Source organism: Vibrio halioticoli NBRC 102217 (assembly GCF_000496695.1).
Taxonomy (GTDB): domain Bacteria; phylum Pseudomonadota; class Gammaproteobacteria; order Enterobacterales; family Vibrionaceae; genus Vibrio; species Vibrio halioticoli.
Map to the genome: position 1 here is coordinate 1 of NZ_BAUJ01000048.1, position 40,773 is coordinate 40,773.

Here is a 40,773-nt window from a genome sequence, read left to right on the forward strand (position 1 = left end):
GATAAGTAGTTATTCTACAATCAAAAATTCTAACGCCGTTATCGAGTATTTTAACAAGCTAGAATGACCAGTTATTTAGTACGATTGGTATTACATGTTTACATCACTAAGTGACCTCAGGATGACACGCACCCTGAAGTCACTTAGTGATATAAGCCACTTAGCTATATATTAACCTAAACATCCTAGATTTGGCACAAAACAAAAAGGTGACCCTAGGGCCACCTTTTTTCGATACGCTATGGCTAATAAATTAGCGACGCTTTCTAGTAAGTTCTGCAACTCTAACTTGAGCAATCGCTTTAGCCAATTCACTGGCTGCCTGAGCAAAGTCCATGTCGCCGTGCTGATTAAGAATGCTCTCTTCAGCTTTGCGTTTGGCTTCTTCTGCTTTAGAAGCATCGATATCTTCACCACGAATTGCTGTATCAGCCAGTACAGTTGCTGTACCAGGCTGAACTTCAACAATACCACCAGAGACATAAATGAACTCTTCGTGGCCGTGCTGCTTCACGATGCGAACCATACCAGGAGTAATAGCGGTCAACAGCGGAGTGTGGCCGTGGAAAATACCAAGCTCACCTTCGCTACCGGTCACCTGGAACGTTTCTACGCGCCCAGAAAACAGTTTTTTCTCTGCGCTAACTACGTCAAGGTGAAAGGTTATTGCTGCCATATTGCCTCCTAATCAGACTTATAGCTTCTTAGCGTTCTCTAGAGCTTGATCAATGCTACCGCAGTACATGAATGCTTGCTCTGGAATGTCGTCGTAATCACCAGCTAGTAGGCCTTTAAATCCACGTAGAGTCTCTTTAAGAGGTACGTAAACGCCTGGGTCACCTGTAAATACTTCCGCTACGTGGTAAGGCTGAGTAAGGAACTTCTCAATCTTACGCGCACGAGATACCACTTGCTTATCTTCTTCAGAAAGCTCATCCATACCTAGGATTGCGATGATATCTTTTAGCTCTTTATAGCGCTGTAGCGTAGTTTGAACGCCTGAAGCCACATCGTAGTGCTCTTGACCAACAACCAATGGATCAAGCATACGAGATGTAGAATCCAGTGGGTCAATCGCAGGGTATAGACCCATAGCAGCGATGTTACGGCTAAGTACAACCGTTGCATCCAAGTGAGCAAACGTGGTTGCTGGAGATGGATCCGTCAAGTCATCCGCAGGTACGTATACCGCCTGTACAGATGTGATAGAACCCGTCTTCGTAGACGTGATACGCTCCTGTAGTACACCCATCTCTTCTGCAAGAGTTGGCTGGTAACCTACCGCAGATGGCATACGACCTAGAAGTGCCGATACCTCTGTACCCGCAAGGGTATAACGATAGATGTTATCTACGAAGAACAGTACGTCACGGCCTTCATCACGGAAACGTTCCGCCATAGTAAGACCTGTCAGTGCAACGCGCAGACGGTTACCCGGTGGCTCGTTCATCTGACCGTAAACCATTGCTACTTTAGATTCTTCAGGGTTTTCGATGTTTACAACACCGGCTTCCTGCATTTCAAAGTAGAAATCGTTACCTTCACGAGTACGCTCACCTACACCCGCAAATACGGATAGGCCAGAGTGCTGTAGTGCGATGTTGTTGATAAGTTCCATCATGTTAACGGTCTTACCTACACCTGCACCACCAAATAGACCGATTTTACCACCCTTAGCGAATGGGCAAACCAAGTCGATAACTTTAACACCAGTTTCTAGAAGTTCAGTCGCGTTTGACTGGTCTTCATAACTAGGCGCTGGTCGGTGAATTTCGTAATGCTCTTCAGCACCGATATCTCCACACTCATCAATCGCGTCACCAAGAACGTTCATGATACGACCAAGAGTTTTAGTACCTACTGGAACTGTAATTGGAGCACCAGTATTTATAACATCTAGTCCACGACGTAAACCGTCTGAGCTACCCATTACGATAGTACGAACTACGCCACCGCCTAACTGTTGTTGAACTTCAAGAACTAAACGTTCTGGAGCGTCAACTACGTTAAGTGCGTCGTATACACGTGGTACTTCGCCTTGTGGGAACTCTACGTCGACTACCGCACCGATGATCTCTACGATCTTACCTGTAGCCATTGTTAATCCTCTAAACTAATTCGTTGTCCTAAAACTAAACCGCAGCTGCACCAGAACAAATTTCTGATAGCTCTTGGGTAATCGCAGCCTGACGAGCTTTGTTATACACAAGCTGTAAATCTTCGATCAGGTTGTTTGCGTTATCCGTTGCAGCTTTCATTGCCACCATTCGAGCGGCCTGCTCACAAGCTAGGTTCTCAACCACGCCTTGATACACACTAGATTCGATATAACGAATCAACAATGCATCTAGCAAAGGTTTCGGCTCTGGCTCGTAAATGTAGTCCCACTGATGGTCACGCTGCATTTCTTCGCTGTCTGATTTAGGTAAAGGCAGTAATTGATCGATCGTTGGTTCTTGAACCATAGTGTTCACAAACTTATTGAACACTATGAAGAGGCGATCCAACTCACCTTCATCATATTTCTTCAACATAACGCGTACTGAACCGATCAAATCTTCCAGACTTGGGTTATCACCCAGACCAGAAGTTTGAGCTGCTACTTTCGCGCCGCTGTTGTTAAAGAATGCTGTTGCCTTTGAGCCGATAACGGCTAAGTCAATTTCAGCACCACTTTCCTGCCAAGTTTGCATATCTAGAATGGCTTTTTTGAACAAGTTAATGTTCAAGCCACCACACAAACCACGGTCAGTAGAAACTATGATGTAACCAACACGCTTGGCTTCGCGTTCCTCTAGGTACGGATGTTTGTACTCTAGGCTACCGCTAGCCAAATGACCGATCACCTTACGCATTGTTTCTGCATATGGACGGGACGCTTCCATCGCATCTTGCGAGCGACGCATTTTTGAAGCGGCTACCATTTCCATTGCTTTCGTAATCTTCTGTGTGCTTTTAACACTACCGATTTTATTACGTATTTCTTTTGCGCCGGCCATCGTTACTCTCCGTTAGTAGGTGACTCTTTCAAGTCACCAACCAATTACCAGGTTTGGGTTGCTTTAAAATCAGTGACGATTTTTTGAAGCTGAGCTTCAATTTCGTCGTTGTAAGCACCCGTTTGGTTGATCTCTTCCGCTAGATCAGCGAACTGACCATGAGCATACGACAGTAGAGCGGCTTCAAAATCTAGAATCTTATTAAGTTCAATATCTTCTAGGAAACCACGCTCAGCAGCAAAGATAACAAGGGCTTGTGAGAACACTGACATAGGAGCGTATTGCTTCTGTTTCATCAGTTCTGTCACTTTAGCACCATGATCAAGTTGCTTCTTAGTCGTGTCATCAAGGTCTGAAGAGAACTGAGCAAATGCTGCTAGTTCACGGTATTGAGCTAGTGCTGTACGAATACCACCAGACAATTTCTTGATGATCTTAGTCTGCGCTGAACCACCTACACGAGATACCGAGATACCTGGGTCAACCGCTGGACGTACGCCGGCGTTGAATAGTTCAGTTTGAAGGAAGATCTGGCCATCAGTAATCGAGATTACGTTTGTAGGTACGAATGCTGATACGTCACCTGCTTGGGTTTCGATAATAGGAAGAGCGGTCAAAGAACCTGTCTTACCTTTTACTTCACCCTTGGTGAAACGCTCTACATACTCTTCGTTTACACGAGCAGCACGCTCTAGTAGACGAGAGTGAAGATAGAATACGTCACCAGGGAATGCTTCACGACCCGGTGGACGTTTCAGTAGTAGAGAGATTTGACGGTACGCTACCGCTTGCTTAGACAGATCATCATAGATGATCAATGCGTCTTCGCCACGGTCGCGGAAGTATTCACCCATTGCACAACCCGCATAAGGCGCTAGGTATTGCAGTGCAGCAGATTCAGATGCAGAAGCAACAACAACTACTGTGTTGGCTAGTGCACCGTGCTCTTCAAGCTTACGAACCACGTTAGCGATGGTTGAAGCTTTCTGGCCGATTGCTACATAAATTGAGAAAATACCAGAATCTTTCTGGTTAATGATGGCATCAATTGCCAGCGCTGTTTTACCAGTCTGACGGTCACCGATGATAAGTTCACGCTGACCACGACCGATAGGGATCATGGAATCAACTGACTTATAACCAGTTTGTACAGGTTGGTCTACCGACTTACGGTCGATAACGCCAGGTGCGATAACTTCTACAGGAGAAGTTAGTGCAGCGTTGATCGGTCCTTTACCATCAATAGGCTCACCAAGTGTGTTTACAACACGACCTAGTAATTCAGGGCCTACTGGAACCTCAAGGATACGACCAGTACCTGTAACTTTCATGCCTTCCTGTAGGTCAGCATATGGGCCCATTACTACTGCACCAACCGAGTCACGCTCAAGGTTAAGTGCGAGTGCGTATTTGCCACCCGGTAATTCAATCATTTCACCTTGCATAACGTCTGCAAGGCCGTGGATACGAATGATGCCATCGCTTACCGAAACGATAGTACCTTCGTTGCGAGCTTCATTTACAACGTTGAAAGATTCAATACGTTGTTTAATTAGATCGCTAATTTCCGTGGAATTAAGTTGCATGCTCCAATCCCCATTAAGACTGCAATGCATCGCTCAGGCGGTTCAAACGACCTCGCGCTGAGTTATCAATGACTAGGTCTCCGGCTCGAATAATAACCCCACCAAGTAGGGTCTCATCTATACTGCAATTCAGCTTCACTTTGCGGTCAAAGCGTTGCTCTAACTTGCTAATCATGTTGTCTTGCTGTTGTTTCGACAGCTCAGAAGCAGAAATCACATCCACATCAATAAGCTTATCGTGCTCTCGTCTAAGAGCTAAAAACTCAGCTAGAACAGAAGGTAACGCCTTTAATCGACCGTTACTTGCCATCACCTTAAGTAGGTTTTGGCCATGTTCATCAAGTTGTTCGCCACAAACCACAATGAGCAGTTCTGATAATTTGTTGGCTGTTAATGAGCCATCTAATACATCAGAAATTTCTTTGTGCTTCGTTACTTCGGCAGCAAAAGCCAACATTTGACCCCATTGGTCTAACGTGTCTTTTTCTACCGCAAAATCGAATGCTGCTTTAGCATAGGGGCGTGCGATTGTTACCAAATCCGACATAAGCGCCCCTTGTATTAAAGTTTTGCAGTAATGTTTTCAAGAATATCTTGTTGCGCATCTTTATCGATTGAGCGCTCCAAGATTTTCTCGGCACCAGCAATAGCCAGAGTAGCAACTTGTTTGCGCAGTTCATCGCGAGCGCGGCTACGGTCAGCTTCAACTTCTGCTTCAGCTTGCGCTAAGATTTTTTGGCGTTCCGCCTGTGCATCTTCGCGTGCTTCATCAATAATTTGAGCTTTACGTTTGTTCGCTGAATCGATGATCTCAGTTGCTGTGCGCTTCGCTTCTTTTAATTGTTCAGAAGCGTTGGCTTGTGCCAGGTTCAAGTTCTTTTCTGCGCGTTCAGCGGCAGATAGACCGTCAGCAATTTTCTTCTGACGTTCTTCGATCGCTTCAATGATTGGTGGCCATACATACTTCATGCAGAACCAGACAAACATTGCAAACGAGATTGCTTGACCTAGCAGAGTTGCGTTCATTTCCACAACAGCTACCCCTTTTAATTAATCAACAAAGTTTCAGATGAATGATCTACGATCTACTGATTAACCTGCTAGTTGACCAACAAATGGGTTTGCAAATGTGAATAGCAGTGCGATTACGATACCGATCATTGGGATCGCATCTAGAAGACCCGCGATGATAAACATCTTAACTTGCAGCATTGGGGCCATTTCTGGTTGGCGTGCAGCGCCTTCTAGGAATTTACCACCTAGGATAGCGAAGCCAATAGCAGTACCTACTGAACACAGACCAACGATGATCGCTACAGCAACAGCAGAAAAACTTAGAACAGTTTCCATTTGAAAATTCTCCAATAAAAATTTTAGAGTTTACGTTTATAAAATTAGTGATCACTATCTTCATGAGCCATCGATAGATATACGATCGTTAGCATCATAAATACAAAGGCTTGAATCAAAATAACCAAAATATGGAAGATAGCCCAAGGTAGAGAACCTACCCATTGTAAGTACCAAGGGAGCATTGCAGCACAAAGAATAAACACAACCTCACCTGCAAACATGTTACCGAACAAGCGCATACCTAAAGAGATAGGTTTGGCCAGTAGGGATACCGTTTCCAACAATAAGTTGAACGGAATCATGAGTGGATGGTTAAAAGGATGCAGTGCTAATTCTTTAGCAAAGCCACCGATGCCTTTAACTTTGATGCTGTAGTAAATCATCAGAGCAAAAACACCAAGTGCCATAGACATCGTAATACTCACGTCAGCTGTCGGAACCACTTTAAGATAAGGGATACCGGCTAGCTGTGCTGGATAAGGTAAGAAGTCGATAGGCACAAGGTCCATCAAGTTCATTAAAATAATCCACACGAATATTGTTAATGCCAACGGTGCAATCAACGGGTTGCGTCCATGGAAAGTGTCTTTTACGTTCTCACCAACGAATTCCACTACCATTTCTACAGCACATTGCAATCGGCTTGGTACACCAGTTGTTGCTTTCTTAGCTACTGAGCGAAATACCCAAAGGAATAACACACCAGTTAACACAGAAAAGAACAGGCTATCGATATGCACATTCCAGAAACTACCCTCAGCTACAACGCCTAACTTAGCTAAAGATAGATGTTGTAAGTGGTGGTCGATATAACTGGAAGATGTCAACGCTTCACCAGGCGTAGCCATAACTTTTCCTATTTTCTTTTGTTAATAAAAAACACTGGCGCAAACATATTTATAAGTAAGACCAGCAAATAGGTTAGCTTGAGAGGAACAAGTTCCAACTCCATATACACGTAAGCAATGGTAAACAAAACTATAGTTAGGAGTATCTTTAGCGCTTCACCTGTATAAAACGAAAAAGCGACAAATTTGACCGCTCTAGCGCCTGCATACATAAACGCGAATAAAGAAAACACTGCATTGGCTATGACAAAAATGCCACCACCGATAAGTGCCGATAGTCCCCAACTAGGATTAACAGTAATGCTTGCCCAAGTTGCCACTAACATAACCGCGCTAAACTCGATCATAAGCAAACGCTTTGCAAGCTCTCGCCCTGGTCTCGTTAACGCAGTTACCATGTATTCATTTCCTCGAAAAACAACTTTTGCTCAACTTTCATCAAGCAAAAATTCCGAATTATGTCTCCAACGTCATGTATTGCATGTGAAAATTCACGAAAAATAATGACTATATGGATCTACTTGAACTGAACCGATTATCACACGATGCGTTCAAGCTTCGCGATTAACAGTTCTAATTTGTGAGGCTCGTCAACACTAATCGTCAATTTTGCTGTACCACTTTTGTTTCTAATCAAAGAAACTTCATTTCCAAGCGTTTTTGACAATTTTTCTGACAAAGAAACCGCCTCTTGATCGATAATTTTTTTATCTTCTTTGGCTGGCGGCTGAAGGATATTTTTTACCAGTTGTTCCGTTTGTCTAACTGTAAGTTGTTTTTTAACAGCGATTAGTGCTGATTCAACTTGTTGCTTCCCATCAATTGCTAAAAGAGCTCTGGCATGCCCCATATCCAATAATCCATCAGAAACCAACTTTTTAACTTCTACTTCTAACTGATTTAAACGCAATAAGTTACTGACTGCTGTTCGCGACTTTCCTATTACTTCAGCTATTTGTTGATGCGATAATTCGAATTTAGTTCTTAAACTCTCTAACGCATGCGCTTCTTCAACGGCATTTAAATTTTCACGTTGAATATTTTCAATCAAGGCCATTGCGATTGCGGCTTTGTCTTGTACACGCTTAACAACACAAGGAACCTGAGTTAACCCCGCTTGTTTGGCTGCGCGCCAACGCCTTTCACCTGCAATGATTTCATACTTATTGTTGTCAACTTGACGGACAACAATCGGTTGAATAATACCTTGAGAGCGAATGGACGCGCTCAATTCTGCTAGGGCGTCCTCATCCATCTCTGTTCGAGGCTGATAAACACCCGGCTGTAAACGCTCTACAGCTATATCCTGCATGTCTCCACTCGTAGATGTACTGACTGAATCAGACTCATGAGTTGGCGTATTTTTCTCTCTTGCTATCGCACTTGTCGATAACAGTGCATCCAATCCTTTACCTAGACCGCGCTTTGACATTTATCTTGTTCCTTAGAAATTTTTTATACTGTAACTTCTTCACGGCGCAATATCTCCCCCGCAAGGGCAAGATAAGCTTTAGCTCCAGCTGAATGTTTATCATAATACATTGCTGGTTTGCCATGACTTGGAGCTTCAGCTAAGCGTACATTTCTAGGAATCACCGTACGATAAACTTTAGTGCCAAAGTGTTGCTTCAATTGATCCGAAACCTCATTAGAAAGACGGTTTCTTGGGTCAAACATTGTTCGCAACAAGCCTTCTATTTTTAAATTTTCATTGACTACAGCCGCTAGCTTACTGATGGTATCCATCAAAGCGGTCAAGCCTTCTAGTGCAAAATACTCACACTGCATTGGCACTAATACGGAATCAGAAGCTGCCATAGCGTTGATCGTCAGCAAGTTAAGTGATGGTGGGCAATCAATAAAAATAAAGTCATATTGATCACGTACATTTGCGAGGGCATTTTTTAGCCTAACTTCTCGAGCAAACACTTCCATCAATTTAATTTCTGCTGCCGTTACATCACCGTTGGCTGCAATCAGGTCGTATCCACCTGTTTTTGAGTGAGTCACCACCTCTGCAAACGGAGTTTCTTCCACAAGTAGATCATAAGCTGTTGTTTCTACTTGGTACTTATCCACACCACTTGCCATAGTGGCGTTGCCTTGAGGATCGAGATCGATCACTAAAATACTGCGCTTAGTCGCTGCCATCGAAGCGGCTAAGTTAACGCAGGTTGTGGTTTTGCCTACACCACCTTTCTGATTGGCAATTGATATAATTTTTCCCACGCTCAAACTCTTCCCTAATCTTGGTCTTGTAAGATTACAAGATGTCGCTCACCATCGAGCTCAGGTACTATCAAAGGTTTGACGCTGATCACGTTGCACCAATCAGGAAGTTGCGCTACCTCTTCTTGTGAGACTTGGCCTTTCAGAGCCACAAACACGCCAGAATCCTCTTTAGTCAAATGACGACACCAATTCACCATGTCGGTCATTGAAGCAAATGCTCGACTTAAAACGGCATCAAACTTCTGTTCTGGTTGAAATTCTTCAACTCGACTAAGAACAGGAGTGACGTTCTCAATTTTAAGTTCATGCAACACTTGCTTGATAAAGCGAATGCGCTTTCCAAGACTGTCTAGAAGGAAAAACTCACAATCGGGGTTCATTATCGCCAAAGGAACACCAGGTAAACCTGGGCCAGTACCTACATCAATAAATCGTTGTCCCTCTAAATGAGGTGACACCACAATACTGTCCATAATATGTTTAATTAACATATCGCTAGGATTACGTACCGACGTTAAGTTGTAGGCTTTGTTCCATTTGTTCAATAGTTCCACATAGCCGACCAACTGATCAATCTGTTTTGGTGAAACTGACAATTCTGTTTTTGCAATAAGTAATTCTAATTGTTGATGTAAACTCATTTTGCAATTTCCTCGCCTTTCTTCAAAAGGCCTTGTTTTTTAAGACAAACTAGCAAAATAGAGATGGCTGCAGGTGTGATTCCTGAGATGCGAGAAGCGATACCAATCGTCTCTGGTTTCATATCCGTTAGCTTGGCAACCACTTCATTTGAAAGGCCAGAAACCTGAGAGTAGTCAAATTCGTAAGGGATTTGAGTATTTTCATGACGCATCGATTTAGCTATTTCATCTTGCTGACGCTGAATATAACCTTCGTATTTCACCTGAATTTCCACTTGCTCTGAGGCTTGTTGATCCTCAAGAGCAGGAGCAAACATATCCAACTCAGTCAGCTGTTGATAATTGAGCTCTGGTCTACGCAAAAGATCTTCACCGCTTGCCTCTCTGGTTAACGGCGTTTTCAGTAGCTTATTAAGCTCAGCCACGCCTTCAGATTTCGGGTTGACCCATATGCCTGCTAGTCGTTGACGTTCCGTGGCCATGCCTTCCATTTTTTGGTTAAAGCGCGCCCAACGTTGTTCAGAGATTAAGCCAAGTTCATGCGCTTTTTCGGTTAAACGAACATCGGCGTTGTCTTCGCGTAACAGCAATCGATATTCTGCACGTGAGGTAAACATACGATACGGTTCTTTGGTGCCCATAGTGGATAGATCATCAATCAATACCCCCATGTAAGCTTGATCGCGACGTGGTGACCAACCTTCTTTTTCTTGAGAGAACAAACTGGCGTTCAAACCCGCCATCAGGCCTTGCGCAGCGGCTTCTTCGTAACCGGTAGTACCGTTGATCTGACCGGCTAGGAAAAGTCCCTTAATAAATTTGGTTTCGTAAGTGTGTTTCAAATCTCGAGGATCAAAGAAATCATACTCAATCGCATAACCTGGGCGCACAATATGCGCATTTTCAAAACCTTTCATTGAGCGAACAATCTGTACTTGAACATCAAAAGGAAGGCTGGTTGAAATACCATTTGGGTACAGTTCGTGAGTGCTTAGTCCCTCTGGCTCAATAAAAATTTGGTGGCTGTTTTTATCGGCAAAACGCATCACCTTGTCTTCAATTGATGGACAATATCTAGGACCAATACCTTCGATAACCCCAGCATACATTGGGCTTCGGTCGAGGTTATTGCGAATCACTTCATGAGTCGATTCATTGGTATGGGTTATGTAACAAGGCACTTGAGGTGGCTGCTGATTACGATTACCAATGAAGGAGAAAACTGGAGTTGGATTGTCACCGTGCTGCACATCAAGCTGACTAAAATCAACACTACGAGCATCAATTCTTGGTGGAGTACCGGTTTTTAGTCGATCCACTCTAAATGGAAGATCACGCAATCGCTGCGCTAAAGCGATCGATGAAGGATCACCTGTACGACCACCAGACGCGCTTTCCATTCCGATATGGATCTTTCCGCCTAGGAAGGTACCAACGGTCAATACAACGGCTTTGGCTTCGAATTTAAGCCCCATTTGTGTGATAACACCCCTGACCTGATCATTCTCAACGATCAGATCATCGACCGACTGTTGAAACAAAGTTAAGTTAGGAGTGTTTTCTAATTCTGTACGAACAAACGCTTTGTACAATGCACGATCCGCTTGTGCTCTAGTCGCACGAACAGCTGGACCTTTGGAAGCGTTTAGAGTTCTAAATTGAATACCTGCATGATCAATGGCGCGTGCCATTAATCCACCCATAGCATCAACCTCTTTCACAAGGTGACCTTTACCAATACCGCCAATGGCCGGATTGCAAGACATCTGACCTAAAGTGTCAATATTGTGAGTCAACAACAGTGTCTTTTGGCCTGTTCTTGCTGCAGATAAGGCTGCTTCAGTACCAGCATGACCACCACCAACGATGATGACATCAAATTTTTCGTGATAAAACATGAGTTGACCTCGAATATTGCTATCGTGAAATGAGTGAACAAAAAGGAGGCGTATTCTACCTTCTTTCTGATCATTAGAAAATTGCTTTTAATGTTTTACACAATTTACCCGTTCTTAAATATATATAAGATCTTTATATAGATCTTTTATTAGATCTATTATTAAGCAAGCGATCTAGTGTGGATAAGTTAGATTTGATTAATAAGATCAATAGCTTTGAGAGGATCACTTTCTGTGATCTTGAGTGGATCTAACTCTGTATTAACTGGGATCAAAAATGCCACTTATGCACAGGGGGATAGATCACTATAAGTTGTTAATGGGATAACTATAGGTTAAACACTGGATACCTAGGTACTTATCCACAGAAAATAATTTTCTAACTGCTGTTTTTATGAACAAATATTAGGCAAAAAGAAAAGCCGTTGTGCTTTTCACTGCATCAACGGCTTAGATATAGAGAGGAAAGTGGAGAGTTAGAACAGGTGTTTGTGGTCTTCAAACCAATCTTCAATGGCTTCTTCAGGTACTGGATGACGCAATACATCTATCGTTAAGCACTCTGTTAACGCGGTAGCACCTATATCTTCTAGCAGTTCATGGCAATGCAGGCCAGCACCACAAAAGGTGTCGTAACTTGAGTCCCCAATAGCTATCACACTATAGTTTAGCGCTTGAGTATTCGGTGGTGTGTCTTGAAGCTGCGCGATAAAAGGCTGAATGTTCTCTGGGTAGTCGCCTGCTCCATGGGTAGAGGTAACAACGAGCCAAGTACCTTGAGGATCGATGTCATTGAGGTTTGGATGGTTGTGGATTTCAGTATCTTTGCCCAATTCCTGCAGTAAATCGCTAAGATGATCGGCAACATATTCTGCGCCACCTAATGTGCTACCAGTGATTAAATGAATTGTCGACATTGTTATTTACCTATACAGAATGATGAGAAAATTCTACCTAGAAGATCATCAGAGCTGAATTCGCCAGTGATCTCATTCAGGTGCTGTTGCGTAATTCTTAGCTCTTCTGCCAGGATCTCACCCGCCATAAAGCCCTCTAGCTGCTGTTGACCAATAGATAGGTGCTCTGCTGCCTTATCTAGTGAATCTAAGTGTCTGCGGCGTGCCATAAAGCCTCCCTCTGTGTTACCAGAGAAGCCCATACACTCTTTTAGATGAGTGCGCAGTGCATCAACACCGTCGCCTGTTTTCGCACTAAGACGAATGAGGGTCGGATCGTTGACATGACAGATACCTAAGCTTTCTTGGGTTTGATCAACTTTATTGCGGATTACTGTCATACCCATATTATCCGGTAATCGATCCACAAAATCAGGCCAGATATCTAACGGATTTGTCGCATCTGTAGTTGTGCCATCCACCATAAACAACACGCGGTCGGCTTGCTGGATTTCTTCCCAAGCACGCTCAATACCTATTTTTTCAACTTCGTCAGAGGCTTCACGTAAACCTGCGGTGTCTATGATATGCAGCGGCATACCATCAATGTGGATATGCTCACGAAGCACATCTCGCGTGGTACCGGCAATATCGGTCACAATGGCCGACTCTTTGCCTGATAACGCGTTCAGTAGGCTGGATTTACCTGCATTAGGACGGCCGGCAATCACGACCTTCATGCCTTCACGCATAATGGCGCCTTGGTTGGCTTCGGCACGTACGGCTTCGAGGTTGTTGATGATGGTTTGTAAGTCATTGCTGACTTTGCCATCGGCCAGAAAATCAATTTCTTCTTCTGGAAAATCGATAGCAGCTTCGACATAAATACGTAGGTGAATCAATGACTCTACTAAGGTCGTAATTCGTTTTGAAAACTCGCCTTGTAGCGACTGGAGCGCTGATTTAGCCGCCTCTTCGGAACTGGCATCAATAAGGTCGGCAATGGCTTCAGCTTGCGTTAAATCCATCTTGTCATTGAGGAAAGCGCGCTCTGAGAACTCACCAGGTCGAGCAGGGCGGATATTCGCAATGCTTAGGATGCGTTTGATCAGCATATCCATAACGACTGGGCCACCGTGGCCTTGCAGTTCTAAAACATCTTCGCCAGTAAAAGAGTGTGGATTAGGAAAATACAGTGCGATGCCCTGATCCAGTTGGCGACCTTCATCGTCAACGAAGGGGAGGTATTCCGCTCTTCTTGGCTGAAGCTCACGTCCTACCACTAGTTTAGCAACTTGCTTGGCTTGTGGGCCTGAAACTCGAATAATGCCGACTCCGCCACGTCCGGGCGCTGTGGCTTGAGCCACAATTGTATCATTAGTCATGTTGGTCTCAATTGGGATAATTAGGTAAATTGTATACTTAAACGACAACAAGTAAAAAAATAAAAAGGCGACCCTAAGGTCGCCTTCTCTTATTCATATTGGCTAGCTTAAGCTCTATTTAGAGTGTAAGCCTTTTTTCTCTAGACCTTTGTAGATCAACGTTTGCTGAATTAGCGTAACAACGTTTGATACCAACCAGTATAGAACTAGACCGGATGGGAACCATAGGAAGAAGAAAGTAAACATAACCGGCATAAAGGTCATGATCTTCTGCTGCAGTGGATCCGTTACAGTAGTTGGGCTCATTCTCTGAATCATAAACATACTTGCACCCATTAATAGAGGCAGGATGTAGTACGGGTCTTGAGCTGAAAGGTCAGTAATCCAACCAAAGAATGGAGAGTGACGTAGTTCAACAGACTCCATTAGTGCCCAGTATAGAGAGATGAAAATCGGCATTTGCAGAACAAGAGGTAGACAGCCACCCAGTGGGTTTACTTTCTCTTTCTTGTACAGCGCCATCATTTCTTGGCTCATACGTTGACGGTCATCACCAATACGCTCACGCATAGCGGCTAACTTAGGCTGTAGCATGCGCATTTTAGCCATAGAGGTGTACTGAGCTTTTGTTAGTGGGTACATAGCACCACGAACGATGAAAGTCAGAACCATGATTGCTAGACCCCAGTTAACTACTACGCCTTGAATCATAGATAGTAACCAGTGTAGTGGTTTCGCGATGAACCATAACCAACCGTAGTCAACTACTAGCTCAAGATGTGGTGCTACAGCTGCCATTTGGTTTTGCAGTTTAGGACCAACCCAAAGAGTTGACTTTATTTCACCAGTTTGACCTGTTGCGATAGTTTTGTTTGGAAGACGAACACCGATATCGCCTAGGTTACCCACTACACGAGTGTATAGGGTTGCACCTTGTGCATCACGAGGTACCCAAGCTGAAGCGAAGTAGTGCTCAAGCATTGCAACCCAACCTTGGCCTTCACTTAGGTTTTGTTGAAGGTTACGCTCTTCCATATTCTTGAAGCTGTACTTTTTGTAGCGAGTAGACTCTGTTGAGTATGCACCGCCACGGTAAGTTGGCATTGTTAAGCTGCCACCAGCATCTTGTAGGTTTTGACGTAGGTGTGCGTACATACCTACGGTAGCATTAGCACCAGAATTGTTCTCTACATCGTAAACAACATCGATAGCATAGCTACCACGTTTTAGAATGAAGGTTTTGGTGTAGTTAATGCCATTAGCAGAGAAAGTCATTGGGATGCGCAATTCATCTTGGCCATCAGCTAGCGTAAAGCTGTCTGAATTCACTTTGTAGTGAGGGCGAGATTTGCTGCTTAAATCGATACCTTGAGGACCAATTAGACCACTTTGCGCAATATACTGCTTGTTGCCTTCTTTGTGCAAAAGAACAAAACGTTCTTTTGAACCGAAATCTTTAGCATACTCATTTAGCTCAGCGGACACTACATCACCACCGACAGAATCGATAGATAGATTAAGTACGTCAGTTTTAACGGATACAATGCTTGCCGTATGGTGTGCTTCTGGAGCAGGATCTGCCATTTCATCCGTAAATGAAGGTGCTGGCAATGTACTATCAGTACTAGATTGTGCCTGGTTAGTCACAGGAGCTACTGGGGTTGTATGTGTTTGCCATTGTTTAAATAGCAAAAATGAAACCATAGCTAATGCGATAAACAGAATATTACGTTGAGAACCCATCGTTATTTATCTCTGTTTGTTGTGTTTTTAGGTGGTACAGGATCGTATCCGCCATCATTTAAAGGGTGGCATTTTAATAGACGTTTGCCCGATAACCAACACCCTTTTACAAATCCGTGACTTTTTAATGCCAAGATTGTGTATTCGGAGCAGGTTGGGGTAAAACGACAGCGTGGCCCGATGAACGGACTAATACCATATCGATATAGGTTAACGAGACCTATCGCTATCCACGTGAGGGGCGAGAAAGTCTTTGCCATAACTTATCGAAGAGTTTAAACATATCATCATTGCTTAATTCTTGGGCACTTTTCTTTGCGATAACAACGAAATCTTTGTTAGCAAGTTTGTGTTGATTAAGACGGAAACTTTCTCTTGCTATCCTCTTGAATCGATTACGACCTACAGCAGTTTTAATTTGCTTTTTAGGTACAGCCAATCCGAGTCGTGGATGAGAAAGAGAATTGTTACGAGCGATAATAGTAAAATGAGGGGAACCAGCTCTATGAGCTTTTTCGAAGACTTTTTGATAATGCTCGGGAGTTAACAGACGTAACTCCCGATTGAACGCGTACGTAGTCAAAATAATCGCGAATTATTTTGAAAGGCGCGCACGGCCTTTTGCACGACGTGCATTAATTACTTTACGACCGTTCTTAGTAGCCATACGAGCACGGAAACCGTGAGTACGTTTACGCTTTAGAACTGAAGGTTGAAAAGTGCGTTTAGACATGGTTATTACCTTTACTGATCAGTAGTTTTTAGGTTCTTGTTAAACCCGACGTGGGCTATATATCTCTCTTATATAAGAGGGATACCGACGTCTCTCAACAAAGAGGCGGAATTGTAATCACTGTATTCAAAATAGTCAATGATTGGTTTAACCCCAAGACAAGTTATCTTTATCTTAACGGTCTATAAATAGACAGTGACAAAGCTACCTGACTAGAAATTCCGGTCGACGGATTATACTTGTAAAAAATCAAAGCACAAGGATCTTATTTGATCCCAACTTTATTTAGGAACTTCTTCAAGCGAGGATCTTGTGGGTTACCAAAGATATCCCCAGGTTTTCCCTGCTCAATAATATGCCCATCAGCCATGAAGATCACTTTATCAGCCACTTCACGAGCAAATTGCATTTCATGGGTCACCACCAGCATTGTTTGGTGTTGAGCCGCTAATTTCTTCATTAAACTAAGTACTTCACCGACCCATTCAGGATCGAGTGCAGAGGTAGGCTCATCAAATAGTAACAGTTCTGGTTCAAACGCCATTGCGCGGCCAATACCTACGCGTTGCTGTTGACCACCGGAAAGGGCAGCTGGGTAACTATCGCCTTTATCTCCCAAACCAATGTCGTCCAAAATCTCTTGCGCTCTCTGTAGTGCTTGGTCTTTTTTCCAGCCACGGACAGTTATCAGCCCTTCAGCAATGTTCTGACGCGCTGTCATATGAGCAAATAGAGCGTAGTTTTGGAATACAAAGCCGGTTTTGCGTCGCAAGGCGAGTTCTTCAGCTTTAGTGTGCTTGGCGCAGTTTACATAGGTATCGTCTATGCTAATTTCGCCTTGCTCTGCAGATTCAAGGAAGTTAACACAACGTAGCAGGGTAGATTTACCTGTACCACTAGAGCCAATAATGACGATAATTTCGCCTTTTTCAATCTCTATATCAATGCCTTTCAGTATCTCACTGTCACCGAAACGTTTGTGTATATTCTTTAGCTTAATCATCTTTGATACGCCCTATTTAATCTATGTTCTGCCCAGATTTGCACTCGAGTTAGCACGATGACTACCAGCCAATAGATAAGTGCAACCGCTAGGAATGCTTCAAAGAATCGGAAACTTGAAGAGGCTTCCATTTGTGCTTTCGCCATAATTTCAGCCACACCGAGAGTGAAGGCTAATGACGTTGATTTAATCATATCGATGAAATAGTTCATCAAAGAAGGCAATGCTACTCGACTAGCTTGAGGCAAAATGACTCGCAGCATGGCTTGACGCGTAGTCATGCCGATTGAGCGACAAGCCTCCATTTGGCTGCGGTCAATGCCTATGATGGCGGCTCGAATACTTTCGGTCATATACACAGCAAAGTGCAAGGTTAAGCCGATGATGGTTGCAGTAAACGCGTCTATTCCTACTAATATCGGGAATATTTGTGGTAGCCCGTAATAAAGCAAGAATAGTTGAACCAACAATGGCGTAGCACGAAAGAAGCTAATATAGAGTTGGCTAAGCTGATCTAGCACAGGGATCTTAAACACTCGAATATTCGCCAGAATAAGAGCGAGGATTAGGGCAAAAATACCACCTAGTACCGCCATCTCTAGGGTAATGTGCAAATACTTAAATAGTATCGGCAATAACTCCAGCATGTAGTTTAAATCAAAGCCCATGTTTAAAACCTATGTTGTTCCGTTTTGTTGTGTAAAAAGCAAAGCCCACTATTTCATTAGAAATAGTGGGCTACAAGCCTAAAGCGATTCTGCTGAATCTATATAGCTACACTATTATTTAGTGACATCAGCATCGAACCATTTGTTTGAAATTTTAGCTAGTGTACCGTCTTTACGCATTGCAGTAAGGGTTTCATTAACCACTTTTTGCAATTTACGGCCTTTATCGTTTTTAACGAATGGCATAGCACTATCGATAGTTTCAAAAGGTTGGCCTGCTAATTGTAGCGGCAAACCGGTTTTCTTGATAAGTGATAGGGCAGACAAGCGGTCCATAACAAATGCATCAGCACGACCAAGAGCAACATCATGTTCAATACCAGTATCATACGTTTTGATGTTGATTGAGTTGTCTTTATTGTGATCACGCAAAATCTGTTCGAAGTTAGAACCTAAGTTCACCGCGACAGTTTTACCTGATAGATCATCGATGGTTTTAATGCTGTCATTACCTTTACGCACAGTAATTTGCACGCCATTCACTACATAAGCGTCAGAGAAAAGGTATTTAGCTTTACGTGCATCTGTTGGAGTAATTTGATTAGAAATAGTATCAATATGTCCTGTTTCTAGCATACCAAATAGGCCAGAGAAACTAGAGGTTACGTATTTTACATCGTAATCATTGCGACGAGCAATTTCGTCCCACATATCAACTTCAAACCCTTGTAGTTTATCTTTCTCTACAAAAGTAAACGGGTAATAGCGTCCAGACATGCCCACTTTTATTTCTGTTGCAGCGTGAGCTGCTTGTCCTAAGGTTGCAACTAGTGCAACCGCGTAAATTAGACCTTTTATCCAGTTTTTCATACTACTACTCCACGTGTTTATGCTGCGAATATTACAGTTTAGTGAGACTTAATCTAATACTTAAAAGTTATTAACAATAACACTTGGTTTTAGTTCTTTTTCCTGAAAAGGAATGTGAAAAAGCTTGGGGATAACCTAGGCTCTAGTAAACCAGTAAGGCTTTATAAGGATAATTCTGTGGGTAATCTTGTCGATCTTTGGTAAATCTCACGATTAATTGTGAATAACTTTGATCTTATACACTGGATCTTCGATCATTTGCTAGCGATCTTGATAATCTGGGGGTAAAATTACTCTCCTTAATTTTTAATCTACTCGTATTGTGGGGTCGATGTGTCATCTTCGCTTTGGACTCAATGTTTGCAGCAACTTCAAGAAGAGCTTCCTGCAACCGAATTCAGCATGTGGGTACGACCACTGCAAGCTGAGTTAAGCGGTAATACGCTTACTTTATTCGCCCCAAACCGATTTGTGTTGGATTGGGTACGCGATAAGTACATCAATAGCATCAATCGTCACCTGCAAGAATTTTGCGATAACGATATTCCTAGCCTTAGATTTGAGGTGGGAAGCAAGCCTGTTTCTGCTCCACCACCCGTGAAAAAGACCGCAGCCGACGTTGCCGCTGAATTTTCGGCACCGGCGCAACTTGCTAGACGCAGACCTGTACATAAAACCTGGGATAACGACAGTGACGTTTCTGATATCACTTACCGTTCTAACGTCAATGTTAAGCATCGCTTTAATAACTTTGTTGAAGGTAAATCAAACCAACTCGGTTTAGCAGCAGCTCGACAAGTGTCGGATAATCCTGGAGCCGCATACAATCCGCTGTTCTTATATGGTGGAACAGGTTTAGGTAAAACGCACTTATTGCACGCAGTAGGTAACGCCATTGTTGATAACAAACCAAACGCGAAAGTGGTGTATATGCACTCTGAGCGTTTTGTTCAGGATATGGTTAAGGCATTACAAAACAATGCCATTGAAGAATTTAAACGTTACTACCGCAGTGTAGATGCGCTATTAATCGATGATATTCAGTTCTTTGCCAATAAAGAGCGTTCTCAAGAAGAGTTTTTCCATACCTTTAATGCATTATTAGAAGGTAATCAGCAAATTATTCTTACTTCAGATCGTTATCCAAAAGAGATTAACGGCGTTGAAGATCGCTTAAAATCTCGTTTTGGCTGGGGACTGACGGTTGCTATCGAACCACCTGAACTAGAAACGCGCGTCGCAATCTTGATGAAGAAAGCTGAAGACCATCAAATTCATCTTGCTGATGAAGTGGCGTTCTTTATTGCTAAACGTCTGCGTTCTAACGTTCGTGAGTTAGAGGGTGCGTTGAACCGTGTCATTGCTAATGCTAATTTCACTGGCCGCCCGATTACTATCGATTTTGTTCGAGAAGCGCTACGTGACTTGTTAGCTCTGCAAGAGAAGCTAGTTACTATTGATAATATTCAAAAGACAGTCGCTGAATATTACAAAATTAAAGTCGCTGACCTATTGTCTAAGCGTCGTTCACGTTCTGTTGCTCGTCCACGTCAATTGGCGATGGCGCTAGCCAAAGAACTGACCAACCACAGCTTGCCAGAAATCGGTGATGCGTTTGGTGGGCGTGACCATACTACGGTGCTACATGCATGCCGTAAAATAGAGCAGCTTCGAGAAGAGAGTCACGATATTAAAGAAGACTACTCGAATCTAATCCGTACACTTTCATCGTAATAGGTTATTAATAGAATGAAATTCACTATTAATCGTCAGCATCTTATTAAGCCACTACAGCAAGTTTCTGGTGCGTTAGCGGGTCGTCCTGCTCTGCCTATTTTAGGTAACGTGCTACTTAAAGTGGATAATGGCATCTTATCGATGACCGCAACTGACCTTGAAGTTGAGCTGATCAGCCAAGTACAGCTAGAAAACGATTTTGAACCGGGGAGCGTGACTGTTCCTTCGCGTAAGTTCTTTGATATTTGTCGTGGTCTTCCTGACAATGCCGACATTTCGTTGTCATTAGATGCAGAGCGAGTCATTGTTCGCTCTGGTCGTAGTCGCTTTTCTTTAGCGACTTTGCCTGCTATCGATTTCCCTAATATCGAAGATTGGCAATCAGACATCGAATTAACCCTGACGCAAGGCCACCTGCGCTCTTTAATAGAGAAGACTCAGTTCTCTATGGCCAATCAGGATGTGCGTTATTACCTAAATGGTATGTTGTTTGATATTGATGGCAATACATTGCGCTCTGTCGCCACTGATGGTCACCGTATGGCGGTATCAGAAACCACATTAGTGGACAGCTATTCTCAGCAACAAGTGATTATCCCGCGTAAGGGTGTACTTGAGCTGATGAAAATTTTAGACCAACCTGATGAAGCGGTAAGCTTGTTGATTGGTTCTTCAAATATTCGAGTGAGCGTGGCGAATTTTGTCTTCACTTCGAAGCTCGTTGATGGTCGTTTCCCAGATTATCGCCGCGTAATGCCACAAAATACCACTAAAACAGTGATTGCTGAATGTGATGATTTGCGTCAAGCATTCTCGCGAGCGGCTATTTTATCGAATGAAAAATTCCGTGGGGTAAGGGTCAACCTTTCTAGCGGGACGATGCAAATTACCGCCAACAACCCTGAGCAAGAAGAAGCACAAGAGGTGGTTGATGTTGACTATCAAGGTGATGATTTAGAAATCGGCTTTAACGTAAGCTACGTGCTAGATGTACTAAATGCGGTACGTTGTGAAAAAGTGTCTATTTCTATGTCAGACGCAAATGCCAGTGCCTTGATTGAGAATGCTGAAGATTCAAGCGCTCAATACGTGGTAATGCCGATCCGTCTATAACGGTATGCCTCTTAGTCGTCTCATAATAAAACAGTTTAGAAATATAGAAGCCTGCGACATTAGTCCGTCGTCAGGCTTCAATTTTCTGATTGGTGCTAATGGAAGCGGAAAAACCAGTCTTCTTGAAGCTGTGTATCTTCTGGGTCATGGACGCTCTTTTAAAAGCTCCATCACTGGGCGAATTATTCAGCATCAATGTGATGAGCTATTCGTACACGGGAGATTGCAAAACTCTCAACAGTTTGAGCTTCCACTTGGTATTAATAAGCGTCGTGATGGTACAACAGAGGTTAAAATATCCGGTGAGTCTGGTCAGAAATTAGCGGAACTGGCTAAAGTATTGCCTTTGCAGCTTATTCATCCAGAGGGCTTTAATCTGCTGACAGACGGCCCTAAACATCGCCGTGCCTTTATTGATTGGGGTGTTTTTCACTGTGAACCTCAATTTTATGAGGCGTGGGGGCGGGTAAAGCGCCTGAATAAACAGCGAAACGCTCTGTTAAAGACAGCGACCAGCTATCGAGAGTTAAGTTACTGGGATCAAGAACTGGCTAAGCTTGCCGAAATGATTTCCAATTGGCGCGCTGAATACGTCGCACAACTTAAGGAAGTAGCCGAACCTTTGTGCCGTGATTTTTTGTCTGAATTTGATGTTTCGATCTCCTTCTATCAAGGTTGGGAGAGAGGAGCCGATTATGCACAATTATTAGAGAAAAATTTCGAGAGAGATCAGCACCTTGGCTATACTTTTAGTGGCCCAAATAAAGCTGACCTAAAAATCAGAGTAAACGGTACTCCAGTAGAAGATATCTTATCTCGTGGACAACTTAAATTATTAGTATGTGCGCTTAGAGTTGCACAAGGTCAACACCTAACAAAACTCACAGAAAAGCAGTGTATATATCTAATAGATGACTTTGCATCAGAGCTTGATAGTCAACGCAGAGCACGCTTAGCGGACTGTTTGAAGGAAACTGGAGCACAAGTATTTGTAAGCTCTATTACAGAAAGCCAAATTGCTGAAATGAACAGCGAAAATAGCAAGATGTTTCATGTGGAACGTGGCAAAATAGAGTTAGTAAAATAAGGGACTGACCGTATGCGTCGTCCCCTAATGTAGCAGTGCAAATTATACTAATTTGACCAAAAATAGAGATTTGAACAAATGAGGGCTACAAACCCCTCAAATTATAAATTTAAGTCCTAAAGCGCTACCTCAAGTGCTAGGGTGTTTTTAACCCCTTAGCGTAGTAGAACATATTCAATATAGATGGCTATTATCACGACTTGCTAGCTCACCATTTGGTTGAGAGCAATATGGATGATTAATAGGCCCAAATAGAGAGTAACTCATGGCAGAAAATTACGATTCATCGAGTATTAAAGTACTAAAAGGTCTAGATGCGGTTCGTAAGCGTCCAGGTATGTACATAGGTGATACAGACGACGGAACAGGTCTTCACCACATGGTATTCGAGGTAGTGGATAACTCTATAGATGAAGCGTTAGCAGGTCACTGTAACGATATCGTAGTAACTATTCATGACGACGATTCAGTTTCTGTTCGAGATGACGGTCGCGGTATTCCGACTGAATTGCACGAAGAAGAGCAAGTATCCGCAGCAGAGGTTATCATGACCGTTCTGCACGCCGGTGGTAAATTTGACGACAACTCTTATAAAGTGTCGGGCGGTCTTCACGGTGTAGGTGTTTCAGTTGTAAACGCACTGTCTAGAAAAGTTACCTTGACCATTCATCGTGGCGGTAAAATTCACACTCAAACCTATAAGCATGGTGAGCCTCAAGCGCCACTAAAAGCGATTGGTGATACAGATAAAACGGGTACTGAAATTCGTTTCTGGCCAAGTGAAGAAACTTTCACCAATATTGAGTTCTACTATGACATCTTAGCGAAACGACTGCGTGAACTGTCGTTCTTGAACTCAGGTGTGTCAATCAACTTAGTTGATGAGCGCGTAGAAGATAAATCTGATCACTTCATGTTTGAAGGTGGTATCAAAGCGTTCGTTGAACATCTAAACACCAATAAAACGCCAATTATCCAGAAAATTTTCTATTTTGATATCGAGCGTGAAGATGGCATTACTGTTGAAGTAGCAATGCAGTGGAACGATGGTTTCCAAGAGAACATCTACTGCTTTACTAACAACATTCCACAACGCGATGGCGGTACTCACTTAGCGGGTTTCCGTTCTGCACTAACGCGTACTTTGAATACCTTTATGGATAAAGAAGGTTTTTCTAAGAAAGCAAAAGCGGCAACCTCTGGTGATGATGCTCGTGAAGGTTTGACTGCGGTTGTTTCCGTTAAAGTTCCAGATCCTAAATTCTCAAGCCAAACTAAAGACAAGCTAGTTTCATCTGAAGTGAAATCAGCGGTTGAGTCTGCAATGGGTGAGAAGCTGTCTGAGTTCCTTGTTGAAAACCCAGGCGAAGCAAAAATTGTGTGTGGTAAAATCATTGATGCAGCGCGCGCTCGTGAAGCGGCTCGTAAAGCACGTGAAATGACTCGTCGTAAAGGCGCATTAGATTTAGCCGGTCTGCCAGGTAAACTTGCAGATTGCCAAGAAAAAGATCCAGCCCACTCTGAACTATACATAGTGGAAGGGGACTCAGCGGGCGGTAGTGCGAAGCAAGGCCGTAACCGTAAGAACCAAGCGATTCTTCCTCTTAAAGGTAAAATCCTAAACGTTGAGAAAGCACGTTTTGATAAAATGCTGTCTTCTCAAGAAGTGGCAACCTTAATTACGGCACTTGGCTGTGGTATTGGTCGTGACGAATACAACCCAGAAAAACTGCGTTACCACAACATCATCATCATGACCGATGCCGATGTGGATGGTTCTCACATCCGTACGCTACTACTGACCTTCTTCTACCGTCAAATGCCAGAGCTTATTGAGCGTGGCTACATCTACATTGCTCAGCCACCGCTTTACAAAGTGAAGAAAGGCAAACAAGAGCAATACATTAAAGATGAAGATGCAATGACTCAGTATCAAACCTCTTTAGCGTTAGATAATGCTGCATTGTTTGTGAACCCTGAAGCGCCAGCGCTTTCTGGTGAACCTCTAGAAGCATTGGTTACTCAGTTTAACCAAGCAACTAAATTGGTAGAGCGTATGGCTCGTCAATTACCAAAAGCCTTGGTTGAAGAGTTCATTTACGTTCCTCGCCTAACGGCTGAGCAGTGTCAAGACGAAGCGACTGTTACTGCTTGGGGTGAGCGTTTGATTGCTCAACTAAATACTAAAGAAGTGGGCGCAAGCCAGTACAGCTTAGAAGTTGAAAAACACCAAGAGCTGAACGTTTGTCTTCCGAAAGTCGTTGTGCGTACTCACGGTGTTCATTACGAATATCTAATTAGCTTAGAGCTACTAGCAACCAAAGAGTACGACAAGTTAGCGACGCTTTCTGATGCTCTTGATGGGCTATTAGAAGAAGGTGCTTTTGTGAAACGTGGCGAGCGCACTGCGCAAGTTTCGACTTTCCTAGAAGTGCTTGAATGGTTATCTAAAGAGTCACGTCGTGGTCTATCACTACAGCGTTACAAAGGTCTAGGTGAAATGAACCCTGATCAACTTTGGGAAACCACTATGGACCCTGATACTCGCCGTATGATGCAAGTTACTATTGATGATGCAGTAAGCGCAGATCTATTGTTTACCACACTAATGGGTGATCACGTAGAACCTCGTCGTCGCTTCATCGAAGATAATGCACTGAAAGTAGCTAACTTAGACGTGTAATTTATATGCGTCATTCTATTCGGCAACAAGCCTGATAGAGTGTGAGTTAAGCTATTGAATCATAAGCACTGCCTATTTTTAGGTGGTGCTTTTTTTTGCTTTGTTATTGGAAAAGAAATATAGGGTTTTAAATTTTTTTTAGAAAAAACCTTGAAACAGAGATTGTCTATCCTTATATCTAGTTATGAAGAAGATGCCTGATGGGTCTTCTGAACCGCTTTACTCGCTTCGCTCTTTTAGAGGAAGGACAGTAGAAAGCACACAACTTAACTTTGTTGAAACCATGTCCTTGATGGAATGGAAACAACACCCTTAATCCGCCACTCTGGGTTAAGGCTATTGCTAATGAATAGGATAGTATTATGAGAACTGTAGATTTCACTCCTTTGTACCGCAACGCTATTGGCTTCGATCGTCTATTAAACATGATGGAGTCTTCTTCTGCCAAAAATGCTTCTGCGGGATACCCTCCATACAACATCGAACAGCAAGATGAACACAACTACCGTATCACTATGGCGGTTGCTGGATTTGCTGATGATCAGCTAGATATTACGCAAAAAGAAAACGTACTGATTGTGCGTGGTGAACGCCAAGCAGAAGAAGGTAAAACCTACATTTACCAAGGTATTGCTGAGCGTGACTTTGAACGTAAATTCCAGTTGGCTGACTACGTAAAAGTGGTGGGTGCGACTATGGAAAATGGTTTATTGCACATTGATTTACAACGCGAAATCCCTGAAGCAATGCAACCTCGTAAAATTGCGATTAATGGTAGCAAACTCATTGATGGTAACACGGGTTCTGCACAGTAATGAGCAATAAAACAAAGTAGTGAAAGAGCGCCAAGGGCGCTCTTTTTTTTGTTTTATAGATAGGCTTTCTTTACTTCCTCAGCAATAATTTTTATGCCGTTTTGCATATCTTGATCATTTTGCACGTAGTTCATTCTTAAACATTGCTTGGAATGTTGCCATTCTTCTTCTTGTCCAAAAAAGAAATATTCTCCCGGAACAATCAGTACCCCACGAGCTTTCAGGCGTTTATACAATTCCATCGTCGTAATTGGCAATTCATCAAACCATAACCATAGGAATATTGCGCCTTCGGGTTTATGGATGCGGAATCTAGGATCGGTGATTTCTGATTGCAGTAGAGAAATGGCTTGCGCCGATTTTTGCTGATAGAAAGGTTTGATTACCTCATCGCTCAACCTTAATAGATCATTCGATTCAATCATATGCTGGGCAACCGTTGGTCCAATACTTCCCGGTGCTAAACCGATAATGCCGTTGATATTGGTGAGGGCTTGAGTGATCTCTTCATTGGCAATGACGATGCCACATCTTACGCCAGGTAATCCTAGTTTTGATAAGCTCATGCAAAGAATAGTGTTGTCGTTCCAGAAAGGGGTAGCATGCTCAAATACGATATTAGGAAAAGGTGTGCCGTAGGCGTTGTCTAAAATTAATGGAATATTGTGCTTTTTCGCCAGCTTATCTAGCTTATACACTTCTTCATCTGTGAGTAAATTGCCTGTTGGGTTGGTGGGTCTAGAGGCACAAATAGCGGCCACTGAGTCATCAATTTTGATTTGTGAAAAATCCACATGGTATTTAAATTGCTGATTTTCCAGCAACTCGATTTCAGGTCTATAAGATACGAAGATATCGTCCTGAATACCCGAATCGCAATACCCAATATATTCAGGTGCCAGTGGTAATAGGATTTTCTTGTGCGAACCGTCAGGCTGTTTTCCTGCTAGCAGGTTAAATAGATAGAAAAAGGCGCTTTGACTACCATTAGTTAAAGAGATATTTTTCTCACTAATATCCCAGCCGTAGGTTTCTTTTAGTAAGCCGGCCAGCCCGCTGACAAAAGAATCTTTACCTTGTGGTCCATCATAGTTAGCCATAGCGGCAACTAACTCACCGCTAGCGAGCATTTGGCGGGTAATATCAGAGAAATAATCCAACATTTCAGGTATTGCAGCAGGGTTTCCGCCACCTAGCATTAAAGCTCCAGGCGTGCGTAAGCCATCATTTAAATCACCCATTAGCTGAGTAATCCCTGAGTTTCGGTTAAATTTTTCTCCGAACGCTGAATAAGTATTTTCTGAAGACATATAAGGCCCTAATTCTTTCTAAATCAGTATAGGAAAGAGATCAACATTAGCCTAGTAGACGGGGAATACTCAATAGTTTAATGAGTATTTATAATAAAAAGCCCAGCCGGAGCTGGGCTTAATAAGATTATTTCTGCAGAAGAGAAATATCGGCAATTTGTAGGAATAAATTGCGCAGCTTGTTCAGTAGCGTTAAGCGGTTCTTTTTCAGAGCTTCGTCATCGGCCATAACCATAACGTTGTCAAAGAATGCATCAACAGGCTCACGTAAATCAGCCAGTTTACTTAATGCTTGCTGGTAGTCGCCAGTGGCGAAAGCAGGTTCAAGTGCTTCAGCCATGACTTCAACGTTTTCAGCCAGTGCTTTCTCTGCATCTTCTTGAAGAAGAGCAAGGTCGATTTCTTCAGCTAATTCGCCATCAAACTTAGCAAGGATATTACCTACACGTTTGTTCGCAGCAGCCAATGCAGTTGCCGCTTCTAGACCACGGAAGTGGGATACCGCTTTAACTCGTTGGTCAAAATCAGTAGGTTTAGTTGGGCGACGAGCCAACACCGCTTGGATAATATCAATGCTGAAGCCAGCATCTTGATACCAAGAACGGAAACGACCTAGCATGAAATCAAGTACGTCAGCTTCTACGTTTTGGTTAGTCAGTTTATCGCCTAACTGTGCTTTTGCTTCGTGGATCAGGTCAACAAGGTCTAGCTTGTAGCCATTTTCTACGATAATACGTAGCACACCTAGCGATGCACGACGTAGCGCAAATGGGTCAGAACCTTTTGGTGCTTGACCAATACCGAAGATACCAACAATAGTATCTAGCTTATCCGCCATGGCTACAGCAGAAGAAATACCCGTGCTTGGCAAATCATCCCCAGCAAAACGAGGCATGTATTGCTCGTAAAGTGCTAGAGCCACTTCTTTGTCTTCGCCGTCATGAGTCGCGTAGTGCATGCCCATAACACCTTGGGTATCGGTAAATTCGAATACCATAGAAGTCATTAGGTCACATTTAGCCAGTAGGCCAGCACGCGTGGTTTTTTCTACGTCAGCGTCGATTTGCTTAGCAATGTAACCAGCTAGAGCTGTGATGCGATCGGTTTTGTCTTTGATCGTACCCAGTTGTTTTTGGAAAACCGCTTGTTCTAGTTCAGGAAGACGATCGATCAAAGGACGTTTACGGTCGGTATTAAAGAAGAACTCCGCATCTGCTAGACGAGGACGAACCACTTTTTCGTTACCTTCGATAACTTGACGAGGGTCTTTAGATTCGATGTTAGAAACAAAGATAAAGTTAGGCAGTAGCTTTTTGTTTTCGTCATAAACAGGGAAGTATTTTTGGTCACCTTTCATGGTGTAAACCAAAGCTTCAGAAGGCACGTTTAAGAACTCTTCTTCAAACTTCGCTGTGAGTACCACTGGCCATTCAACCAAAGAGGTGACTTCTTCAACGAGATCGTCTTCTAGGTCAGCGATGCCGCCAACCGCCGCTGCGGCTTTTTTAGAATCGGCTAGGATAATTGCTTTACGAGCTTCGTAATCTGCCATTACTTTACCGCGCTCTTCTAACAGAGCAGGGTATTGATCGGCTGAATCGATAGTAAACTCTTGCTCACCCATGAAGCGGTGACCACGGATAGTACGACCTGATGCAACGCCAAGGATCTTACCTTCGATAAGCTCATCACCAAGCAGTACCGTCAGTGTTTTTACTGGGCGGATAAAGTGAATGTCTGAGTCGCCCCAACGCATTACTTTAGGGATAGGCAGTCCAGTTAGCGCTTTAGCCGCGATATCTAGAACCAATTCTTGAACTGGCTTGCCTTTTACTTCTTGTTTGAAAAGAAGCCATTCGCCTTTGTCTGTTTTAAGACGCTCAGCTTGCTCAACAGAAATACCGTTGCCGCGAGCCCAGCCTTGAGCCGCTTTAGTTGGGTTGCCGTCAGCGTCAAATGCCACCGAAATTGCAGGGCCACGTTTCTCAACCACTTTGTCTGCTTGACCTTCAGCCAGGCTAGTTACTTTAAGTGCTAAACGACGAGGTGCTGCGTACCATTTTACGCCTTCGTGAGAAAGCTCAGCCGCTTTAAGACCCGCTTCAAAGTTAGAAGCAAACGCTTCTGCTAGAGAACGAAGTGCTGTTGGTGGTAGCTCTTCGGTACCTAGTTCAATTAGAAAATTCTTCGCCATGATTATTTGTCCTCGTTCTTAGCTACAGGTCGACACATAGGGAAGCCAAGAGCTTCACGTGACGCGTAGTACGCCTCTGCAACTGCTTTAGTCAGATCGCGAATACGAAGGATATAACGTTGACGCTCTGTTACTGAGATAGCTTTACGTGCATCAAGTAGGTTGAATGCGTGACCGGCTTTAAGAATGCGTTCATAAGCAGGAAGCGGCAATGGCTTGTCTAGTGCCAGTAGCTCTTTACACTCTTTTTCACACTGCTCGAAGAAACCAAATAGGAAGTCCACATCAGCGTGTTCAAAGTTGTAAGTGGATTGCTCAACTTCGTTTTGGTGGAAAATATCACCGTAAGTAACTTTAGAGCCATCGGGTGCAACGTTCCAAGTTAGGTCGTAAACAGAGTCGACTTCTTGAATGTACATTGCTAGACGTTCGATACCGTAAGTGATTTCGCCAGTAACAGGCTTACACTCTAGGCCGCCAACTTGCTGGAAGTAAGTAAACTGAGTTACTTCCATGCCGTTTAGCCAAACTTCCCAACCAAGACCCCAAGCACCCAAAGTTGGGTTTTCCCAGTTGTCTTCTACGAAACGAATATCGTGAACCAATGGATCGATACCAAGCACTTCAAGAGAGCCAAGGTACAACTCTTGGATGTTATCCGGAGAAGGTTTAAGAGCGACTTGGAATTGATAGTAATGCTGCAGGCGGTTTGGGTTCTCACCGTAACGTCCGTCAGTTGGACGACGTGAAGGTTGAACGTATGCCGTTGACATTGGCTCTGGGCCAAGTGCACGCAGACACGTCATTGGGTGAGAGGTGCCAGCACCTACTTCCATATCTAGCGGTTGAACAATAGTACATCCGTTTTGAGCCCAATAATCCTGCAGCGCGAGGATCATTCCCTGGAAGGTTTTGATATCGTATTTATGCATAGTCGTTTCGCGCGATTCTTTTGTCTGAATATGAAATAACTTTGAATTATACCCAGATATTAAGATGGGGAGTAGTGAAAAAACCGTCAATTCACGTATCGAGAACAAGACAAATGCAAAATAGACCCTCTAGCTTTCATGGTTTGCAGAATATAGTGAAATCTATACCGCTCATTTTGTGGCAACGATTAATGGCAAAACAGAGAGTGAATAACTAAACTAAACTAAGCTAGCATCTTAGTTGCATAGCAATTGATTGATGTATAAAATCCACACCATCTTTGGGGAGTAGCTTACCGAGACTGCAAGTCCGGTTCGTCCGTCAACATAATTGATGCAAAATCATCATGGCGTTCGAGACTCTTTGTTTAGCAAGACCTTAGATAAGAATCGCTATCCTTGGTGGGAGAGTGACGCTTATCTATCGTTTGTTATCTCCCACCTAAAGAGAGTCTTTTGAGCGTTCTAGCCATTTCTATCACTACCGTTTCTTTAGCTGAAATTGGGGATAAAACCCAACTTTTAGCTCTTCTATTAGCCAGTCGATACCGTAAGCCTTTGCCTATCATAGCCGCTATATTTTTAGCGACCGTCGCTAATCATGCTGTGGCAGCTTGGTTGGGGGTATTGGTTTCCGACTTATTAAATCCTGATGTTCTGAAATGGGTTTTGGTCGTTAGCTTTGCTTTGATGGCATTGTGGATTTTGATTCCAGATAGGTTAGATGACAATGAGTCTATTTCTAATAAAGGCCCCTTTGTGGCGAGCTTTATTGCTTTCTTTGTCGCTGAAATAGGCGATAAAACCCAAATTGCCACCTCAATACTGGGCGCAAAGTTTCCTGATGCATTATGGATGGTGATATTAGGAACAACCGTTGGAATGTTATTAGCGAATGTGCCAGTGGTCATGATTGGCAAATTGTCTGCTGATCGATTGCCTTTGCTGCTTATCCGTAGAGTCACGGCTGCGCTTTTTATGCTGATGGCGGTAAGCGCAGCGATCTATTGATTGGATAAGCTTAAGATTGGATAGGCTTAAGCAAGCCCTTTTTTAATCAAATACTGAAATGGGGCGGTATCAGTTTTTTCTGCGATGAGCTGATGATCCATAAAACGGCAAAAGCTTGGAATATCACGCACAGTTGAAGGGTCATCGGCTTTTACGAGTAAGACTTCACCTTCTTGCATGGTGCGGATGGTTTTTCTTACCATCATTACAGGCTCTGGGCAGCGCAATCCTTCAGCCTCTAAAACTTGGCTGGCAACTTCTGGATTAAAAGACATGGTTTTCTCTCCCAAAAAATGAGACAGCGATCATACTTAAGTATAAAAAATATTCAATATTTACTTGGTGAACAACAGAGAGAGTAAACCACACTTTTAACTTGTACTTTACAGTGCGATAGCATTTCGCCTTATTTATCGGCTCTTTCTATTTTTATTATGGGTAAACACGATTTCAGGAAACTGATACTATGCGTAGTGAAGCTTTATCTGTACTGAGGTTAAATGGAACTAGAAGAAATTTATCGTCGCGATCTTAACTTATTAATTGCCTTGCGAGTGTTAGTCGAAGAAGGCAGCGTGAGTCGGGCGGCAATTAGACTTAATTTAAGCCAGTCGGCAATGAGTCGTGTATTAGGTCGTTTACGAGATTTACTCAACGACCCGCTATTTACTCGCAATGGACAAAACCTCATTGCGACAGAAAAAGCCTTACAGATTAATGAGCAGATTCAGTTCCCACTGGAAGCTATTCGAGAACTGCTGACACCAACGGATTTTGATCCGTCACAGTGCTCACAAAGATTTGTTGTCGCTACCACCGATTACGCTATGCAGACCATTTTGCCGTTTGCCTTATCTAAAATTTACGATTTAGCGCCTAATATCTCATTAGATTTTCAGCCATTGCAGCATGACAATATTTATCATCAGTTGACGGCTGAAAGAGTGGATATGGCTATCTGTCGGCCAGTGTCTGAAATAGAGCCTTTACGTAAAGAGGTGTTAGGAAAAGTAGGGGTCACTTGCCTAGTCTCTAAAAAGCACCCTCTAGCGGATAAGGTTTTAACGTTACAAGATTTTGTAACTCTGCCCCACGCAATGATCGCTATTAGTGATGGCGTGAAATCGTTAATCGATGAGAGTTTGTTAACACATGGCAAAATAAATTTAGTGTTACGTGCTTATCATTTAGAAGCGGCTCTTGCCATTGTTGACCGTTTGCCATTGGTGATTACTGTGCCAGCGGATATCGCTTATTTGGTGGCAGAGAGACATAATTTAGTGGTTAAAGCGCTACCATTTGAGTTTATAGCGTTTGATTATTCACTGATTTGGCATTCGAGGTGTGATAGCTCACCTGCGCAAAAATGGCTACGAGCGGTATTAAAAAATGAGTGCGGAAGATTAATAGAAAAGCGGGTAATGGATATGGGGTTAGAGTAAGCCAGCAGATTACTCCGCTGGCTCATAGATTGCTGCCCCCAGCAAACTAACTTACTTTAATTACGACACGACCGGTAATTTGACCATTAGTAATGTCGTTAGCTGCCTGAATCGCATCTTCTAGGTTAATCAGCTTAGTCGCTTGTTCGTAGAATGATGCAGGTAGCAATTCAACGAGACGTTCCCATGCTTGGATGCGTTTTTCTCTTGGACACATAACAGAGTCAACACCTTGCAGGCGAACATTACGCAAGATAAATGGCATTACTGTAGTAGGAAGATCGAAACCGCCAGCTAGACCACATGCAGCTACAACACCGTTGTAGTTAGTTTGAGTCAGAACCTTAGCCAGTACTTTGCTACCTACAGTATCTACTGCTGCAGCCCAAAGTTGGCGTTCTAGTGGTTTTGCTGGTTCTTCTAGTTCAGCACGCTCAACGATGCGTGATGCGCCTAAGCTTTTTAGAAGCTCGCCATTTTGTGATGAACGACCTGTCACTGCCGCTACTGAGTAACCTAGTTGGCTTAGTAGAGTGACAGCTACGCTACCTACACCACCACTTGCGCCTGTTACTAGTACTTCGCCGTCTTCAGGTTTTACGCCACCATCAACGATAGCTTGAACACAAAGCATTGCTGTAAAGCCCGCTGTACCTACACTCATTGCTTGTTGGCCAGAAAGACCGTCAACTAAAGGAACTAACCAGTCACCTTTAAGACGTGCTTTCTCAGACATACCACCCCAATGGTTTTCACCGACACCCCAGCCAGTAAGAACCACTTTGTCACCTGCTTGATAACGATCATCTTCAGATGTGGTTACGGTACCCACTAAGTCGATACCAGGAACCATAGGGAAGTTACGAATGATTTTGCCTTTACCTGTAATAGCAAGGCCATCTTTATAGTTTAGAGAAGTGTAGTCTACAGCGACCTCTACATTACCCTCTGGTAATAGTGATTCATCAATTTGCTCAATTGCTGCAAAAGTTTTTTTATCTTCTTGGTTTAGAACAAGTGCTTTGAACATCAGTTACTCCAAAGGGTTAATGTATTTGATTGCTAGTAAGTCTAGAGAACAATTTCGAATAAAAAAAATGATTTGTCATCATTTTAACTATGCATTAGATGCATTAATTGCTGAAAAGATATGATTTTGTAGCTAAAAAGCCACCTCAAGGGTAAGAGGTGGCTCATAAAAGGTAGGGTTATGGCCTTTCAAAAATAGTTGCTATACCTTGCCCTAAGCCAATGCACATGGTGGCTAGGCCATATTTGGCATCTTTGCTTTCCATCAAATTAATTAAAGTGGTGGAGATTCGTGTGCCAGAACAACCAAGAGGATGACCTAGAGCAATCGCGCCGCCATTTAAATTTACTTTTTTATCAATAACATCCAGTAAACCGAGATCTTTAGCGACTGGAAGTGCTTGAGCGGCAAAGGCTTCATTGAGTTCAATCACATCCATATCTTCGATAGTGAGTCCGGCGCGTTGCAATGCTTTTTTAGTGGCAGGCACTGGACCATACCCCATAGTCGCAGGATCGCATCCAGCAATTGCCATGGATTTTACTTTGGCACGTACACTTAACCCAAGTTGTTGCGCTTTTTCTTCGCTCATGATCAGCATAGCGGATGCACCATCTGAGAGGGCAGAAGAAGAGCCTGCGGTAACAGTGCCATTGGCTGGGTCAAACACCGGTCTTAATTGTGATAAACCTGCAACCGTGGTTTCAGGGCGAATCACCTCATCGTAGTCCAATGAAATAAGAGAGCCATCGGCAGCGTGAGCTTGGGTGGCATAGATTTCTGATTTGAATGCCCCGTCTAAAGTGGCTTTGTGAGCTCTGGCGTGGGAGCGGGCGGCAAACTCATCTTGTTGCTCTCTTGCGATGCCATGCAGTTTGCCAAGCATTTCTGCGGTTAGCCCCATCATGCCGGAAGCTTTTGCGACACTTTTTCCAAGCCCATCATGGAAGTCTACTCCGTGATTCATGGGGACGTGTCCCATATGTTCCACGCCGCCTACGATACATATATCAGCGTCACCGACCATAATTGAGCGGCTAGCATCGTGCAGAGCTTGCATTGACGAGCCACACAATCTATTCACTGTTACAGCGCCTACTTCAACGGGAAGGCCAGCTAATAAAGAGGCATTTCGAGCCACATTAAACCCTTGCTCTAAGGTTTGTTGTACGCAACCCCAGTAAATATCTTCAATTTGGCTCGCATTTACCGCTGGGTTTCTTTTTAACAAGCCTTTCATCAGGTGTGCCGAGAGATCTTCGGCGCGAGTATGACGAAAAGCACCGCCTTTAGATCGTCCCATGGGTGTGCGGATGCAATCAACAATTACGACATTTTTCATTTCTTATTCCTCTTATTGATTACAAGCTGGTGGATTGTTGGTTGGCATAAAAGTTATCGCCAGAGCTCGCCATGCTATACAGCAATTGCGGTGCTTTATAGAGAGCGCCGAGTGACTGATATTTTTCACATAGAGCAAGGTAATTATTGATGCCTAAGCTATCTAGATAACGGAACACTCCGCCTCTAAATGGAGGAAAGCCTAAGCCATAAACTAGCGCCATATCCGCTTCTTGTGGTGAGGCGATAATGTTTTCTTCAAGGCAGAGCACCACTTCATTGATCATTGGAATCATCATGCGTTGAATTAACTCTTCATCACTGAATGTTTGCTGCGGTGCTTTTAGTGCTTGTAAGCACTTTAGAACATCAGGGTTAAAGGTTTTCTTTGGTTTGCCTTTTCTATCCGGCTGATATTCGTAGAAGCCAGCGCCATTTTTTTGTCCGTAGCGTTTTTCTGCAAATAATAGGTCTATAGCATCGGTGCCTTGTTTAGCCATACGTTTAGGGAAACCTTCAGCCATTACTTTTTGCGCATGATGCGCAGTATCTAGCCCTACTACATCCAATAGATAAGCCGGTCCCATTGGCCAGCCAAATTGACGTTCCATGACTTTATCTATGTGCTGGAAATCAGCGCCATCATTGACTAATTGGCTAAATCCATTGAAGTAGGGGAATAAAACACGGTTTACAAAAAAGCCGGGACAATCATTGACCACTATCGGCGATTTACCCATCTTCGCGGCGTAAGCCACAACTCTATTGATGGTGTCTTCTGAGGTTTTTTCTCCGCGAATAATTTCGACTAAAGGCATGCGGTGCACAGGATTAAAGAAATGCATGCCACAGAAGTTTTCTGGTCTTTGTAAAGATTGCGCCAGTAGGTTGATAGGGATAGTACTGGTGTTGGAAGTAATAACGGCGTCAGGGCTAGTGTATTGCTCCACCTCAGCTAGTACGCTGGTTTTAACCTTCGGGTTTTCAACTACTGCTTCGATGATTACATCGGCTTGTTCAATACCAGCGTAGTGCAAACTTGGAGTAATAGAGGTGAGCACCTTAGCCACTTTATTAGGTTTGATACGCCCACGCTCTAACCGAGTATTCAGCAGTTTTGAAGCCTCTGTCAGTCCCAAATCAAGAGAAGGTTGAGCAATATCTTTCATCAATACAGGTACATCTTTTAATGCGGATTGATAAGCGATACCTCCGCCCATAATTCCCGCGCCAAGCACTCCGGCACGTAACGTGGGCTTGGTGGAGGCTTTAGCGGCTTTTTTCGCTAGTCCTTTTATGTATTGGTCATTAAGGAATAAGCCTACTAAAGATGTCGCTACTTCGGTTTGGGTTAGGGTGATAAAGTTTTCTCGCTCAATATCAAGAGCTTCATCTCGGGAAAAACCTGCGGCCTGTTCGATAGTTTTAACGGCCATCATAGGAGCAGGGTAGTGTGGACCTGCTTTTTGAGCGACCAATCCTTTGGCGGTAGTAAAGCTCATTATGGCTTCTAGCTTGGCAAGCTTTAATGGTGCCGTTTTATTATGGCGACGCTCTTGCCAATCAATAACGCCTTGATTGGCATCTTTTATCAGTGCAACCGCAGAGCTAAACAGTACATCAGTCTCTACTATGGCATCAATCAAGCCAATCTTAAGTAGTTTGTCTGCACGCTTTGAGCTTCCGGCCGTGATAATTTCCATTGCATTATCAGCACCGACTAAGCGGGGCAATCGCACTGTTCCACCAAAGCCGGGCATGATGCCAAGTTTTGTTTCTGGTAGACCGATATTGGCGGTTTTATCAGCCAAGCGAAAATCTGTGGCTAGAATTGCTTCACAACCGCCACCAAGCGCATGACCTTTGATAACAGAGATAGTGGGAACAGGCAGGTCTTCAAGATTATTGAAGATGGAGTTGGCAAATTGTAGCCATTGATCAAGTTCTTGTTTCGGTTTAGCAAATAGTCCAAGAAACTCAGTAATATCAGCGCCCACAATAAAGGCATCTTTGTCGCTTGTGACGATGACACCTTTAAGGTTTTCAATCTGTTGTGTTGCTTTAATCCCGGCATCTAATGCTGCAAGGGTTTTCAAATCGAGCTTATTAACTGAGTTATCCCCACAAAAGCATATTTCTACTATGCCATCTTGGTGTTCTTTGACCGTGAGGGTCTCTGCTTGATAGATCATCCGTGTTCTCCATAAATCGAGTCAGCCTAGTGGCGAGACAGTATCGTGGTATGACCAGTTAAGTTTGACTATGAAACACGCAAATATCAATACATTTATTTAACATTTCATCAACAACGTGTCGTGTGTGCCACTATTAATTGAAAGTGCTTCTCGTGATAAACTGTTTCAATTACCTCAAAATGCGCAGATCCAATGAACGTCTCTCCTTATTTAACACCGGCCAAATCAATGATTTTTGAAGAAGAAATCAAGAAGAGTCAGTTTATTACCTACTTAGCTCACACTCCGTCTATTGAAGCGGCCAAAGCATTTGTAGATGAAATAAAGGCGAAACATAATGACGCGAGACATAATTGCTGGGCGTTTGTTGCTGGTCGTCCTGAAGATTCAATGAAGTGGGGCTTTAGTGACGATGGCGAGCCGTCGGGCACCGCAGGGAAACCTATCCTCGCTCAATTAACCGGATCTGGCGTAGGGGAGATCACTGCCGTTGTAACCCGTTATTATGGAGGCATTCGTTTAGGTACGGGTGGCTTGGTAAAAGCGTATGGTGGTGGGGTGCAACAGGCGTTAAAGCTACTCGAAACCATCGAGAAGAAGATTACTACTCAATTAGTCGTAGAAGTAGACTACTCTCTCATATCATTAACTCAGTCTATTATGGCGCAGTATGGTGCAGTGGAAGTTGACGCTACTTATGATATTAGCGCTAAACTGACCGTGGAGATTGAAGTTCTGCATGAAAGTGACTTTATTCTGACTATGACTAATAAAACCGGGGCGAGAGCCTTAATTTCAAGGATGAGCTAACCCTAGTATGCAGTTTCGTTCCATTATTCGAATAGTAGGTCTGCTACTCGCACTCTTTAGTGTCTCTATGTTAGCGCCTGCGGGTGTGGCTCTCATCTATAGAGATGGTGCGGGTGTTCCCTTTGTCGTAACCTTTATCATCTTACTCATTTGTGGTTTTGTTTGTTGGTTCCCTAACCGTCGCCAAAAGCGAGATTTAAAAGCCCGAGATGGCTTTTTGATTGTTGTATTATTTTGGACGGTTATTGGCAGTGCAGGCTCATTACCTTTCCTGTTGGTGAATAGTGCTTCTGTCAGTGTCGCCGATGCCTTTTTTGAATCATTCTCTGCTTTGACTACAACAGGAGCTACAGTTCTTGTTGGTTTAGATGATTTGCCCAAAGCTATCCTCTTTTATAGACAGTTTCTACAATGGTTTGGCGGAATGGGGATCATTGTATTAGCGGTGGCTATTTTACCTATGCTTGGCATTGGTGGTATGCAGTTATATAGAGCCGAAATCCCGGGTCCAGTAAAAGACAGTAAAATGACCCCAAGGATAGCTGAGACCGCTAAAGCACTTTGGTACATCTACCTTAGTCTGACGGTTGCTTGTGCGATTGCCTTCTGGCTAGCAGGAATGACCTTCTTTGATGCAATAGGGCATAGCTTCTCTACTATTGCTATCGGTGGCTTCTCTACTCACGACGCTAGCATGGCGTATTTTGATAGCTATGCGATTAATATGATCACCGTCGTCTTCTTATTAATCTCCGCTTGTAACTACTCTTTGCACTTTGCTGCGTTTGCGTCTGGTGGGGTGCATCCTAAGTATTATTTAAAAGACCCAGAGTTTAGAGCCTTCATCTTTATTCAAGTCATGCTATTCCTGATCTGTTTTTTGGTGTTACTAAACCATCACAGCTATGACACCTATTACGAAGCGTTTGACCAAGCACTTTTCCAAAGTGTTTCTATTTCAACAACCGCAGGCTTTACCACCACCGGTTTTGCCCAGTGGCCTCTATTTCTACCTATGCTGTTATTGTTTTCATCTTTCATTGGGGGATGTGCAGGCTCTACCGGTGGAGGGATGAAAGTCATCAGAATACTGCTGCTTACATTGCAAGGCTTTAGAGAGTTAAAGCGATTGGTTCACCCACGAGCGGTGTTCACCATTAAGCTGGGCAGCAAAGCTCTGCCTTCTAAGGTTATTGATGCAGTATGGGGTTTCTTCTCAGCGTATGCCTTGGTCTTTGTCATATGTATGTTGGCATTGATAGCAACGGGTATGGATGAGCTCACCGCATTTTCTGCCGTCGCCTCAACCTTAAATAACCTCGGCCCTGGATTGGGTGAGGTATCACTGCATTACGGTGACATTAGCGATTCAGCAAAATGGGTGTTAGTTATCTCTATGTTGTTTGGTCGATTAGAGGTATTCACCTTATTAATTTTATTCACTCCAGCATTTTGGAAAAATTAGGGAAAGAACATTGAAAAAGGCGGCATTGCTGTATTCCACGAGTGACGGTCAAACCAAAAAGATTTTGGCCCACATAGAAAGTGAACTAGAAGGGTTTACTTGCGAATCATTTGATCTCGCTTCAGTGAACACTATCGACCTATTAGCTTTTGATCGCGTCGTTATCGGTGCATCTATTCGTTATGGGCATTTAAATAAGAAGCTTTACCAGTTTATCGAAAAGCACCTAGTGCAATTGCAACAGAGCAATGCAGCGTTCTTTTGTGTCAACTTAACCGCAAGAAAAGAAGAACAAGGTAAGGACACCCCAGAGGGAAGTGCGTATATCAAAACGTTTCTTAAGAAATCACCTTGGCAACCAAAGCTGATTGGCGTGTTTGCCGGAGCGCTCCTTTATCCTAGATATAACTTCTTAGACAAATTTATGATTCGTTTAATTATGTCTATGACTGGGGGAGAAACGGATACCACTAAAGAGGTTGAGTACACCAACTGGCAAAAGGTCTCTTTATTTAGCCAAAAAGTCGTAAAAATGGACGGAAATTAATCGTTTTTAAAGGCTGTTGTCGCAAAATTAACCGAACAGAATTTAATTATAAAAAAACCTTAAAAAACGCTTGCCAACGTGACGCAGGTCTCTATAATGCGCCCCACTGACACGGCAACAGCGACAACGCTTCGCAGTGATTCAGTCGGCAAATTAGCTGAGCCATTTGAGTTTAACTTCTCTTAGAAAATAAATTCAAAAAAGTG

The 40,773-nt window shown here is 43.3% G+C and carries 39 protein-coding genes and 1 riboswitch; of the genes, 10 read left to right on the top strand and 29 right to left on the bottom strand.

Annotated elements, in window-relative coordinates; translation table 11 throughout:
- Positions 1-253: 253 nt before the first annotated feature.
- The 22 genes from VHA01S_RS13355 to VHA01S_RS13455 all read right to left on the bottom strand — a co-directional run bounded on the left by VHA01S_RS13355 (position 254) and on the right by VHA01S_RS13455 (position 18,855).
- Positions 254-676: a F0F1 ATP synthase subunit epsilon gene (locus VHA01S_RS13355; RefSeq protein ID WP_021714809.1), complete on the bottom strand. Its 423-nt coding sequence runs from the start codon at positions 674-676 to the stop codon at positions 254-256.
- 18 nt (positions 677-694) lie between these two features.
- On the bottom strand, positions 695-2,098 hold the full coding sequence (gene atpD / locus VHA01S_RS13360) for a F0F1 ATP synthase subunit beta (protein WP_023404896.1): 1,404 nt from the start codon (positions 2,096-2,098) through the stop codon (positions 695-697).
- A gap of 34 nt (positions 2,099-2,132) precedes the next feature.
- Positions 2,133-2,999, bottom strand: a complete 867-nt coding sequence (atpG, locus tag VHA01S_RS13365; protein WP_023404897.1) for a F0F1 ATP synthase subunit gamma — start codon at positions 2,997-2,999, stop codon at positions 2,133-2,135.
- Between the two features lie 44 nt (positions 3,000-3,043).
- A complete protein-coding gene (gene atpA / locus VHA01S_RS13370) occupies positions 3,044-4,585 on the bottom strand; it encodes a F0F1 ATP synthase subunit alpha (protein WP_023404898.1) in 1,542 nt (513 codons plus the stop codon).
- Between the two features lie 13 nt (positions 4,586-4,598).
- Complete coding sequence (atpH, locus tag VHA01S_RS13375) at positions 4,599-5,132, bottom strand: F0F1 ATP synthase subunit delta (RefSeq protein WP_023404899.1); 534 nt, start codon at positions 5,130-5,132, stop codon at positions 4,599-4,601.
- A 14-nt stretch (positions 5,133-5,146) separates the two neighbouring features.
- A complete protein-coding gene (atpF, locus tag VHA01S_RS13380) occupies positions 5,147-5,617 on the bottom strand; it encodes a F0F1 ATP synthase subunit B (RefSeq protein WP_023404900.1) in 471 nt (156 codons plus the stop codon).
- A 60-nt stretch (positions 5,618-5,677) separates the two neighbouring features.
- Positions 5,678-5,935, bottom strand: coding sequence for a F0F1 ATP synthase subunit C (atpE, locus tag VHA01S_RS13385; protein WP_017029793.1), 258 nt, complete (start codon positions 5,933-5,935; stop codon positions 5,678-5,680).
- Positions 5,936-5,979: 44 nt separating this feature from the next.
- The gene (gene atpB, locus VHA01S_RS13390) at positions 5,980-6,786 is read right to left on the bottom strand and encodes a F0F1 ATP synthase subunit A (protein WP_023404901.1); all 807 of its coding nucleotides are present in this window, start codon (positions 6,784-6,786) and stop codon (positions 5,980-5,982) included.
- A gap of 8 nt (positions 6,787-6,794) precedes the next feature.
- Positions 6,795-7,184 (bottom strand): F0F1 ATP synthase subunit I, encoded by a 390-nt coding sequence (locus tag VHA01S_RS13395; RefSeq protein ID WP_023404902.1) that lies wholly within the window; start codon positions 7,182-7,184, stop codon positions 6,795-6,797.
- A 140-nt stretch (positions 7,185-7,324) separates the two neighbouring features.
- The gene (locus tag VHA01S_RS13400; RefSeq protein ID WP_023404903.1) at positions 7,325-8,218 is read right to left on the bottom strand and encodes a ParB/RepB/Spo0J family partition protein; all 894 of its coding nucleotides are present in this window, start codon (positions 8,216-8,218) and stop codon (positions 7,325-7,327) included.
- Between the two features lie 23 nt (positions 8,219-8,241).
- Complete coding sequence (locus VHA01S_RS13405) at positions 8,242-9,015, bottom strand: ParA family protein (RefSeq protein WP_023404904.1); 774 nt, start codon at positions 9,013-9,015, stop codon at positions 8,242-8,244.
- 14 nt (positions 9,016-9,029) lie between these two features.
- Positions 9,030-9,659, bottom strand: a complete 630-nt coding sequence (gene rsmG, locus VHA01S_RS13410; RefSeq protein ID WP_023404905.1) for a 16S rRNA (guanine(527)-N(7))-methyltransferase RsmG — start codon at positions 9,657-9,659, stop codon at positions 9,030-9,032.
- Positions 9,656-11,557 carry a tRNA uridine-5-carboxymethylaminomethyl(34) synthesis enzyme MnmG gene (gene mnmG, locus VHA01S_RS13415; protein WP_023404906.1) on the bottom strand — a complete coding sequence of 634 codons (1,902 nt, stop codon included), beginning with the start codon at positions 11,555-11,557 and terminating at the stop codon, positions 9,656-9,658. The genes rsmG and mnmG overlap by 4 nt, the downstream gene beginning before the upstream one ends.
- Before the next feature lie 476 nt (positions 11,558-12,033).
- Positions 12,034-12,474, bottom strand: coding sequence for an FMN-binding protein MioC (mioC, locus tag VHA01S_RS13420; RefSeq protein WP_023404907.1), 441 nt, complete (start codon positions 12,472-12,474; stop codon positions 12,034-12,036).
- A 2-nt stretch (positions 12,475-12,476) separates the two neighbouring features.
- Complete coding sequence (gene mnmE / locus VHA01S_RS13425) at positions 12,477-13,838, bottom strand: tRNA uridine-5-carboxymethylaminomethyl(34) synthesis GTPase MnmE (RefSeq protein WP_023404908.1); 1,362 nt, start codon at positions 13,836-13,838, stop codon at positions 12,477-12,479.
- Positions 13,839-13,952: 114 nt separating this feature from the next.
- The gene (gene yidC, locus VHA01S_RS13430) at positions 13,953-15,581 is read right to left on the bottom strand and encodes a membrane protein insertase YidC (protein WP_023404909.1); all 1,629 of its coding nucleotides are present in this window, start codon (positions 15,579-15,581) and stop codon (positions 13,953-13,955) included.
- A gap of 2 nt (positions 15,582-15,583) precedes the next feature.
- On the bottom strand, positions 15,584-15,841 hold the full coding sequence (gene yidD / locus VHA01S_RS18190; RefSeq protein ID WP_023404910.1) for a membrane protein insertion efficiency factor YidD: 258 nt from the start codon (positions 15,839-15,841) through the stop codon (positions 15,584-15,586).
- Positions 15,808-16,131 (bottom strand): ribonuclease P protein component, encoded by a 324-nt coding sequence (rnpA, locus tag VHA01S_RS13435; RefSeq protein WP_240432763.1) that lies wholly within the window; start codon positions 16,129-16,131, stop codon positions 15,808-15,810. Before rnpA ends, yidD begins: the two co-directional genes overlap by 34 nt.
- Before the next feature lie 45 nt (positions 16,132-16,176).
- Entirely contained in the window at positions 16,177-16,314 is a 138-nt protein-coding gene (rpmH, locus tag VHA01S_RS13440; RefSeq protein ID WP_004400210.1) for a 50S ribosomal protein L34, read from the bottom strand.
- A 265-nt stretch (positions 16,315-16,579) separates the two neighbouring features.
- Positions 16,580-17,317, bottom strand: coding sequence for an amino acid ABC transporter ATP-binding protein (locus tag VHA01S_RS13445; RefSeq protein WP_023404912.1), 738 nt, complete (start codon positions 17,315-17,317; stop codon positions 16,580-16,582).
- A complete protein-coding gene (locus tag VHA01S_RS13450; RefSeq protein ID WP_023404913.1) occupies positions 17,314-17,985 on the bottom strand; it encodes an amino acid ABC transporter permease in 672 nt (223 codons plus the stop codon). Before VHA01S_RS13450 ends, VHA01S_RS13445 begins: the two co-directional genes overlap by 4 nt.
- A gap of 114 nt (positions 17,986-18,099) precedes the next feature.
- Positions 18,100-18,855, bottom strand: a complete 756-nt coding sequence (locus tag VHA01S_RS13455; RefSeq protein ID WP_023404914.1) for an amino acid ABC transporter substrate-binding protein — start codon at positions 18,853-18,855, stop codon at positions 18,100-18,102.
- Between the two features lie 333 nt (positions 18,856-19,188).
- Between VHA01S_RS13455 and dnaA the strand changes: the two genes are divergently transcribed.
- The 5 genes from dnaA (at position 19,189) to VHA01S_RS13480 (ending at position 26,290) form a co-directional block, all read left to right on the top strand.
- Positions 19,189-20,589: a chromosomal replication initiator protein DnaA gene (gene dnaA, locus VHA01S_RS13460; protein WP_039970971.1), complete on the top strand. Its 1,401-nt coding sequence runs from the start codon at positions 19,189-19,191 to the stop codon at positions 20,587-20,589.
- A 15-nt stretch (positions 20,590-20,604) separates the two neighbouring features.
- The gene (gene dnaN, locus VHA01S_RS13465) at positions 20,605-21,705 is read left to right on the top strand and encodes a DNA polymerase III subunit beta (RefSeq protein WP_023404916.1); all 1,101 of its coding nucleotides are present in this window, start codon (positions 20,605-20,607) and stop codon (positions 21,703-21,705) included.
- Positions 21,706-21,709: 4 nt separating this feature from the next.
- Positions 21,710-22,792, top strand: a complete 1,083-nt coding sequence (gene recF / locus VHA01S_RS13470) for a DNA replication/repair protein RecF (RefSeq protein ID WP_023404917.1) — start codon at positions 21,710-21,712, stop codon at positions 22,790-22,792.
- A 265-nt stretch (positions 22,793-23,057) separates the two neighbouring features.
- Positions 23,058-25,475, top strand: a complete 2,418-nt coding sequence (gyrB, locus tag VHA01S_RS13475) for a DNA topoisomerase (ATP-hydrolyzing) subunit B (RefSeq protein WP_023404918.1) — start codon at positions 23,058-23,060, stop codon at positions 25,473-25,475.
- A 362-nt stretch (positions 25,476-25,837) separates the two neighbouring features.
- Positions 25,838-26,290: an Hsp20 family protein gene (locus VHA01S_RS13480; protein ID WP_023404919.1), complete on the top strand. Its 453-nt coding sequence runs from the start codon at positions 25,838-25,840 to the stop codon at positions 26,288-26,290.
- A gap of 53 nt (positions 26,291-26,343) precedes the next feature.
- Here VHA01S_RS13480 and VHA01S_RS13485 read toward each other — a convergent pair whose 3' ends face one another.
- From VHA01S_RS13485 to glyQ, 3 genes are all read right to left on the bottom strand, one after another.
- Positions 26,344-27,600 (bottom strand): valine--pyruvate transaminase, encoded by a 1,257-nt coding sequence (locus VHA01S_RS13485; protein ID WP_023404920.1) that lies wholly within the window; start codon positions 27,598-27,600, stop codon positions 26,344-26,346.
- Positions 27,601-27,727: 127 nt separating this feature from the next.
- Positions 27,728-29,794: a glycine--tRNA ligase subunit beta gene (glyS, locus tag VHA01S_RS13490; protein WP_023404921.1), complete on the bottom strand. Its 2,067-nt coding sequence runs from the start codon at positions 29,792-29,794 to the stop codon at positions 27,728-27,730.
- Positions 29,795-29,796: 2 nt separating this feature from the next.
- Entirely contained in the window at positions 29,797-30,726 is a 930-nt protein-coding gene (gene glyQ / locus VHA01S_RS13495; protein ID WP_021714783.1) for a glycine--tRNA ligase subunit alpha, read from the bottom strand.
- Between the two features lie 271 nt (positions 30,727-30,997).
- Positions 30,998-31,180: riboswitch (yybP-ykoY riboswitch) on the top strand.
- A gap of 2 nt (positions 31,181-31,182) precedes the next feature.
- Between glyQ and VHA01S_RS13500 the strand changes: the two genes are divergently transcribed.
- Positions 31,183-31,737 carry a TMEM165/GDT1 family protein gene (locus VHA01S_RS13500; protein WP_023404922.1) on the top strand — a complete coding sequence of 185 codons (555 nt, stop codon included), beginning with the start codon at positions 31,183-31,185 and terminating at the stop codon, positions 31,735-31,737.
- A 26-nt stretch (positions 31,738-31,763) separates the two neighbouring features.
- On the opposite strand, the gene tusA is transcribed toward VHA01S_RS13500, so the two are convergent.
- Complete coding sequence (gene tusA, locus VHA01S_RS13505) at positions 31,764-32,012, bottom strand: sulfurtransferase TusA (protein ID WP_023404923.1); 249 nt, start codon at positions 32,010-32,012, stop codon at positions 31,764-31,766.
- Between the two features lie 225 nt (positions 32,013-32,237).
- On the opposite strand from tusA, the gene VHA01S_RS13510 reads away from it, so the two are divergent.
- The gene (locus tag VHA01S_RS13510; protein WP_023404924.1) at positions 32,238-33,179 is read left to right on the top strand and encodes a LysR family transcriptional regulator; all 942 of its coding nucleotides are present in this window, start codon (positions 32,238-32,240) and stop codon (positions 33,177-33,179) included.
- A gap of 46 nt (positions 33,180-33,225) precedes the next feature.
- Here VHA01S_RS13510 and acuI read toward each other — a convergent pair whose 3' ends face one another.
- From acuI to fadB, 3 genes are all read right to left on the bottom strand, one after another.
- Positions 33,226-34,209, bottom strand: a complete 984-nt coding sequence (gene acuI / locus VHA01S_RS13515; protein WP_023404925.1) for an acrylyl-CoA reductase (NADPH) — start codon at positions 34,207-34,209, stop codon at positions 33,226-33,228.
- A gap of 178 nt (positions 34,210-34,387) precedes the next feature.
- Positions 34,388-35,551, bottom strand: coding sequence for an acetyl-CoA C-acyltransferase FadA (fadA, locus tag VHA01S_RS13520; RefSeq protein WP_023404926.1), 1,164 nt, complete (start codon positions 35,549-35,551; stop codon positions 34,388-34,390).
- Between the two features lie 19 nt (positions 35,552-35,570).
- Positions 35,571-37,742, bottom strand: a complete 2,172-nt coding sequence (gene fadB / locus VHA01S_RS13525) for a fatty acid oxidation complex subunit alpha FadB (protein ID WP_023404927.1) — start codon at positions 37,740-37,742, stop codon at positions 35,571-35,573.
- Between the two features lie 195 nt (positions 37,743-37,937).
- On the opposite strand from fadB, the gene VHA01S_RS13530 reads away from it, so the two are divergent.
- The 3 genes from VHA01S_RS13530 to hemG are packed head-to-tail and all read left to right on the top strand — an operon-like array spanning position 37,938 to position 40,567.
- A complete protein-coding gene (locus tag VHA01S_RS13530) occupies positions 37,938-38,555 on the top strand; it encodes a YigZ family protein (RefSeq protein WP_023404928.1) in 618 nt (205 codons plus the stop codon).
- A gap of 7 nt (positions 38,556-38,562) precedes the next feature.
- Positions 38,563-40,020 carry a TrkH family potassium uptake protein gene (locus tag VHA01S_RS13535; RefSeq protein ID WP_023404929.1) on the top strand — a complete coding sequence of 486 codons (1,458 nt, stop codon included), beginning with the start codon at positions 38,563-38,565 and terminating at the stop codon, positions 40,018-40,020.
- Positions 40,021-40,030: 10 nt separating this feature from the next.
- The gene (gene hemG, locus VHA01S_RS13540; RefSeq protein ID WP_023404930.1) at positions 40,031-40,567 is read left to right on the top strand and encodes a menaquinone-dependent protoporphyrinogen IX dehydrogenase; all 537 of its coding nucleotides are present in this window, start codon (positions 40,031-40,033) and stop codon (positions 40,565-40,567) included.
- Positions 40,568-40,773 lie beyond the last annotated feature (206 nt).

Excerpts from the sequence above, each read along its gene's own strand:
- VHA01S_RS13510 (WP_023404924.1), top strand. The coding sequence starts at position 32,238 with ATGGAACTAGAAGAAATTTATCGTCGCGATCTTAACTTATTAATTGCC.
- atpE (WP_017029793.1), bottom strand. The coding sequence starts at position 5,935 with ATGGAAACTGTTCTAAGTTTTTCTGCTGTTGCTGTAGCGATCATCGTT.
- VHA01S_RS13355 (WP_021714809.1), bottom strand. The coding sequence starts at position 676 with ATGGCAGCAATAACCTTTCACCTTGACGTAGTTAGCGCAGAGAAAAAA.
- VHA01S_RS13445 (WP_023404912.1), bottom strand. The coding sequence starts at position 17,317 with ATGATTAAGCTAAAGAATATACACAAACGTTTCGGTGACAGTGAGATA.
- atpB (WP_023404901.1), bottom strand. The coding sequence starts at position 6,786 with ATGGCTACGCCTGGTGAAGCGTTGACATCTTCCAGTTATATCGACCAC.
- fadA (WP_023404926.1), bottom strand. The coding sequence starts at position 35,551 with ATGAAAAATGTCGTAATTGTTGATTGCATCCGCACACCCATGGGACGA.
- rpmH (WP_004400210.1), bottom strand. The coding sequence starts at position 16,314 with ATGTCTAAACGCACTTTTCAACCTTCAGTTCTAAAGCGTAAACGTACT.
- rsmG (WP_023404905.1), bottom strand. The coding sequence starts at position 9,659 with ATGAGTTTACATCAACAATTAGAATTACTTATTGCAAAAACAGAATTG.
- glyS (WP_023404921.1), bottom strand. The coding sequence starts at position 29,794 with ATGGCGAAGAATTTTCTAATTGAACTAGGTACCGAAGAGCTACCACCA.
- VHA01S_RS13480 (WP_023404919.1), top strand. The coding sequence starts at position 25,838 with ATGAGAACTGTAGATTTCACTCCTTTGTACCGCAACGCTATTGGCTTC.
- mnmG (WP_023404906.1), bottom strand. The coding sequence starts at position 11,557 with ATGTTTTATCACGAAAAATTTGATGTCATCATCGTTGGTGGTGGTCAT.
- mioC (WP_023404907.1), bottom strand. The coding sequence starts at position 12,474 with ATGTCGACAATTCATTTAATCACTGGTAGCACATTAGGTGGCGCAGAA.
- VHA01S_RS13450 (WP_023404913.1), bottom strand. The coding sequence starts at position 17,985 with ATGGGCTTTGATTTAAACTACATGCTGGAGTTATTGCCGATACTATTT.
- gyrB (WP_023404918.1), top strand. The coding sequence starts at position 23,058 with ATGGCAGAAAATTACGATTCATCGAGTATTAAAGTACTAAAAGGTCTA.
- dnaN (WP_023404916.1), top strand. The coding sequence starts at position 20,605 with ATGAAATTCACTATTAATCGTCAGCATCTTATTAAGCCACTACAGCAA.
- VHA01S_RS13400 (WP_023404903.1), bottom strand. The coding sequence starts at position 8,218 with ATGTCAAAGCGCGGTCTAGGTAAAGGATTGGATGCACTGTTATCGACA.
- VHA01S_RS13455 (WP_023404914.1), bottom strand. The coding sequence starts at position 18,855 with ATGAAAAACTGGATAAAAGGTCTAATTTACGCGGTTGCACTAGTTGCA.
- glyQ (WP_021714783.1), bottom strand. The coding sequence starts at position 30,726 with ATGCATAAATACGATATCAAAACCTTCCAGGGAATGATCCTCGCGCTG.
- atpH (WP_023404899.1), bottom strand. The coding sequence starts at position 5,132 with ATGTCGGATTTGGTAACAATCGCACGCCCCTATGCTAAAGCAGCATTC.
- VHA01S_RS13485 (WP_023404920.1), bottom strand. The coding sequence starts at position 27,600 with ATGTCTTCAGAAAATACTTATTCAGCGTTCGGAGAAAAATTTAACCGA.
- VHA01S_RS13535 (WP_023404929.1), top strand. The coding sequence starts at position 38,563 with ATGCAGTTTCGTTCCATTATTCGAATAGTAGGTCTGCTACTCGCACTC.
- VHA01S_RS13530 (WP_023404928.1), top strand. The coding sequence starts at position 37,938 with ATGAACGTCTCTCCTTATTTAACACCGGCCAAATCAATGATTTTTGAA.
- atpD (WP_023404896.1), bottom strand. The coding sequence starts at position 2,098 with ATGGCTACAGGTAAGATCGTAGAGATCATCGGTGCGGTAGTCGACGTA.
- atpA (WP_023404898.1), bottom strand. The coding sequence starts at position 4,585 with ATGCAACTTAATTCCACGGAAATTAGCGATCTAATTAAACAACGTATT.
- atpG (WP_023404897.1), bottom strand. The coding sequence starts at position 2,999 with ATGGCCGGCGCAAAAGAAATACGTAATAAAATCGGTAGTGTTAAAAGC.
- yidD (WP_023404910.1), bottom strand. The coding sequence starts at position 15,841 with ATGGCAAAGACTTTCTCGCCCCTCACGTGGATAGCGATAGGTCTCGTT.
- recF (WP_023404917.1), top strand. The coding sequence starts at position 21,710 with ATGCCTCTTAGTCGTCTCATAATAAAACAGTTTAGAAATATAGAAGCC.
- yidC (WP_023404909.1), bottom strand. The coding sequence starts at position 15,581 with ATGGGTTCTCAACGTAATATTCTGTTTATCGCATTAGCTATGGTTTCA.
- tusA (WP_023404923.1), bottom strand. The coding sequence starts at position 32,012 with ATGTCTTTTAATCCAGAAGTTGCCAGCCAAGTTTTAGAGGCTGAAGGA.
- mnmE (WP_023404908.1), bottom strand. The coding sequence starts at position 13,838 with ATGACTAATGATACAATTGTGGCTCAAGCCACAGCGCCCGGACGTGGC.
- fadB (WP_023404927.1), bottom strand. The coding sequence starts at position 37,742 with ATGATCTATCAAGCAGAGACCCTCACGGTCAAAGAACACCAAGATGGC.
- acuI (WP_023404925.1), bottom strand. The coding sequence starts at position 34,209 with ATGTTCAAAGCACTTGTTCTAAACCAAGAAGATAAAAAAACTTTTGCA.
- VHA01S_RS13395 (WP_023404902.1), bottom strand. The coding sequence starts at position 7,184 with ATGGTAACTGCGTTAACGAGACCAGGGCGAGAGCTTGCAAAGCGTTTG.